This window comes from Deinococcus planocerae (genome assembly GCF_002869765.1).
Classification (GTDB): Bacteria; Deinococcota; Deinococci; order Deinococcales; family Deinococcaceae; genus Deinococcus; species Deinococcus planocerae.
Window position 1 is genome coordinate 1 of record NZ_PNOR01000026.1, and the last position, 56,063, is coordinate 56,063.

Below are 56,063 nucleotides of genomic sequence, written 5' to 3' on the forward strand. Positions count from 1 at the left end.
GCTTCACGCGGCTTCGTCCTCCTGCCCAAACGCTGGGTCGTCGAGCGCTCCCTGGCATGGTTATCGCGCTTCCGTCGCCTCGGGCGAGATTTGGAACGCTTGTCCTCCACCCTGATCGGCTTTCACTCCGTCGCCGCCTGCGTTCTGATGCTGGCGAAAATCAGGCCCCTTCTTGGATAGGCTTCTGCCCAGCCTCTAGCCTCAGGTGCGGCTCGATCTCAGCCGCGGGCAGCGGGCGACCGAGCAAGAAGCCCTGGGTGCGTTCGCAGCCCAGCGCCGCCGCGGCCGCGAGTTGCGCCGGTGTCTCCACGCCCTCCGCCACCACCTCGAGCCCCAGCCCCCGGCCCAGGGCCACCACCGCCTGGGTCACCCGGTCCGCCTGCGCGGCGCGGCCCAGGTCCTGAATCAGGGCGCGGTCCACCTTGAGCACGTCGAGGGGCAGATGCGCGAGGTGTCCCAGCGAGGAGTGGCCCTGACCGAAGTCGTCGAGGGCCACGCGCACCCCCAGCCGCCGCACCTCGCGCAGCACCGCGACGGCGCGCTCCACCTCGCGCAGCGCGAGCCGCTCGGTCACCTCCAGTTCCAGCCAGGTGCCCGCCAGCGCGTGGCGACGCAAGGTGTCCCCCACCTCCGCCGCGAACGCCTCGCGGGCGAGCTGGGCAGGGGACACGTTCACCGCGACGCGCACGGGGGCGAGCCCGGCGCGCTGCCACGCCGCGTTCTGGCGGCACGCCTCGTCGAGCACCCAGGCCCCGATCTCGACGATCAGGCCGCTGTCCTCGGCCACGGGGATGAAGCGGCCCGGGTCGACCGGTCCGAGTTCGGGGTGGGTCCAGCGCAGCAGCGCCTCCAGGGCGAGCACCCGGCGGCCCAGGGTGTCGAACTGCGGCTGGTAGTGCAGCGTGAACTCGCCGCGCCCGGCGGCGCCGCGCAGCAGGGGACCGATCCCCGCCGCCGGGTCCATCTCCGGCGTGTAGGCGCGCCAGGCGTTCTTGCCACGCGCCTTGGCGTGGTACATGGCGGTGTCCGCGTGCCCCAGCAGCGTGTCTGCGTCGGTGGCGTCGGCAGGGTACACACTCAGTCCCACCGATCCCGTCACCCCGGCCTGCCGGCCCGCCAGCAGGTAAGGCCGGGAGAGGCCCTTGATGATGGCCTGGGCCACCCGCTCGGCCTCCTGGCCGCCCAGCCCGGGCAGCAGCGCGGTGAACTCGTCGCCGCTGAGCCGCGCGACCAGACCCGGCGGAGGCACGGCCCCGCGCAGCCGGACGGCGACCTCGCGCAGCAGGGCGTCGCCCGCCGCGTGCCCGAGGGTGTCATTCACCGCCTTGAAGCCGTCGAGGTCCACGAACAGCACCGCGAGCCCCTCTCCGGTCAGGCTGGCCTGGCGAACCGCCGCCTCCAGGTGGGCCGTGAAGGCGGCGCGGCCCAGCAGTCCGGTCAGGGCGTCGTGCCGCGCCTGGTGGGCGAGGGCCGTGAGCAGCTCGTCCTTGCGGCGGTCCGACTCCTCCAGGGCCAGGGTCCGCTCGCGCAGCGCCACACCGATCTGCACGTTCTCGTGAATCACCAGTCCCTGCCGGGTCAGCATCAGCAGGGTCGCCGTGAAGCACGCGGCGGCACTCCACTCGCGCATCCGGAGGTCGCCCGGGAAGGAGGCGAAAAACAGCAGGTACAGCGTGATCAGGGCGCCGTACGGCAGCGCCGCGCTCAGGAGGGCCCCGTTGTCGAGGAGGAGGTCCGCGCGCCGGGTGGCGTCCTGCCACTGGCGCAGGGCGGCGAGCACGAAGCACAGCTCGGCGAGTGCCCACCCGCTGACCGACAGCAGCTTGTGCGTCTGGAGGGCGGGCAGTTGCCCCAATGGCGTCTCGAACACGAGGACTGAGAGGCCGAACAAGAACCCGGCGAACAGCAGCCAGCGGGCGGGGCGCACGGTGCGGGGCGTGGCGGGCGCGAGCAAGACCAGCGCGCCGAGCACCACGAACACCAGGCCGCCCGCAAGCTGGGCGAGCTTGTCGGGACCGAGGGGGGGCAGCGGCAGGCCCCAACGCGCGGCGGCCTCCTGCGGCCAGCGCACCAGCCCCGCCCACCCCGCCATGCCCGCTGCCAGCGCGAGGGTGAGCACGTCGATGACGAGCTTGAGCCGGTCCCGGGCGAGGGCAGGAGCGCTGGGCAACAGCAGCAGCCCGGCCACCATCGGGGGAGAAATCAGGGCGAACAGCAGGTCCGCGACCGGGCCGTCCTCGCGCACGGGGCCTCCCAGATGCACGTGCAAGCTCTCGGCGATCAGGGCGGCGACCAGCGTGAGGTGGGCCGCGAGCATACCGGTCCAGGCCCACCGGGTGCGGCCCTCGGCGCCCCGCCGGGCCAGCAGGGCCGCCAGGGTGCCCAACAGGCCGAGCGGCAGCAGCAGGTCCTGGTCCAAGCGGTACGCGGTCTCCGGGCCGGGCAGCCAGAGGGTGAAGAGCACGCTGCACAGCAAGACATACACCAGCAGCAGGGCGGCCACCCCGGCGAGCAGACGGGAGGGGAACCGGGATGCGGCAGGGGGGGGAAGGGGGGACCTCATGGGCGGCGCGCCCTGGAGCGCTGGACCGAGCGTAACGGCTGTTGCGTCACAACACTCCTACTGGGGACCGGGTGAACGCCCACCTCCTGGAGGAGCCGGCCAGCGGAACCAGACACCAGCCCTCGTCGGGGCTGGAGGGGCAAGTTCAATGAGGAGCAGCCCTTCGCTGCGTGCGTCCGCGGGAACGTCGGGTCAGGGGCGTTGCCATGCGCCGTTGGGGAGCGACGCCGTGACCGACCCAGCAGGTGCCCCGCCGCCCCCTGCCGCACCACCTGTCTCGCCCGGGCCGCCACCCGCCCCGAACGCCTCCACCAGTTCGGGCGGCTCACGCACTTTGACCTCATCCCGAGCGACAACAGCGCCGCCGCGGCCAGGTGTAGCCCACTCAACCGCAGCAGCGAGTCCCCTCAGTGGGAGACCTCGGATTTCGACGAGCGGGCCGGGCGCCCCTGCGACGTGGGGAGCCCGGGTACAGCACCAAGCTCGACCGGGACGGAGACCGCGTGGCCTGCGAGTAGGTGCCGGTCAGCGACCGGGGGAGCGTGCGGCGTTGTGCCGGTGCAACTCGCGCAGGCGCTCACTCAGGGAGGGTTCCGGTCCCTCGACCGTCGCCTCACGCAACACCGCCCCGATGGGGAGCGGGTTCACCGGCGCGGGGGGAGCGCCGAACTCTTCCAGCCAGGCCGTGAGCTGCGCGGCGGAAGTCGCGTACACGATGCGGCCCAGCCCGACCCAGCCGTGCGCGGCGGCACACATGGGGCAGTGCTCCCCGGAGGTGTAGACGGTGGCGCCCGCGCGTTCCTGGGGGGTGAGGTGGGACGCGGCCCAGCGGGCGATGGCGAACTCCGGGTGTCCGGTGGCGTCGCCGGAGGCGGTGCGGTTGTGGTCCTCGAACAGGACCTCGCCCGAGGGCGACACCAGCAGCGAGCCGAAGGGGTCGTTGCCGGACCTGAGCGCTTCCTCGGCCAGCTCGACGCAGCGGGTCAGGTGGGTTCGATCACGGTCGTTCACGTCTCTCCTCCTGGAAGGTTTTGCCCAGCGGGCCCCGCTCCAGCGTGGGCAGCCGGGGGACCGGGCCGGGGATGGAGTGGCGTGCGAGTCCGGCCAGGGCCACGATCCCACGCCTGCCCTGGAACAGGAACCGGGTGCTCGAGGGCCGACCGGATGAGGGCCTGACCGAAAGGGTCGCGCGGGCCCTGGGTGAGCGGGCTGCGACCGAAGGTCTCCTGCCGTTCGTCTTTACCCCCGGGATCAATGAGAGCGGACTTGCGGATGTGAATGATCTGCCCGGCGGCAACGCCCCAGGGAACGGGGGGCACGTCAGCACACGGCTTTTCCACCGGCGACAGGGTAAACCCTTCGGCGCCGACTCACCAGGGCTGGCCGACCCTGCCCGCTTCATTGGGCTTCACGGCCCGGCAGGCCTGCCCCACCTGCTCCAGGGGCACGCTTAAACGCAGCGGGGCGACGAAGTGGACACCACCCAGCCCCGCCGCTTGCGTGAGGACGTTGCTGCCGGCCAGCTTCAGGACGGACGTATACCGCACCCGGTCATGGGAAGGACCAGGCGGGCGCGGCCCTGGGCGCCGGTGTGCGTGACGATGCTGAAGGTGCCGCCCTGCGTGGTCACCGCCAGGAAGGCCTGGTTGGGGTGGCCCCTGAGGGTGACGAGGTGCTCAAAGCGTCCACCGTACCCCACGGCTTTCGGAACGACGAAATCGCCCGACTCGGGATCGTAGGTCGTGACGAAGCTCGTGTTCCCCACATTGAGCCCCCGCTGAAACCCACATACCTGGTGGGCGAACAGCCCGTAGAGCGTGCTCGGTGCGGCGGGATGGGCGTTCGTCCCAAGCTGGACCCGGTACGTGCCGACGCTGAGCACGGGGTGGGGCCAGCCGTTCAAACTCCAGACGTGGGCGGGTTTTTTCGAGGCATTCCACATCGTGCTCAGGCCACCCAGGAGGGAACTGCTGGTGAACACCTGTCGCCCCTGGGGATCGGGGATGACGCTGAGAAGAAGGCTCGACGTGGTTCCGGGGAAGAAGACCGCAGCGCTCAGGGGATCGTGGGGGGCAGACGAGGGGGAAAAGCGGGTGGCCTTGACCGTGACCCCCGGGAGGGTCCTGGCGAGGTCCTGGAGGGAGAAGAGCATGTCGCCCCCCGCCGCCGTCGGTGGGCGTTGGGCTGGGACGCTGCCGGGAAGGGCGGGGACGGCCCCGGTGGAGGCGGCCAGCAGCAGTGCGGGCAGGAGTGTGAAGCGTCGCATCGCCGCCACCTGAGGTCGGGGCCCCAGGCCCCGGGCCGCAACCGCGGGTGGTGTTGGGGGAATCAGTCGGGGGGCGGTGCCGGGTGCGCTCCCCGTTCGGGGTCGGCAGGCTGACCCCTCGGGCTTGACCTCACGACGGTGGGTGTGTCCGGGCCTACGGGCTCCTTCACGGCGCAATCAGCCTGCGGGCGCCAAGGCGAAATACTTCGTATCTTGGCCCGGCCTCCTGGGTCACTCCTCGCCGTTCACTGCCGTGTGGCGCTCCTCCACGTCTTCACGCGGGCAAGCCCAGATCAAAGAACCCTCCGCTGGGGACGTCCACGCCTCGCCCCCAACAGCTCTCACAACCGCCCATCCGTGAAGTCCTGCACGGCGAGCTCGGCACCTGAGTGCGCCAGGACCTCCGGGGGGTGAAAGGTGGCGACCCCGATGACCCTCACCCCCGCCCCGCGGGCCGAGCGCACGCCATCCGGTAAGTCCTCGAAGGCCAACGCCTCCCCGGGCCGCCAGCCCCAGGCGGCGCAGGGCCTCCCGGTACGGGGCGGGATCCGGCTTGCCCACGCCGACCCCCTCGGCGAGGACGATGCAGGCGAAGGCTTCCCACAGTTCAGTGGCTCTCAGCACGAGTTCGGCGTTCGCCCGGGTCGCGTCGGTCACCGCGGCGAGGCGCAGGCCCCGGTCGGCGGCCCACGCCAGCAGGGACCGCGTGCCGGGCAGCGGCGTCAAGTCCCGCGCCAGACGGCGGTAGACCTCATCCCGTTCGTTCAGCAACCGGGCCGCGTCGGCGGGGGCAAGCCCCGGCAGGAGGTCGAGCAGCACGTCCTGCCGGGTCCGCCCGCTCACGCGGCTGCGGTAACACGCCCCCTCCACCTCGACCCCGCGCGGCGCCAGGACCGCGCGCCAGGACCGCCAGTGCAGCGGCTCGGTGTCGGCAAGCGTCCCGTCAATGTCGAAGAGCAGGGCACGCGGGCGTGGGAAGCCGGACGGGGCCACCTGAAAGCCCCTTACCCGACGGCCACGGCGGGCCGCCCCACCTCCACCGCCCGCCCCGTCTCGAAGGACCGGATGGCGGCGTGGGCGAGGAGCAGGGCGCGGCGCCCTGCCTCGGCGTGGACGGGCGGCCCCTCCCCCGCGCGGAAGGCCGCGAGCAGCGCGTCCAGGTGGGCGTCGAAAGTGCGGTGGAACTCGCGCCCCCGGTCGTTGAAATACCCCGCCTCCCACACCTCCCCGAGTTCGCTTCCGTTGGGGTGGAAGTCGAAGCGCCGTACCGTGTCGTGAATGACAAGGCGCCCGAGCGTGCCGCCCACCTCCAGCCGGTGCGTGTCGGGGTGCGCGTAGGAGGCGTCGTAGGTGCCCAGCAGGGTGCCCACCGCCCCCGATTCGAAGGTGAGCGCCAGCGCGAGGGTGCGGTAGCCGCCGCCCGTCTTGTCGGTCATATGCGCCGACACGTTGGAGACCGGCCCGCACAGGTATTCGAGCATGTCGAAGCCGTGGCACTGGGTCTCGATCAGGTTGGCGTGGGGGTGGTCGCTTTCCCCCTCACCCCCGAAGCGCCAGGAGGCGAAAACGATCTCACCGAGGCGCCCCCCCTCGATGGCGGCCCTGGCGAGTTGAACGGGTTTCGCGTAGCGGTGGTTGAAGTTGATGGCGAAAAAGAGGTTCCGCCGCCGCGCCTCCTCCAGCAAGATGTCCGCCTCGCCGAGGTCGAAGACCAGCGGCTTTTCCGCGAGGAGGGGCACGCCCGCGCGGATGACCTCCAGGGTCGGCCCGAAGTGCCCCTGGTTGGGCAGGCTGAGGCTCACGAGGTCGGGCCGCTCGGCCTGGAGCATCTCCGGGATGCTCGTATAGGCGCGGACGCCGTACTCCTGGGCGCGGGCACGTGTCCGCTCCGGCGTGCGGCCCGCGACGGCGACCAGCTCCACATCCTCCCGCGCGGCGAAGACCCGGGCGTGCTCGCGTCCCCAGCGTCCGGCCCCGACGAGCGCCACCCGCACCCTCGCGCCGGTCACTGCTCGATCACCACCTTGCCGCTGCGCCCCGAGAAGAACAGCTCGAAGGCCGAGCCGATCTCCTCGGGGGGAAAGCGGTGGGTGATGATCTGGGACAGGTACGCGCGGTGCCGCCGCAGCAGGTCGAGGTTGCCGGGCAGCTCGTCGTAGCGGAAGTACTCGCTTCCCAGCACCGACCGCTCGGGCGCGATCAGGTCGGACGACACCGTGAGATTCAGCCCCTCGCCGTGTCCGACACACACCAGGACGCCGCGCTGGGAGAGGTTCGCCAAGGCCTCCTGCCGGGCCGCCCCCTTCCCGCTCGCGTCGATGGCGGCGTCCACGGCGCCCAGGCCGTGCCGTCCCAGCCCCTCGGCGAGGCTCCCTTCCGCGACATTGACCGGCAGCGCCCCCAGCCGCGCGGCGAGGTCGAGGCGGTGCGGGGACACGTCGGTGACGAGGACCCGCACCCCCTCCCCCAGCAGCAGCCGCGCCATCGCGACCATGCCGAGGCCGACCGGACCCGCCCCGGCGACGAGCAGGCTCTCGATGTCCTCACGCAGGTGCCGGGCACGCTCGACGGCGTGAGAGCAGGTCCCCATCACGTCGAGGAGCAGCGTCGCCTCGGTCAGGGGCAGGTCCGGGTCCACGGGGAAGAAGACGTTCTCGTTCACGAGCTCAAAAGGGGCGTACCCGCCGTCGTGGGTGAAGCCGTAGTCGGCCCGCTTGGCGAGGCACTGGTTGGTGTGCCCCAGGCGGCAGGAGCGGCACTCGCCGCAGTAGTCCATCAGGAAGACCACGCCGGGGGTGCCGACCGGGGTGCGGGTGTTCGGCCCGGCGGCGGCGACCACCCCGGCGGCCTCGTGCCCGGGGGTGACGGCGGAGCCCCCCAGGTACTGGGGACGCTCGGAGCCGCACAGGGCGTTGGCGGCGACGCGCAGGAGCAGTTGCCCCGCGCCGGGTTCGGGAACGGGCTTCTCGCCGAACTCGATGTGCCCCTCTCCGACGAAGACGGGCACCCGCATGGTGGCGGGAATGGTGGGGAAGTCGATCAAGGCCCTTTCCTTTCTCGCCGCCGGGAAGCGGCGCGGGTGGAGACGGAGACCTGTCAGCGCGCGACGTGCTCGCCCTCCAGGGAACGCGCGACCTCGCGGATGTGCCGCGCCGCCAGGGCGTACTCCTCCTCGTTTGGAAGGTGTTCGAGGATCAGGGGCAGCTCGGGGTCGAGGCGGTCGAGGGCGCGCAGGAACGCGGGGTAATCGAGCCCCCCGAGGCCGGGCCGCACCTCGTCAATGTGCGCGAGCATCCTGGGGTGCAGGGTCACGTCCTTGGCGTGGCAGCTCTTGATGTGTGGGCCGAGGCGCAAGGCAAAATCCTCGATGAGCTGCCCGTTGCGGGAGTACCGCTCAGGGCTGTTGATCAGGTTCACCGGGTCGAAATGCACCCCGAAGCCGGTTCGGTCCACGGCGCGGATCAGGCGCAGGTAGCTGTCCGCCGAGTCGGGAGGCGTCCAGGGCATCGTCTCCAGCGTGTAGAACGTGCGCTTCGGCCCTACCGCATCGATGATCTCCTGAACCGTTGCCACGATCAGATCGAACACGTCCTCGTCGTAGTGGCTGGGGTGTGGGCCGTCCCACTGCTCCCCGCGCGACCCGGCGATGTTGACGCAGCAGTGGGCGCCGAGTTCGTCCGCGAGCGCCAGCCGCTCCTGACAGCGCCGGATCGAGGCGCGGCGCTTCGCGTCGTCGGTGCTGATGGGGTTTGACCACGCGGGCACCTCGGCGAGGAGGAGTCCGGCGCGGACGGCGGCCTTGGCGCACCCGGTGGCCTGTTCGAGCGGGCCGTCGTCCGCCGGGCAAAACACCGCCTCGTAGCCGTGGCGGCGCGCGGCCTCGACCCAGGCGTCAGGGTCGGTCAGGGGGGCGAAGACGGGTCCTCCCAGCCTCATGTGTCTCCCTTCTGAAGGCTGCTCACCGTGAGGTCAAACGCGGCGCGCAGGGCCTGTACGGGGTCCCCCTTTGGGACGAACTCGTGGGCGACGTATCCGGTGTACCCCGTGCCCTGGATCGCTCGCAGCACGCCCGGGTAGTGGATCTCCTGCGTGTCGTCGAGGTCGCGGCGCCCGGGGTTCCCCGCCGTGTGGTAGTGGGCGAAGTGCTCGGCGTGCTCGCGGATGTTGCGGATCAGGTCGCCCTCCATGATCTGCGCGTGGTACACGTCGTACAGCAGCTTGACGCTCGGGGAGGCGACCTGCCGCACCACCCCCACGCCCCAGGCCGTGCGGTCGCACTGGTAGTCGGGGTGATCGACGCGGGAGTTGAGAAGTTCGAGCACGAGTGTCACGCCCGCCGACTCGGCCAGCGGCGCGGCCCGGCGCAGCCCCTCGGCGGTGACCTCGGCGCCCTCGGGGTCGGCCAGCCCCGCGCGGTTGCCGCTGAAGCAGATCAGGTTGGTCACGCCCCAGCGTGCCGCCAGCCGGACATTCTCCTCCAACTCGCGCAGGATGCGGGCGTGGTGCTCGCGGCGGTTCAGGCCCTCCTCGATGGAGCGGTGTCCGTTCATCGCGGAGATCGTCAAGCCCGCTTTTCTCGCGTTCGGCCAGAGGTCAAGAGGCAGAAGTTCGACCGCCTCGTAGCCGATGCGTGCCGCGTCCCCCAGCAGGGCGTCGGCGTCCGTGCCCGGCCCCGCGAAGGTCCACCACGTAAACGACTGCCGGAAGGTCGCGGGGGTCCGCGAGTCCACGTTGGAGGCAGGCGCGGGGCCGGTCACGCGGAGACCCCATAGGTGAGGACGACTTGCAACGTCTCCTGGGGCCGCTCGTCGAGCAGCCGGTACGCCTCGCTCGCCTCCTCGATGGGAAAGCGGTGGCTGACGAGGGACGCCAGGTCCAGGCCGCCCAGCCACGCGACGCACTGGGCCTGGCGGCGCTCCACCGTCCACAGCGGCGAGAGGTCGGGGTTGACGGCGTTGCCCTGCGAGGAGCGCACCCGCACCCGGTTGTGGTGGAACTCCCCGCCGAGGTCCACGTTCACGGGCTGCCCGTACCACGACATCGCCACGACCAGCCCCTCGTAGCCGACGGTGCGAATCGCCTCGCCCAGGGCCGGACTCGCCCCCGACACCTCGAAGGCCACGTCCGCCCCACGGTTCCCGGTCAGCTCCCGTACGGCAGGCGCCACCGAGTCGCCGGGTTCGAGGCCATGCGTGGCGCCGCCCCGCAGCGCCGTTTCCCGGCGGGACGTGATGCCGTCCACCACCGTGAGGGTGCGCGGCCCGGTGCGGGCGAGCAGGCGGACGAGCAGTTGGCCGATCACGCCCGCCCCGAAGACCACCAAGTCGCTCCCCGGCACGGGGCGGGCGTCGAGAAGACCGTTGAACGCGGTGTTGAGGTTGGCGACGAACACACCCGAGGTGGGGTCGGTGTCCGCCGGCAGCGGGAGGGTCAGCACGCGCGGCACCACCGAGAGCGTCTGGTGCGGGCTGTAGGCGAACACCAGTTGTCCGGGCGCACGGTCGAGCACCTCATCGCCGACCTCCACCACCCGCCCCACGCTGGCGTAGCCGTAGGCGAGCGGGTAGGCCCACTGCGGCTCGCCCCCGGGCACGAACAGCCGGGTCACCGGGTCCTGGCGGCGGTGCCACTGCGGGGCCAGGCCGCGGTAGACGTTCATCTCGGTGCCCGAGGAGATGCCCGAGGCGATGTTCTCGACCAGGACGTCGTTCGGCCCCAGGGGCGGCAGCGGCGTCTCGCGCACCTCGACCTCGCGCGGCTGGACGATCAGGGCGGACGTGCGGGTTCTGGTGCCGGTGACAGTCATGCACGACCTCCAGGGGGAGAAGGGGGCGGCTCCCGGGGCTCAGCCCTTCACGCCGCCGGAGACGAGGCCGTCCACCAGGAAGCGGCGGATCAGCAGGAACAGCAGGGCCACCGGCAGCGCGATCACCACGCCGCCCGCCATGATCAGGCCCCAGTCCTGCCGGAACTGGCTGAACAGGCCCTGCACCGCGAGGGGCAGCGTGCGGTGGTCGGCGGTCGTGGTGAGGGACAGGGCCAGCAGGTACTCGCCCCAAGACAGCACGAAGGCGAAGGTGCCCACGGCGGCGACGGCGGGGTAGAGCAGCGGCAGCAGCACGAGGCTCACGCTCTGGAGACGGGTGCAGCCGTCCACCAGCGCGGCCTCCTCCAGTGCGACGGGCACGTCCTCGACGTAGTTGCGCAGCAGCCACACCGTGATGGGCAGGCTGACGACCACGTGCACCAGGATCAGGCCCAGGGCGCTGTTCGTCAGCCCCAGCGAGCGCATCATCACGACGAGGGGAATCACGATGACGATGCCCGGGATCATCTGGGTGAGCAGCACGAGCGTGCCGACGAGTTCCCGCCCCCGGAAACGCAGCCGCGTCAGGGCGTAGGCGGTGGGCACCGCGAGCATCAGGGCGCCCAGCGCGCTGCACAACCCGACGAGCAGGCTGTTTTGCAGCGCGGTCACGAAGGGCGCGTTGCGGGCGAGCGAGCCGTAGTTCTCCAGGGTGAGCCGGGTGGGCAGCAGCGGCCCGCCGAGCACGTCCGGCGAGGGGCGGAAGGACGACATCACCACCCACAGCACCGGCAGCAGGAACAGCGCGGCGGCGAGCAGGGTCACGAGGTCCCACCCGAACTGCGCCGCCCGCCCCTTGCGCCTCACGTGGCCCTCCGCAGCCGCAGGCTCAGCAGCGCGAGCACGAGGAGCACGAGCAGCATCACCGTGCCCATCGCGGCAGCGTAGGTGGGCTGCACGTCGATGAAAAAGGTCTGGTAGATCGCCACGCCGATCAACGTGGTCGCCTCGCCCGGCCCGCCCGCCGTCATCAGCCACGGGAGGTCGAAGTTGTAAAAGGCCAGGATGCCCAGGATCAGGCCAGTCACGACCAGGGTGTTGCGCAGCAGCGGCAGCGTCACGAAGCGCAGGGCCTGCCCGGGGGTGGCGCCGTCCACTCGCGCCGCCTCGTACAGCTCCGCCGGAATGCTCTTGAGGGCGGCGAGCAGCGCGATCACCATGAAGGGCGTGCCCTTCCACCCCGAGATCAGCGTGACGGTGACAAAGGCGCTCAGCGGCGACGCCAGCGGGGAGAGGGGCGGGAGGTTCAGCGCGGCGAGGACCCGCCCCGTGACCCCCCCGGAGCCGTCGAGCAGCAGCAGCCACGCGTACACGATGACCACGAAGGGCGTGACCCACGGCAGCAGGATCAGGGCCGAAACCTTCTCCGCGACGAAGGTGGGGCGGTTGAGCAACAGGGCCAGCCCCAGCCCCACGATGACCTGAAAGGCGACCGTCCCGAGGGTCCACCACAGGGTGCGGACAAAGGCCCGCCAGAAGTCCGAGTCTTGCAGCAGGCGCGCATAGTTCTCCAGGGTGCCGACCCTGAGCCCCTGGCCGCTGAGGAGGTCCCAGCGGCCAAAGGACAGCCACACGCCGTACAAGAGGGGCAGCAGCGCCAGCGCGCCGATCAGGACTAGGGTGGGCAGCACGAGGAGGTAGGGCAGCGCCCGCTCTCCCCGGGGGCGCCCGCGCGTGCTCGGCGGGCGCGCCAGGGTCACCCTCACTTCCCGAGGATGCTGTTCAAGTTGTTGCATAGGTCCACCGTGGCCGCGTCCACGCTCCGCTGGCCGAGCGCGACCTGCTGGATGGCCGTTTGCAGGGTGCGGACCTCGATCTGCCCCATCTGCGGGATGGGCTCATCCGGGTACTGGAAGGGACGGGCGACCGCGAGCTGTTGCACCACGAGGGAGAAGGGCGGGGTGTTGAAGGGAGCCTGACGGGCGAGGGAGATCCGGCCCGGAAGCTGTCCGGTGCCGACCATCAGTTCCTTGAGGGCGCCGTTCGGGCCAGGGTCGGTGGCATAACGCAGGAAGGCCGCGGCGGCGTCTTTGTTTCGGGCGCTCTTCCACATCACCAGCGGCACACCGCCCAGGAAGCCGATCCGCCCCCGCGGCCCCTGCGGCACCTGCGCGAAGCCGATCTGGTTCAGGAAGGCGGGCTTGCTCTCTTGCAGCGCGACCCAGGTCCACGGGCCGTCGATCAGCATGGCGTACCTGCCGCTCCTGAAGCCCTCGCGGAACACGGTGGCGGAGGCGGTCGCGGCATTGGGCGAGGTCCCGCCGTTTTTGAGCACGTCCGTGTATTTGCGCAGCGCCGTCTTGAAAGCGGGCGTGTTCAACCCGCAGCGTCCGCCCGCGTCCAGCAGGCGGCCCCCGTAGCTCAGGTACACCGGGGCGAAGTTGTGCGCGGTCATATAGTCGATGCTCATGGGCTGCGCGAGGCCGTACACGCCGTTCCGCTGTAACCGGCTCGCGTACGAGTACAGTTCGTCCCAGGTCCGCGGGGGCCGGTTGGGGTCGAGGCCCGCCTGCCGGAAGAGGTCCTTGCGGTAGTAGAGGGTGCGCGTCTCGGACTGGAAGGGCACCGCGTAGAACTGGCCTCCCAGGCGGTAGTACTGCACCTCGCCCGGCCAGAAGTCGCGCGTGATATCCCGGCCCTCGGCCCGCGACCACTGCCCCATATAGCGGTCGAGCGGTTCGAGCGCGCCGATGGCCTGGAACTGCGCGACCACGTTGTTGCCGAGGTACGAGACGTCGGGCAGGCCCCCAGCGGTGACCGCCGTGATCAGGCGCTGCTGCTGCTCGTTCCAGGGGACGATCTCCATCTTCACTTCGATGTTCGGGTTCTTGCGGTTGAAGTCCGCGATCACTTTGTTCCAGGTATCCACCACGTAGCTCGCGGGGTCGAACTGCCAGAACGTCACCTGCGCCCGCTGGGCCTGCGCCGCGCCCCCTATCCCGAGAAGACCGCACGCCATCCACATCGCCAGCCGCCTTTGCATAACGCATCCTTTCCAGCCTCAGGTGAGGAAAAGAGCCTCATCACGCCGCGCCGCTCCCGTCGCCGCCTACCTCCTTCGTGGAACCGCGCGAGGGCTCGACAGGGCCCCAGGACCACGTGTTAACGTTTACACACGACCTAACAAGAAAAGGACTGAGAGTGGTCTTATCTTGCACGTTTTGGGGCGACCGAGTATGACGCCGCTTACTTTCCCGGGGCGGGCGCGGTGGACTGCCGGAGAAGCAGCCGGGTGGTGAGGTGCTCGACACGCGGCGGTGCCGGGGTCGCGCCCGTGGCCCGCTCCTCCGCCGCGGCGAGCGCGAGTTCAGCAGCCACGAGCCCCATGTCGAGGAGGGGCAGGGCCACGGTGGTCAGGGGCGGGGAGAGAAAGGGCGCCAGGGTGTTGTCGTAGCCGACCACGGAGATGTCCGCCGGCACCCGCAGCCCCGCCTCGTGGATGGCTTGCAGCGCCCCGGTGGCAAAGAGGTCGGAGGCGGCGAAGATGGCGGTGGGGCGGGGGTCGGTGCGCAGGAGTGCCTGGGTGCGGCGGTAGCCGACGCTGCCCAGCCCAGCGCCGAACCCGTTCTCGTCGTTCGCGTCGAACACGAAGTAGCGGGCGAGGACCACCAGCCGCTCGTCCACGGGCAGGCCGTGACGCTCCATCGCGTCTCGAAAGCCTGCCAGGCGCTCGTGCTCGACGCTGCGCTTCGCGTGGACGAGCTGTTGCCCGCCCAGAAAGGCGATGTGGCGGTGCCCGAGTTCGATCAGATGCAAGGTGGCCTCGAACGACCCCCGCCGGTTGTCCACGGCGACCCCGTGGCTGGGCGTCTCGGTAATGCGTTCCACCTGCACGACGGGCGTTCCGGAGGCCGCGGCGAGCGCGACGTTCTCGGCCCGGATGGGGGCCGTGAAGATGATGGCGTCGGGACGGCGGCGCAGCAGCGCCTCAACCCCGGTGCGTTCCCGCTCCTCGTCGTCGTTCATGTCGAAGATCAGGACGTCGTACCCGCGTCGACGCGCCTCACGCTCCACGCCGTAAGCCACCGACGCGCAGTACGGGTTGGGAATCAGGCTGTTCACCAGATGCCCGATGAGGCGGTGGCGCTGGGACTTGAGACCCTGGGCCATCGCGTTCACCTGATACCCCGTCTGCGCGAGCACTTCCTCCACCCGTTTGCGCGTCGCCTCCGAGACGTACCCGCTGCCGTGCAGGACACGGGTCACCGTCGCCGTGGACACTCCGGCGAGTCGCGCCACGTCTTTGATGGTGAAGGATGGGTTCATGCTGGGAGTGTACGGGGCACGGTCCGGACCATCTGCCGGAGGCGCGATGTGGGTTCACCTCTTCAGCTTGTGGAGGGGTCAAGGGCTTCTGCCAGCCGCACCAGCACCTCCTCGGCCCGCTCGTACCCGGGCCGCAGGTAGACCGTACCAAACGTCGTCCAGTCCTGCACAGCCGCCACCTCCTGATCGTTCTCGTACAGCTTCAGGTGTGGGTACGCGCCGTACTCGACATAACATCCGAACTCAGCGGCCACGTCTTCGAGCTGCCGGGTGTTCTCCTCCGTCCAATGGAGGACGGAGGGCAATGCAAAGCAGGGCTTGCCACACCTTCCCCCCAGGCCCACCAGAGGAAATCCGGCGACCTGCTACGGGTCCTGCCGCACCCGGGTGCGCAGGAGGAAGGCGTGGCGATCTCGGGCCACATCACGGCTGGGAAGTTTCTGGGCGGCGATCCAGGGACCAACAGAAAGTTTGGACATGGGTGCTCCTTGGAAAGTCAGGCGTGGGCGACGGCGACTTGAGGGGTCACCGCCACAGGGTCAGGACGGACGGGTGGACGGAAGGAGCGCAGCCGCAGCGCGTTCGTCAGCACGAAGACGCTGGAAAAGCCCATGGCGGCGGCGGCGAGGACGGGGTTGAGCAGCAGGCCGAGAGCCGGGAACAACACGCCCGCCGCCACGGGAATCAGGAGGACGTTGTACGCGAAGGCCCAGAAGAGATTGAGCTTGATGTTCCGCAGGGTCGCGCGGCTGAGCGCGTAGGCGTTGGGCACGCCCCGCAGGTCGCCGCTCATCAGGATCACGTCGGCGGTCTCGACGGCCACGTCCGTGCCGGTCCCAATCGCGAGGCCCACGTCCGCCTGAGCAAGTGCCGGAGCGTCATTGATGCCGTCCCCGACGAACGCTACCTTCTGGCCCTTCGCCTGCAACGCCTTCACCGCGTCCCTCTTGCCGCTGGGCAGCACCTCGGCCAGCACCTCGTCGATGCCGAGCCGACGGGCGATGGCCTGCGCGGTCCGGGCGTTGTCCCCCGTGATCATGGCGACCTTCAGGCCCTGCCGGTGAAGGGCCTTGACCGCCTCGGGGCTGCCGTCCTTGATGGGGTCGGCGACCGCGATGACCGCCGCGAGCTGGCCATCGATGGCGGCGTACAGCGGGCTCTTGCCCTCGTCCCCGAGCCGCTCAGCCTGGGCCGCAAAGTTGTTCACGTTCAGCCCGAGCTGGTGCATGTAGCGGTCGGCACCCACCTGCACCAGGCGGCCCTCCACCCGTGCCTCCAGCCCATGGCCGGGCACCGCCTCGAAACTTTCGAGGGGCAGGGTGGCGACGCCCTCCTTCTTCGCCGCGTCCACGACGGCGCGGGCGATGGGGTGTTCACTCTGCTCTTCCGCCGCCGCGACCAGTTGCAGCACTTCGGCACGCTGGAAGCCGGGGGCGGTCACGAGGTCGGTGAGTTCGGGCCTGCCCTTGGTCAGGGTCCCCGTCTTGTCCACGGCGACCACGTTCACGCTCTGTAAGCCTTCCAGGGCCGCGCCACTGCGGAACAGCACGCCCAGTTCGGCGGCCTTGCCGGTCCCGACCATGATGCTGGTGGGCGTGGCGAGGCCCATCGCGCAGGGGCAGGCGATGATCAGCACCGCGACGGTGGTGACCAGGGCGAACGAGAGGGCGGCGGCGCCACCGACCAGCATCCAGATCAGGAAGGTCAGGGCAGCGATGACGAGGACGGTGGGAACGAAGACCGCGACCACCCGGTCCGCGAGGCCCTGGATGGGCGGCTTGGAGCCCTGGGCACTCTCGACCAGCTTGATGATCTGCGCCAGGGCGGTGTCAGCGCCGATTTTGGTCGCCTTGAACTGGAACGCGCCGTTCTGGTTGAGGGTGCCGCCGACCACAGCCGCGCCCGCCTGCTTGGCGACGGGGATCGGCTCGCCGGTGATCATGCTCTCGTCCACGAAGGAGTTGCCCCCGACAACCTCACCGTCCACCGGCACCTTCTCGCCGGGGCGCACCGAGATCAGGTCGCCGATCAGCACCTCGTCGGTGGGGACTTCGAGTTCCTGCCCGGCCCGGACCACCCGCGCCGTTTTCGCCTGGAGGCTGAGCAGCTTCTTCATCGCCTCGCTGCTTCTCCCCTTGGCGATGGCCTCGAAATACTTGCCCAGCAGGATCAGGGTGATCACGACGGCGGCGGCCTCGTAGTACACGTGGGCGGTGCCCCGGGGGAACACCTGGGGTGCCAGCGTGACGACCAGGCTGTAGAAGAAGGCGGCCGACGTGCCGATCATCACCAAGGAGTTCATGTCGGGCGAGCGGTTCTTCAGCGCCTTCCAGCCCAGGCGGTAGAAGCGCAGCCCGGGACCGAACTGCACGGGAAGGGCCAGCGCGAGCATGATCCAGTTCATGGTGCGTTCGCTCATGTACTCCATCAGCCACATGTGGAAGGGCATGGAGAGCATCGGCACCATCGCGAAGATCACCAGGGGAATGGCGAAGACCGCGCTGAAGGTGACGGCGCGCCGCAGGCTGCGGACCTCGTGCTCGCGCGCCTCGCGTTCCAGGTCGCTGCGGTCCTTGCCCGCCTGGGCTTCGAGCACCTCGTAGCCGGACCCCTTCACGGCGGCCTTGAGCTGCCCGGCGCTGACGCTCGACGGCAGGTAACGCACGCTGGCCCGTTCGGTGGCGAGGTTGACGGAGGCGTCCAGCACCCCGTCCACCTTCTTCAGGGCGCGTTCGACCCGGCTCACGCAGCTCGCGCAGGTCATCCCCTGGATGCCGAGTTCCATCTCTCCCACGACGGGCTCGTAGCCCACGTCCTTGACCTTGGCGACCAGCACCTCGGGGCCGGTCTGCTCCGGGTCGTAGGTCACGGTGGCCCGCTCAGTCGCGAGGTTGACGCTGGCACTCTCGACGCCATCGACCTTCCCCAGGCCACGCTCGACCCGGCCCACGCAACTGGCACAGGTCATGCCCTGTACGCCCAGCTCGATGGTTTTCCTCATGCCTGTCTCCTATCCCCCCTGGGAGGGTATGAGAAGAGCATACGTCAGAAGGAGGGGGGAGGCAAGAGGAAACCCTTATGGGAAGGCCTATTGGTCTTCCTGCGCGCCTGTGCCCTCTTGAAACCCTCCCCCAGTGGATGTAGACTCTGGGCATGACGACGGAACTGACGGTGACGGGGATGAGCTGCGGCCACTGCGAGCAGGCGGTGGCGAGCGCGCTGAAAAACGTTCCCGGGGTGCAGGACGTTCAGGTGGACCTCCAGCGCGCCACCGCCACCGTGCAGGGCGAAGCCGAGCCCCAGGCACTGATCGCCGCCGTGACCGAAGAAGGCTACGGCGCCCAGGTGCGCGGCTAACGTGACCCACGTCAAGACCGACCACGCCAGCCACACCGGGGCTCACCTGTGTATGCCCGAGGAGGCCCGCAAACGCGCCGCCCGGCGGCTCAAGATCGCGCGGGGTCACCTCGACAGCATCGTGACGATGCTGGAGCAGGAGGACGCGTATTGCGTGGACGTGCTGCGGCAGATCAAGGCGGTGCAGGGGGCGCTGTCGGGTGCGGGCGAGGTCGTGCTGCGCGGACACCTCGAGGCGCACGTCGCCACGGCGTCCACGCGGGGCGACAGTGTGGAGATGGTCGAGGAGCTGATGGAGGCCCTCAAGTACACCTGAGCGGCGGCAAGCGAGCTGGGGGCGGCCTGTGGTGGGTCGTCCTCGCCCTTTCGGGGACCGGTGGCTGGGTGAAGGAGCTGCTCGGTTAGGAACACGGGGGCGGGGTGAAGGTGCCGACCCGTCCGTACCTCGATGTGGTGGTCGTCGTGTGGCCTTGCTTGGTCGTGGTGACGGTTTCCTGCCCGAGCTGCACGCGCTGCTCCTTCACGACCTTGAGGTCGGGCCAGCTCAACACGGTGTAGACCGCGGAGAGGCGGTCCCGACCCGTGACGCAGATGTTCCGGGCAGAGACCTCCAGGCGCTCCAGGCCGTTCATGTTCAGCGCCTGGGTCCTGGGGGCGTCGGCGGCCCGCTGAGGGTTCCACAGGCGCAGGGTGTTGTCGCCCATGCCCACCAGCCACCGCCCGTCCGGCGTAAAGACCTGCTGGCGCACGCCGCTGTTCCTGAGGACCACGGGTGGCCCCTGGGGACGCACGAGGTGCACCTGGCAGCCGGAAAACTTGAGCGACTCCCAGCACCACTGCAAGGCCCGAACCTGCCCCACTTGCGGCGCGGCCATGCTCGCCAGACCGTAGGCGTAGTCGTCGGTCCCGGCGGGTCCCTGGACACGCACGACGGCGCCACCGGGAAAGAAGACGTCCACCACGGGAACGGGTGGCGTTCGGCTCGGCGACGTGGGTTGAGCGAGGACGGGCACGGGCATGGCCGCCAGGAGGACGGCCCAGAGCGGTCGCCAGGACATGGCCCCAGGGTACGGAGCTAGGCCGACGGGAGCGTCCCACCAAGGGAGGAGGCCACCCCACCGCCCCGGCGGCCAGAAGCACCAGATCCAGGCCAAGTTCAGTCGGATTCGGAAGGGTAGGCTGACGGCGTGATGCTCAGAATCTGGTCTGTCTCCTCGTGAGCCCATCGCCGTTCCTCGTCTGTCATCGGCCCGACCCGGGGTGAACACGTTGGTCACGTCGTGGTCCGGTGCGTCGGCGTGCCGCGTGCTGGTCGAGAGCTGCGGATCGAGGTCGGGGTTTTCCGGCGCCGCGCGTGGGGAACCGCGCCTACCTCACCCGGATCAGGGTGCAGGGCACGTTTCTCTCCAGGTCGCGCGGCTGGGGCCGTAGGAAGATCGACAAGGACTGGTCGTCCGCCTCGCCGCCGATGTAGAGCCCCTGAAGCGACTCGCCCGGCGAGAGGCGCACGGGGTTCTGCACCGAGCAGCCCCGGGGCACCGGCCCGACCCGCGCGTTGCGGAATCGCACCACCGTCAGCACGTCAGGCGCGCCCTCGTCACGTCGGAAGAAGAAGTGATCCCGGACGCTGGACGCCTGCACCACGTGCTCCTCGCCCACGTAGTCGTAGCCGTCTTGCCCGCGGTCTTGCAGGGTGCCGACCAGGAGTTGGGGTTCTCCCTCCTGGCCCGCTACGGTCATCTGCCATTCCTGGCCGGGGCTGACCACCCGGGGCGCGGATGGCGAGGAGACGGCGGGCGCGCAGGCGGCGAGCAGGACGGCGGGGAACAGAGGCAGCAGGAAGCGTGGCATCACGCCAGTTCAGCAGCTCGCCCGGGCGCGCGCAAGCGAACTTGCCGGGCCCCCCGCCGGGGGAGGCACGTTTCGGGGAGCGGCCCCCTTGGAGTCACCCGCCGCGGAAGTCCGGGCCCACCTCGCGGGGAGGGGGAAGGCCACCGGAGGCGAGTGCCGAAACGGGAGAGGACCGACTCTCTGGTGCGCCCGAGGTGTCGGCCCTCTCCCCGGGGGACGCGCCCACACCGCCCTGCACGCCCTGGAGACCCGCCACGAAAAACAAAGACGACCCCTCCCTTGCCGCCTGGCAGCGAGACCTGGGCCGGGTCCCGGGGGGCATTGTGGGAGGAACCCGCCCGTGGGAAGCTCTGGGGCGAAGGGCCGACGAGGGGAACTCACCCGAAGGGTGGACGGGGCGGGTCTGACTCGGAGGCGGGGGGGGGGGGGGAAGATGTTCGATCTTCGGAAGTTCGGGGGGCTGATCTACGGGGCGGACTACAACCCGGAGCAGTGGCCGCGCGAGGTGTGGCGCGAGGACGTTCGCCTGATGCGCGAGGCGGGCGTGAACCTCGTGTCGCTGGGCATCTTCTCCTGGGCGCAGCTCGAACCCCGCGCCGGGGAGTACGACTTCGCGTGGTTGGACGAGGTGATGGACCTGCTCCACGCCCACGGCGTGAACGTGAACCTGGCGACCGCGACCGCCTCCCCGCCGCCCTGGCTGTCCACGCGCTACCCCGACTCCAGGCCGGTCACGGCGGACGGCGTGCGCCTGGAGGTCGGCGCGAGGCAACTGTACTGCCCCAGCCACCGGCCCTTTCGCGACCACGCCGCGCGGCTGGTGCGCGAGATCGCCCGGCGCTACGGAACGCACCCGGCCCTGCGGCTGTGGCACGTGAACAACGAGTACGGCTGCCACATCGACCAGTGCTTTTGCGGGTTGTGCGCCGAAGCGTTCCGGGAGTGGCTGCGCGCGCGGTACGGCACGCTGGAGGCCCTCAACAGTGCCTGGGGCACGGCTTTCTGGAGCCAGCGCTACGGCGAGTGGGCGGAGGTCCAGCCGCCCCGGCGGGCCCCCACCTTCGCCAACCCGACCCAGCAGCTCGACTGGCGGCGCTTTTCCAGCGACAACCTGCTGGACCTGTACCGCTCGGAGGTCGCCGTGCTGCGCGAGGTCACGCCGGACGTGCCCGTCACCACCAATTTCCTGGGCTTCCTGCCGGGCGTGGACGCCTTCAGGTGGGCGCGCGAGGAGGACGTGGTGTCGCTCGACGCCTACCCGGACCCGGGCGGCCCGCACCCGCACCTCGACGCGGGGATGAGCTTCGACCTGATGCGGTCCCTGCGGGGGGGCCAGCGCTGGATTCTGATGGAGCAGGCCACGGGCGCGGTGAACTGGCGCGAGCGCAACGTCCTCAAGCGCCCCGGATTGACGCGGCTGCTCAACCACGAGGCGCTCGCCCGCGGCGCGGACGGCATCATGTTCTTCCAGTGGCGGGCGTCGAAGGCGGGGGCCGAGAAGTTCCACAGCGGCCTCGTGCAGCACGTGGGGCCGGAGCGGTCGCGGGTGTGGCGCGAGGTTCGGGACTTCGGCGCGGAGCTGCGGGGGCTGGCGGAACTCGGCGGAGCGCGCGTTCCCGCCCGCGTGGCCGTGATGTTCGATTGGAACAACTGGTGGGCGCTGGAACTCGACAGCAAGCCCGCCGCCCTGAAGCTCCTGCCGCTCGTGCGCAAGTGGTACGCCGCGCTGCGGCAGCTCGGGCAGAACGTCGACTTCGTGCACCCGGACGCAGACCTCGGCGGCTACGACGTGCTCGTGCTGCCCAACCAGTACCTCCTCGCGGCGGGGGCGGCGCAGAGCCTGCGGGCCTACGTGCGGGGCGGGGGCACGGTGGTCGTGGGCTTTTTCAGCGGCATCGTGGACGAGCACGAGCACGTGGGGCTCGGCGGCTACCCCGCCCTGCTGCGGGACGTGCTCGGCCTGTGGGTGGAGGAATGGGCGGTGCTCGGGCACGGCGAGACGAACGGCGTGTGCTTCGCCGGCACGGGCGAGCGCCACGACGTGGAGAACTGGTGCGAGGTGATCCACCCCCAGGGGGCCGAGGTCCTGGCGACTTTCGAGCGGGACTTCTACCGGGGCGGCCCCGCCGTGACCCGCCACGCCTTCGGGGCGGGACGGGCGTACTACGTCGGGACCGACCTCCCCGGGGAAGGCGTGCGGGACGTGCTGCGCCGGGCCCTGACCGCGGCGGGCGTGCCCACCACCCTCGTGCCGAGCACCCTCAGCGTGAGCGTGTCCGCCGTGGAGGGAGGCCACCTGCTCCACCTCCTGAACGTGCACCCCACCCAGGCCACGGTCCTGGGCGTCCCGGCGGGGGCGGTGGACGCTCTTTCCGGGGAGGATGTGGGCGGCGCCGTCACGCTGGAGCCCTACGGGGTGCGGCTGCTGCGCTACGCGGGCGAGGTGGACCTGCCCGCCGTGGAGGTCGTAGAGGTCTCGGCCACCCCACCGGGGCCCGGTGACCCCCTTCGGTGACTCGCGGAGGCCCCGGAGCGCCGCTCCTGGCCGCTCCTCGACCGCGCCGACCTCGCACCCTCCGGGGGTGTGACCCGGACGACGAGCTGTCCAACGGGTCGCCGAGCGGGGCCCGACCGACGTGCGCGCCCGCACCCCCCGCCCGGTGGAAGACTCCCAGGGGCGGGAACGGGCCCGGCAGGAGCGGAGGCCGCGTCAGCCGGGCCCGCGGGAGCCCACGATGCGGGCGTAGCCCCGGGGGTCGGTGGCGCCCTCGGTCGAGAGGACGAGCACGCGGCTGCCCTCATCCACCCTGAGGGCCTCCCGGTGGGCTATGGTGTCCGGTCCGGTCAGGACGGCGAGCAGCCCCGCCAGGCCCGCCGCCCCGCTCTCGCCGGACACGATGCCGTCCCGTGCCAGCAGGCGCATGGCGTCCTCCGCCCGTGCGTCCGGCACGGCGACGAACGCGCTGATCCCCCCGGAGATAAGCGGCCAGGCGACCGGCGAGGGCCGACCGCAGTTCAGCCCCGCCATGATCGAGTCGTGTGGTCCCGGCACGTCCACGGGGTGCCCCGCCTCCACCGAGCGCAGGACGCAGGCCGCCGCCAGCGGCTCGACGCCCACGACCCGGGTGCCCCGGCCCGGCGCCCGGTAGTGCCGCACCACGGCAGCCGCCAGCGCCCCCACCCCCATCTGCGCCGCCACGAGGTCGGGGGGCCCCTCCCCACGCGCGGCGAGCTGCCCGTCGATCTCCCCGAAGACGGTCCCGTACCCCTCGACGACCCAGGCGGGCACCCGCTCGTACCCCGCCCAGGCCGTGTCGCTGATCACGAGGTGCCGCTCGTCCGCCCGCCGGGCCGCCGCCTCCACCGCCTCGTCGTACGTGCCGTCCACGACGGTGACGCGCGCGCCCTCGGACGCGATGGCCTCCCTCCGGGCGTCCACCATGTCCGCAGGCACGAGGATGTGCGCGCCGAGCCCCAGCCACCGGCCCACCCGCGCCACCGCCCGACCGTGGTTGCCGTCGGTGGCGGCCACCAGGGTCAGGGGGAGGTGTGGCCGAAGCTGGGAGGCGAGGTCCTCCAGAGTCTGCCAGGTCTCGGACAGTTCAAACCGCTCCCGCAGGGCCCGGGAGGTCGCCCAGGAGGCGCCCAGAATCTTGTAGGCGGGCAGGCCCAGGCGGTGTGATTCGTCCTTGACCCACACCGAGCGCACGCCGAGGGCCGCGGCGGTCCGGGGTGCCGGGACGAGCGGCGTGGGGGCGTAACCGGGCAGCTTGCGGTGGAAGGCGAGCACCTCGGACGTGTCCGCCGCCGGGAAGTGGGCGGGGCGCGCGTGGTGGAGGATGAGGGACCTGTCGGGGGCCGGGGAAGCTCGTGGGGTCATGGGGCACCTCCCTTTCAGGCGCAGAACTCGGTGGCGACGGCGAGGAGCACGTCCGCGCACCTGCGCACGCTGCCCAGGTCGGCCCACTCCTCGGTGGCGTGGGCCCCGCCTCCCCCGGGTCCGAACACGACGGTCGGGATGCCCGCCGCGCCGATAAAGGCCGCGTCCATCCAGGGGGTGTCGCCGTACACCCGCCGGGCCTCGCCCGTCTCCCGCTCCGCCTGACGCCGCACCAGGGTCACGATCCCGGCCTCCTGCAGCACCTCGAAGGGGTCGCGCACGAGCGTCACCCGGTGCTCGGCGCGGAACTGCGGATCGCGCCGCCCCGCCTCGTCCAGCAGGCCCCGCACCTCCGCTCTCACCTGCTCCGCCGTCTCGCCGGGCACGGTGCGCCGCTCGATTCCGATGACGCAGGACTCGGGGTAGCTGCTCATCTCCTGCCCGCCGCGAATCAGCGAGGCGTGGACCGAGCCCGTCCCCAGCAGCGGGTGCGCGGGGCCCGAGCGCAGCCGCGCGTCGAGGTCCCCCAGGCCCGTCAGCACCCGGCCCGCCCTGGCGATGGCGTCCACGCCGAGGTCGGGTCGGCTGCCGTGGGCGGCGCGGCCCCGCACGGTCACCTCCAGCCACACGAAGCCCTTGTGGGCGACGCACACGTCGAGGCCCGTCGGCTCGGTGACGACGGCGGCGTCGGCGCGCCACGCCCCCAGCACCGCCTGCATCCCCAGGCTGGCGACCTCCTCGTCGGCCACGCAGGTCACGATCACGTCCCCCCGCAGCCCGCGCCCCCGCGCCCCGGCAGCGGCCCACAGGCAGGCGGCGACCCCGCCCTTCATGTCGTAGGCGCCGCGCCCGAACAGCCTGCCGTCCCCCACGCGAGCACTGAAGGGCTCGGCCATGCCCGCCACGCCCACGGTGTCGATGTGGCCGCTTAGCATCAACGCCCTGCCGCCCCCGCTCCCGCGCGCCACCACCACGACGCTCGGGCGGCCCGGCACCGGCTCGACCCGGTGGGCCTCCAGGCCGTGCCGCCCCGCCCACCCGGCGATGAAGCCCGCGATCTCCCCCTCGCCCGCCCCCCCCGCCACCAGGTCCGGGTTGGTGGAGTCGATCCGAACGAGGTCGGCCAGCAGTGCAGTCAGATCGTCCATGCTCACCTCTACCGATATACTACACACCACCTTGGGGTCATACACTGGGTGAGAGATGCCCGTGCCGAATACCCCCCGACTGCCGCGGACCCTGGCCCGTGAGGAGGTGTATGCCCGCCTGCGGGACTGGATCGTGGGGGGGGTGCTGCCTCCCGGGGAGGTGCTGCGCGATCACGACATCGCCGCCCAGTTGGGGGTGAGCCGCACGCCGGTGCGCGAGGCCCTGCGGCGGCTGGAGGACGAGGGCCTCGTGGAGACGGCCCTCAACCGCTGGACGCGCGTCGCGCCGCTCGACCTGGGGCGGGCCGCCGAACTCTACGGGCTGGTCGAGGTTCTGGAGGTGCTCGCGCTCGAGCAGGCCGCGCCGCGCCTCACGGGAAATTTTTTGGAGCGCCTGGAGCAGGCCAACGCCGACCTCGCGCGGGCGCTGGGGGAACGTGACGCCGCCCGCGCCCTCTCGGCGGACGACGCCTTTCATGCGGTGTGGGTCGAGGCGGCGGGCAACCGGACGCTCGCCGAGGTCCTGGGGCCGCTCAAGGTCAAGCTGCGGCGGGTGGAGCTCGCCTACTTCGGGCACGAGGTGCGGGGAGAGCGCTCCCTGGGCGAGCACACGGCGATGGTGGACGCCCTGCGCGCCGGGCGGTGGGACCGGGCCGCCGCGCTCCTGAGGCAGAACTGGCGGGGGAGTCTGGAGCGGCTGGTCGCGCAGCAGGGCGCCGGGGCGGACCCCTGACCTCGGGCCGGGGGTGGGTCAGGCCGGAGGGGAGGCCTATCCAGGGTCCACGTCTTGGGCCCGGGAGAGACCATGCGACAACCAGAGCGCCAGTTTTTCAGCGTGGGACCGCTGAAATGCGGAGCTGGACGGTCAATCCGTCCCGGTCCACCCGGGGTCCCGCCTCCCACCTTTCAGGGAGAACATTGTGAGGACGAGGGGTTTCTCGCGTACGCTAACCTCCGGATGCTGCCGGAGCGGGGGGGTCCAGGCGACTTCGGGGTCACCCTGAGGGCTGCTCCTGTGGCCCCGCCGGTCAGGGTCAGTCGCCCGCCCCGAGGAGTTGATCCCCGTTGCTCGTTCCCCTGAACCTCGTCTTCGTCTGGCTGACCGGCCTCCTGTCCCTCGCGCTGCTCGGGGGGGGTGCCTGGCTCGTGTGGGAGTGGTACGACAACTGGGCGCGCGATCTGCCCGCCGACCCCCGCTTTCTGGCGGTCGGTCTTCTCCTGCTCGCGTTCACCCTGTGCGGTCGGCTGCTCGTGGTGCCCCTCCTGGGCCGCAGGCCACCGCCCGGAGAGGAGGAGCCTCGCGCCCTGCCCGGCGGCACCGTCCGGCACCTCTCGCGTCCGGACGGGACCGTGCTGCACGTCGAGTCCCACGGCCCACCCGACGCTCCCGCCCTGCTGTTCACCCACGGGTGGGGCCTGAACCGCGACGAGTGGTTCTACGCGCGCCGTCACCTCGCGGACCGCTTCTGCCTGGTGATGTGGGACCTCCCCGGTCTGGGGCAGTCCCGGGGACCCGCCGACCACCAGTACGATCTGACCCGCCTCGCGGGGGACCTGAAGGCCGTGCTGGAGAGAGAGGGGAAGCCGGTCATCCTGTGCGGGCACAGCATCGGCGGGATGATCACGCTGACCCTGTGTGGCCTGGACCCCGGACTGGTCTCGCGCCACGTCGCCGGGCTGGTCCTGATCCACACCACCGCGACCAACCCCATGAGGACCTCCTGGGGTGCGCCCTGGGTGCAGACCCTCCAGACTCCCCTCGTTCGTCCGCTGTGTGCCCTGACCATCCTCCTGTCTCCCCTGGTGCGGGTGATGAACGGGTTGAGCTACCTCAACGGCACCGCGCACCTTCAGACCCACCTGATGCAGTTCGGCGGTCAGGAGACCCGCGGGCAACTGGAATTCGTCGTGCGTCTGGCCCTGCGAGCCAACCCGGCGGTCGTCGCGCGCGGAATGCTGGCGATGTTGCGCTACGACGTAGCTGCAACTTTGCCGACCATCGCCGTTCCGACCCTGGTGGTGGCGGCCAGCGGTGACAAGGCGACGTTGCCGGAGGCGTCGTCGTTCATCGCCCAGAACGTGCCGCACGCCAGGGAAGTCGTGCTGTCCCCCGCGGGCCACCTGGGGCTCATGGAGCAGCACCGGGAGTGGGCGGAGGCGGTGGCCGACTTCGCTGAGCGCACTCTGGCGACCTCACACCGTTCCTGACCCCGCCGGGTGTGAGCGGCAGGGTTCGGGAACCCCCTGCTCTCCTTCGGTGGTCGGTCGGACGCTGTGGTTGATGCAGGAGTTCACCCCTACCACCAGACCGCTCCGGGTGGACGTGGCGCCGGGAGTTCCCCGGACCCCGGCGAGCAACGCCTCCACCTGAACAGGGGAGACGGCGACGCGCTCTATCCCACCCGTGCTCAGCGGCCCGGGGGCGCCAGAGAGCGCCGCGAGACGCCCAGGCGAACATTCTGTTCGTGCCATCAGGGGGCGGCTGAACGCCACCTTGGGCAAGGCAGTCTCCATGATTTCGCGCGGATCGTGTCTCTCCCTTGGAGAGGAAGGGGTTCCTTCCAGCCACCCGCATCCGCACCGAGGCAGGTCAGCTCCCTCCACAGGGAGCCAGTTCGTCCCCGCCTGGGGTCGGGTGGCTCCACCAAGCGTTCAGGTCGTGCCCGCTTCCGTCTCGCTGCTCTTGAGGAGCAGGTGGGCCGTGGCCTTCGCCCGGTCCGCCGCCCCCGGGTCCCGCTCCATCCGGGCGACGGCGGTCGCGCCCTCGATCAGCATCAGCGTCTGGTCGGCGAGAACCTCCGGGTGGGACGCGCCCGCCTGGGTCGCCAGCTCCGCCAGATACGCGCGCACCCGCGCCTTGTGACCGGCGAGCACCTCGCGCGCCGGGTGCTCGGGGTCGGGCAGGGCCGTCACGACGTTGGTGAGCAGGCAGCCGCGAAAGTGGGGCAGGCCGAACCACTCCTCCAGCGCGCCGAACACCGCCAGCAGGCGCCCCGCCGGATCGGGGCTCAGCTCCTCGACCCGGCCCCGCAGCCAGGCGGTCCAGCGCAGGTCGCCCTGACGCATGTATTCCAGGGTCAGGGCGTCCTTGCTGGAAAAGTGCTTGTACAGCGTGGCCTTGGCGACCCCGCTCTCGGCGATGATCTCGTCGATGCCGACGTTGTTCACGCCGCGGCGGTAAAATAGCGTCCTGGCCGTGTCGAGGATGCGTTCGCGGGCGCCCAGCCTCGCTCCGGGGGGCTCGGCGGTCGGTCCTGGAACGGCGGTGGTCGACGGCTCTGCGGTCATGTGTTCCAGTTTACATACAGACAGGTCTGTCCACTGTTAGCTTGGACACCAGCAGATAGACAGACCTGTCTGTATGGAGGATGGCATGAAGATCGGCATTCTCGGCAGCGGCGTGGTGGGGCAAGTGATCGGCCAGAAGGTGGCGGAACTCGGGCACGACGTGATGATCGGCACGCGCGACCCCGCCAACCTCGGCGAACCCAGGGGCTGGGCGCCCAGCCTCGGCGCGTGGCTGGCGGACACGAATGGGCGCGGGAGGGTCGGCACCTTCGCGCAGGCCGCCGCGTACGGCGAACTGCTCGTGAACGCGACGAACGGCCTCGCCTCCCTGGATGCCTTGCGACAGGCGGGCGCCCAGCCCCTGGGGAACAAGGTCATGCTCGACCTCGCCAACGAACTCGACGTGTCGCGCGGGATGCCGCCGCGCAGCCTCGCCACGGACGACCGCTCGCTCGCCGAGGAGATTCAGGCCGCCTTTCCCGACGTGAGGGTCGTCAAGTCCCTCAACACTATGAACGCGAACGTCATGGTGGACCCACGGGCGCTGGCCGGGGGCGACCACACCGTCTTCCTGAGCGGCAACGACGCGGAGGCCAAGGCGCAGGTGGCGGAGTTGCTGCGTGCGTTCGGCTGGACGGACATCTTCGACCTCGGCGACCTGGGAAGCGCGCGCGGCGTCGAGATGCTGCTGCCGCTGTGGTTGAGGGTGTGGGGAGGGCTCGGCAACGTGCCCTTCAACTTCAAGATCGTCCGCTGACGCTGGAACGGGAGGACCCCATGACCAGAACGATGAGCCTGCTGCTGCTGACCGCACTGAGCGTCGCCCCGGCCCAGACCGCCCCACTCACCGAAGCGCAGGCCCGCGCCGCGCTCGACGGCATCTACAAGGGCGACTACCGCGCCGCCTTCGTGGACCGACGGCCCGAGCTGTTCTTGCGCCATATCCCCGACGACTTCCAGAGCACCTCCGTCGAGGGCAACCGCTTTGATGCTGCGGCGCTGCGGCAATTTTTCCCGCAGCAGTTTCAGAACATGGTCCGCACGGTCGAGCACAACGTGACCATCGAGGACGTGGACGTGCTCGCGGACGGCACGGTGTCCGCCATCGTCACGCTCCACACCCTGATCGAGTTCCGAGGTGCGGGCGGCAGGAACTACCTCGTGAACACCATCGGCACGTACCGCGACGACTGGCAAAACCGCGGCGGCACGTGGTTCGAGGTGCGCGGCGATCAGCTTCGGAATCAGGTCACGACGGCGCTCAGGCCATAACGGTTCGTCGCCCGGGTGCACCGCCTGAACCTCGGCTACGTCCTGCGCACACCCAAGGAGCACGACATGCAAGGCAAAACAGTGTTGATCACGGGCGCGACCGGCGGCATCGGCCAGGCTACCGCGCGGGCCCTCGCGCGCCAGGGGGCCCGGGTGGTGATCGTCGGGCGCGACGCTCGGAAGGCGCAGGCCGTCACCGGGGAATTGCGCGACCAGACGGGCAACGCGGACGTGGACTTTTTGATCGCGGACCTCTCCAGCCTCGCGTCGGTGCGCCTGCTCGCGCGGGACTTCAGGGCGAACCATCCTCACCTGCACGTCCTGATCAACAACGCGGGCGGCGTCAACCAGACGCGGCAGGTCACGCCGGACGGTTATGAGCTGACCTTCGCGGTCAACCACCTCGCGCCCTTCGTGCTGACGCAGGAACTGCTGGGCACGTTGCGGGCCACGCCGGGCGCGCGGATCGTGAATGTCAGCTCCAGCGCGCAGGCACAGGGGCACATCGACTTCGGCGACCTGATGGGCGAGCGGCGCTATTCGCCCATGCGGGCGTACTACCAGTCCAAGCTCGCCAACGTGCTGTTCACCTACGAACTCGCGCGGCGGCTGGCGGGTTCCGGGGTCACGGCCAACGCCCTGCACCCCGGCGTGGTGAACTCGGGCTTCGGCGGGGACGCGCGCGGCGTGATGGGCCTGGCCATGCGGGCGATCAAGCGCTTCGGCAGCGTGACGCCGGGGGAGGGGGCGCGCACCTCCGTCTACCTCGCCTCGTCTCCCGAGGTGGAGGGCGTGACGGGCAAATATTTCGAGAAGGAGAAGGCCGTGGCCTCGGGCAAGGAGTCGTACGACGAGGAGGTCGCGCGCAGGTTGTGGGACGTGAGCGAGCGGCTCGCGCGCAAGGGGGTGGACGCGTGATGCGCTACAAGCTGCTGGGGCGCAGCGCCCTGCGCGTCTCCGAACTCGCGCTGGGCACCATGACCTTCGGCACGGCGTGGGGCTGGGGCGCGGACGTGGCCGAAAGCCGCCGCATCTTCGACGCCTACGCGGAGGCGGGCGGCAACTTCATCGACACCGCCAACCGCTACACGGAGGGGGAGAGCGAGCGCTTCGTGGGCGAGTTTCTCCGGGAAGACCGCGAGCGTTTCGTGCTCGCCACCAAGTACACCCTGTTCACGCGCCGGGGTGATCCCAACGCCAGCGGCAACCACCGCAAGAACCTCGTGCAGGCCCTCGACGCTTCGCTCAAACGGCTGGGCACCGACTACATCGACCTGTACTGGCTGCACGCCTGGGACTTCACCACCCCCGTGGAGGAGGTCATGCGGGCGCTCGACGATCAGGTGCGGGCCGGGAAGATCCTGCACGTCGGCGTCTCCGACACGCCCGCGTGGGTCGTCGCGCGCGCCAACACGCTTGCCGAGGAGCGCGGCTGGACCCCCTTCACGGCCCTGCAAGTCGAGTACAGCCTCATCGAGCGCACCGTCGAGCGCGACCTGTTGCCTATGAGCCGCGCGCTCGGCCTCGCGGTGACGCCGTGGGCCCCGCTGGCGGGCGGCGCGCTGACGGGCAAGTACACCAGGGGCGAGGGGCAGGGGCGCCTCAAGCCCGGCCAGGCCCGCCTCTCGGAGCGCAACCTCGCCGTCGCGCGGGAGGTGGACGCGGTGGCCGACGAACTGGGCCGCCCGTCGGCGCACGTCGCGCTCGCCTGGGTGCGCGCTCAACCCGGGACCCTCGTGCCCATCGTGGGCGCCACCACGGGCGCGCAGCTTGAGGAAAACCTCGCCGCCCTCGACCTCACGCTCTCGCCCGCGCACCTCGCGCGCCTGAACGAGGTCAGCCGGATCGACCTCGGCTTCCCGCATCACTTCCTGGACAGCCCCGGCGTGCTGGACGTGGTGTTCGGGGGCCTGCACGACCGGATCGACCGCTGAGAGGAGGACGCCCCCATCGGTGGGAGTGATGCGGGGAGGCTGCTCCCAGCCGCACAGGGAAGGCGCTTCACAAGAGCGGATCAGCAGGAGAGCCGGGGCGTCTGCTGGCGATCTGGAAGGGTGGGAGCGGGCGGACCGGAGCCCCGGGCTGCGGCTTCGCCGTGCCTTGACATCTCACTGAGATGCCAGTACGGTAGACGAGCAACATAACCCGGTTCCACGCTTTGTGACGTGCCTATTCCGTCGCCCGACTGGCCCCCCGGGGCCACGCGGCGCAGGGGGTTTTATGCGGCAGGGCGTTCGTCGTTCGGTTCGGTCGGCCTCCCGTCTCGCGTGCGTGCCGCTCACGGTGGCGCTCGCCGCGTTCGGGTTCTCGGGGGTGGAGCGGGCGGGGGCGCAGCAGACCCCGAATCCCACGGCCCAGCCCGCCCGGCAGCAGACCACCGCGGTGCCGGGGGCACGCGGCAAGCGGGTCTGCTTCGCGTACCAGGACCTGGAGACCGAGTTCTGGGTGGCGGGGCATACCTCGATCCTGCGCTCGGCGCAGACCCAGGGCGTGCAGGTGATCGAGCGCAACGCCAACGAGGACGCCAACCGCCAGCTCGAACAGGTCCGCGACTGCATCTCGCAGCGGGTGGACGGCATCATCATCATCCCGCAGGACGGGGCGAGCGCCGTGACCATCGCGCAGGCGGCCAACCGCGCGGGCATCCCCATCGGCATCTTCAACCGCCCGCCCGCCAACAACAACGCCCGGGCGATCACCGTCGTGGCCGACAACTACGCGATCTCGGTCGCGGCGATGGAGCACATGGCGAGTCAGGCGCAGCGGCTGGGGCGGCAGGTCAAGCCCCTCATCCTGGTGGGCGACCTCGGCGACCCCAACGCCGTCGAGCGCAAGCGCGGCTTCGACGCGGTGATCGCCAAGTACCCGAACGTCTTTTCCCGGCCCATCGAGGTCGCTACCCGCTGGGACGCCGCGACCGCCCTCGCCGGGCTGCAAAACGCGATGCAGGCGAACCCGGACGTGGGGCTGATCTTCACCTCGTCGGACTTCATGTACCCGCAGATTCGCGCGGTGCTGCAACCGCTCGGGAAGTGGCAGCCCATCGGCAACCCCAACCACATCATCTTGGGCGGGGTGGACGGCGACTCGACCGCCTGCGGCCTGATGCGCCAGCGGTACGTGGACGCGACCGGCGTGCAGGACCTCTTCTTTGAGGCCGACGCCGTGCTCACCGCCGTGCTGCGCGCCGCCGTCGCCCGGACCCCGCAACCCAACCAGCGCATCAACGACCCCGGCTTCGCCCTCACCCAGGCGAACATCGGCACGATGGCGAACCGCATGTGGGGCTGCGTGGTCCCGCCGCCCCGCCGCTGAGCGTCGCCGCGCGCCCCGGCACGGTGGGGCGCGTTTTCCTCGGAGAGTTGAGGTGGGGAGGGCGTGGCATTTCCCCCTCTTCCCACAAACGCTTGATGTGAATTACGGATGGGCAGACGAGGCTTACAAAACCGTTTTCTTCGTCTGGCGTAAGGGCGAGCTTCGCCCGCCACCCCCCTCCCCAGCCCTCTCCTGCGGAGCTGTGCCAGTCCCCCGCAAGGGGAGAGGGAGCAAAAGGACAAGCCCAGCCGGCTTTCTTCTTCTTGCATATCAGGCGTCACAAGGGGAGAAGCAGAAAACAAGCTCGTGGTCATGGGAGGAACGCTCCTCTCACCGTGCCAACGGCCCGCGTCTATCCCGCGAAAGGTGGTCCCGCGCATGAACCGACAGCGGTCGGAGGTTCCATGAACGACTCCAGCGCCTCCTTGCCGAGTGCCGAATCCGGACGGACGGCGTGGTGGACGCGGCTGCTGCTGAGCGAATACTTCGTCCTGTACCTCACCCTCGCGTACTTCGTGGCGCTGCTGCCCTTCATTCCGGTGATGGGCACCCCCGGCAACCTGGAAAACGTCCTGTCGAACGTGTGGCCGCTCCTCGCCGTGGCGGTCGGGCAGACCTTCGTATTGATCGTGGCGGGGATCGACCTGTCGCAGACCGCGGTGATGAGCCTCACCTCGGTCGTGAGCGCGGCCTTCATGACGACGGCACTCCAGGCCGTGCAGTTCAGCAGCAGCCCGCTGTGGGGCTGGTTCCTGCGCGAGTCGGGGGGGCCGCTGGGGGGCACCGGGCTCGGGGTGGTCGTCGGCATCCTCGCCATGCTGCTCGCCGGGGCCTTGATCGGGCTGATCAACGGGCTCTCGATCACCCGGCTGCGGATGCCGCCCTTCATGGTCACGCTGGTGACGGTGACGTTCTTCGCGGCCTTCGCCCTGTGGCTCACGAAGTCGGAGAACATCATCAACCTGCCGGGCGCCTACACCGCCATCGGGACGGAGGGTTTCGGCGCCTTGTCGTACGCCCTGCTGATCTCGGGGGGGCTCGCGGTCCTCGCGCACCTGCTGCTGTCGCGCACGGTGCTGGGGCGGTGGCTGTACGCGACGGGCGCGAACGCGGTCACGGCGCGGGTTTCCGGCGTGCCCGTGGACCGGGTGGTCGTCTTCGCGTACGTCTTCAGCGGGGTGTGCGCCGCCGTGGGCTCGCTGCTGTACTCCACCCGCCTCCAGATGGGCCGCCCGACCCTGGGCGCCGACCTCCTGCTCGACGTGATCGGCGCGACCGTGATCGGCGGGACGAGCCTCTTTGGCGGCAAGGGCAAGGTGCTGTGGACCTTTTTCGGGGTGCTGTTCTTCGTGCTGCTGAGCAACTCGCTCAACCTCCTCAACCTCAACTCGTACGCGGTGAGCATCGTCAAGGGGGCCGTCATCCTCCTCGCGGCGGGGCTCGACGTGGCGAGGACGCGCCTGGCGCGGCGGGCGGGGGCGTGATGGCGTTCCTGGAGATGCGGGACATCTCCAAGAGCTTCTTCGGCGTGCCCGTGTTGCGGGGGGTGAACCTCTCGCTCAACTCCGGCGGGGCGCTGGGGCTCATCGGTGAGAACGGGGCGGGCAAGAGCACCCTGATGAACATCCTGGGCGGGGTGGTGCCGCAGGACGCGGGCACGATGACGCTGGGCGGGGAGCCCTACGCGCCGCGCGGGCCGAACGAGGCCGCCGCCCGTGGGGTGGCCTTCATTCACCAGGAACTCAACCTCTTCCCGAACCTGACGGTCGCGGAGAACCTGTTCGTGGGCGGCTTTCCGCGGGACCGCCTGGGCTTCATCCGGGGACGCGAGATGCGGGCGAAGGCCCGGGAACTGCTGGCCGCCGTCAACCTCGACGTGTCGCCCGACCTCACGGTGGAGCGGTTGTCACCGGGCGAGCGGCAGCTCGTGGAGATCGCCTCGGCCCTGGGCACGGACGCCCGGCTGCTGATTTTCGACGAGCCCACGACCTCCCTCACGAACCGGGAGACCGACCGGCTGTTCGCCCTCATCGGGCGCCTACGCGGCGAGGGGCGCGGGGTGATCTACATCTCGCACATCCTGGGGGACGTGCGCGAGCTCTGCGACTCCCTGCTCGTGCTGCGGGATGGGGCGGTCGTGGCGGGCGGGCCGATGGGTGACTTCACCGTCCCCCGGATGATCTCGGCGATGGTGGGCCGCTCGCTCGACCAGCTTTACCCGCCGCGGGAGGCGGCCCCCGGGTCGGAGGTCGTGTTGCGGGCGCGGAGCGTCTCTCAGCGCGGGGTCGTGGAGGACGTGTCGCTCGACGTGCGGGCCGGGGAGGTCGTGGGCCTCTTCGGGCTGATGGGCGCCGGGCGCAGCGAACTCGCGCGCATCCTCTTCGGGCTCGACGGGTTCGAGCGCGGCGAGATCGAGATCGCGGGCGAGGTGCAGAGGAAACACACCCCGGAGGCGCGGGTGCGCGCGGGGATGGCCTTCGTGACCGAGAATCGGCGCGAGGAAGGCCTGTTGATGGACCACCCGGTCCTCGACAACCTCGGGCTGGCGAGCCTGCGGCGGTTTGCGACGGGGGGCTCGCTGCGACCGGCGCACCTCGGGCGGGAGGCGCGGGGGGTGGCGAACGCGCTGCGGCTGCGGGCGGGGCGGCTGGAGGCGCAGCCTGTCCGCAGCCTGTCGGGCGGCAACCAGCAGAAGACGGTCGTGGGGAAGTGGCTGCTGAACGAGCCGCGCGTCTTCATCCTCGACGAGCCGACCCGCGGGGTGGACGTGGGCGCCAAATACGAGATTTACACCCTCGTCAACGACCTCGCCGCGAAAGGAGCGGGCATCCTGATGATCTCGTCGGAGCTGGAGGAGTTGCTGGGCATGTGTGACCGCGTGCTCGTCATGGCGAACGGCGAGGTGCGGGCCGAGTTCGCCCGTTCCGAGTTCGACCGCACCCGCATCCTGGCGAGCGCCTTCCGCGAGGGGGTGGGCGCGTGACGACGACCCGATCTGCCCCCACGGTGAACCGGGCGAACGTGCGGCTGTGGCTGCTCCGGAACGCGCCCCTCTTGCTGTTCGTCCTCACCTTCCTGATCTTCGGGCTGCTCTCGGACCGCTTCCTGCAATACGCCAACCTCGAAAACATCGTCAAGCAGGCGTCCTACATCGGCATCGTCGCGGTCGGGATGACCTTCGTGATCCTGACGGGTGGGATCGACCTCAGCGTGGGCTCGCTGATGTACCTCTCGGCGGCCTTCGCGGGGACCTTCCTGCTGGGCGGGAGTCTGCCGATCCCGCTCGCCGTCGTGCTGCTGCTCGTCTTCGGGATGGCGGCGGGGCTGGTGAACGCGCTGGCGATCACGCGGCTGCGGATCGTGCCCTTCATCGTGACGCTGGCGACCCTCGCCATCTTCAAGGGGGTGGGGCTGACCGTCACCCAGTCGCGCGCCGTGAACTTCCCGCCGGAGATCCTCGCGGTCGGCACCACGCGCCTGCTCGGCGTGCCGACGCCCATCGTGATCTTCGGGCTCGTCGTCCTGATCGCCTGGGTCGTGCTGAACCGGACGCCGTTCGGGCGCCACGTCTACGCGGTCGGCGCGGACCCCGAGGCAGCGAAGAAGGCGGGGATCAACGTGGACCGGGTGCTGCTCACGGTGTACATCATCTCGGGGATGTGCGCGGCGCTGGGCGGGCTCGTCCTCGTCGGGCAGTTCGGGATCGTGAACGCGGGCTTCGGGGAGGGGGACGAGTTCGACGCCATCGCGGCGGTCGTGCTGGGCGGCGCGAGCCTCTTCGGCGGGCGCGGCACGGTTTTTCCGGGGACGGTCCTGGGGGCGGTCCTCGTGCAGATGGTGACGGCGGGGCTGATCTTCACGCAGGTGGACATCTACCTCCAGCCCCTCGTGTTCGCGGCGATCATCTACCTCGCGGTCCTCACCGACAGCCAACGCACGCTGCTCCTGACGCGCCTCACCCGGCGGAACATCCGGCAGGTGCGGTCGTGACCCTTCCCCTGCGCGCCGGGCGGCTCGACCTCACCTTCGAGCCCGCGACGGGCGGGGTGCGCTGGGTCCGCTTCGGGGGCGTGGAGGTGCTGCGCGGCATCTACGGGGCGGTGCGGGACAGCCGCTGGAACACCGTCCCGGCCAGGGTGGAGGTGCGCGAGGTGCGGGCCGGGGACGAGGTATTTCGCGTGACGTTCGACGCTCGCTATGAGCGCGGCGACGTGCGTTACACCTGGCGTGGGACCATCGAGGGGCGGGATGGCGTCCTCACGTACGCTTTCGACGGGGAGGCGGGGAGCGACTTCCTGAAGAACCGGATCGGGTTATGCGTGCTCCACCCGCTCTCTGACACGGTCGGCCAGCCCTGCGAGGTCGTGCACACGGACGGGCGGGTGGAGGAACAGGCTTTCCCCGAACTCGTGAGCCCGCACCAGCCGTTCTTCGACGTGCGCGAACTCCGGCACACGAGTGCCCACGGCCTGCGCGTCGCCGTCTCCTTCGAGGGCGAGACCTTCGAGACGGAGGACCAGCGCAATTGGAGCGACGCTTCCTTCAAAACGTACTCGACGCCCCTTGCCGATCCCTTTCCGGTGCTCATGCGCGCAGGACAGAGGACACGGCATGTCGTCACCCTGCGCGTGTCAGGGGAGGTGAGGCCGGTTCCAGCAGAGGCGCCGCCGACTGCGCCCGTCCGCCCCCGCCTCGGGGTGGCCCTCGACCCTTCCGACCTCACACCCGCGCGGCTCGAACGCCTGCGCTCGTTGGGACTCGACCACCTGCGGCTCGACGTGCGCTTCGAGGATGGCTGGCGGGAGCGGCTGAGGGAGGCGGCGGGCGTGGGTGTTCCTCTAGAGGCAGCACTGTTCGTGCGGAGCCTGGATGACCTGCGGACGTTTGCGGAAGCGGCCCAGGACCTCCAGCTCGTCCGCGTGTTGCCCTTCGAGGTGGGGTCTCCAACGACAAGCGCGTCCCTGGTGCGCGAGGCCCGCTCGGTCTTCGGCCCCTCCGTCGCCATCGCGTCCGGCTCAAATGTGTACTTCGCCGAACTCAACCGGGCGCGGCCCACGGACGAGGCAGACACGCTCGTCTTCCCGCTCAACCCCGGCGTGCACGCCTCCGACGCGGCCTCCTCCTTCGAGACCTTCGAGGCGCACGCGGCGATGCTGCACACCGCGCGAGCGTTCGCGCCAGGCCGGGGGATCGTCGTGTCGCCGGTCACGCTCGACCCCTTCGATCCCAGCCAGGTTGCCGAGGTTCACCCGTCGTCCGAGGCGGCGGGCGCATGGGTGCGCGGCGCCTTCGCCAGCCTCGCGGCGGCGGGGGCGGAGGCCGTCACCTTCTTCGAGCCGGGGAGGGAGACGGACGCGGCGTTCGCGGCCCTGCGGGAGTTGTCGCGCGGGCGGGAGGCGGTGGGGCATGGCTGACTCCCCGCGCGCCGCCCTGATCGGCTGCGGCTTCTTCGCGCGCAACCATGCCCACGCGTGGCGTGACCTCGGCGTGGACCTCGCCGCCGTGTGCGACACAGACGCGGGGAAGGCGCGGGCGTTCGCGGAGACGTTCGGCGGCACCCCGTACTCAGATGTCGAGACGTTGCTGCGCTCCGAGAGGCTCGACTTCGTGGACGTCGCCACCGGGGCCGCCTCGCACCGGGCGCTGGTGGAAACCGCCGCGCGGCATGGCCTGCCCGTCATCTGTCAGAAGCCGCTTGCCCTGAACCTCGAAGACGCCCGGGCGATGGTGGGCGCGTGCCGGGAAGCGGGCGTGGCCTTCATGGTGCATGAAAACTTCCGCTGGCAGACCCCGATGCGCGCGGCGAAGGCGGCGAGCGAGCGTCTTGGACGCCTGCACTTCGGGCGGATCGTGTACCGCACGCCCTATGACGTGTACCGCGACCAGCCGTACCTCCTCACCGACGAACGCTTCGTCCTTACCGACGTCGGGGTGCACGCCCTCGACCTCGCGCGCTTTTTCCTCGGCGAGGTGGCGTGGGTGGCGGCGCACACGGGCCGGGTCCACCCCCGGGTGCGCGGCGAGGACACCGCGACCGTCCTGCTGGGCCTCGCGTCGGGCGGCTCGGGCGTGGTGGAACTCAGTTACGGGGCGAAGACGGAACGTGACCTCTTCCCGCAGACCCTCGTGTACCTGGAGGGCGAGCGCGGCACCGTGACCCTGGGCGCCGACTACGAGGTGACGGTCGTTCTCGACGAGCGGGAGGGCTTTCACAGCGGCCTCGAACAGGTAAGCGTGGAACGCCTGCGCGCCGCCCCGCCCCCGAGACCGTGGACGGCACCGCCCCTCGACGTGGTGCAAGACAGCGTGTTGAACATCCAGCGGCACTGGCTCGACTGCCTGCGGGAGGGGCGCGCGCCGGAGACGAGCGGTGAGGACAACCTCGGCACTCTGGAGGCCGTGTTCGCCGCGTATGACGCCGCCGAGCGTGGGACAGTCGTGCACCTCGCTCCCCGCCCCGAGGAGGCCCGGGCATGAAGGTCGGCGTCTCCTCCTACACCTGGCCGTATCACGTCGCGCACGGGCGATTGACCCCCTTCGACGTGCTGCGGCGGGCGCGCGATCTGGGCGTCGGCGCCGTGCAGTACGCGGACAACCTCTCGCTGCTGGGACTGACAACCCATGAACTCGACCGCCTGACCGGAGAGGCGCGGGAGGCCGGGCTCGCTTTGGAGGTCGGCGCACGCGGCCTCGACCCTGCCCTTCTGCGCGCGCACCTCGACCTGGCCCGGCGGGTCGGCTCGCCCTTCGTCCGGGTGGTGATCGACACGCCCGGGGACGAACCGACGCCCGACGAAGTCATCCAGCGCCTCCTCCCCCTGCGCGCCGAGTTCGAGACGGCGGGCGTGCGGCTGGGCTTCGAGAACCACGACCGCTTCCGGGCACGGGTCCTTGCTGGGATGGTCGAGCGGCTGGGCGAGTGGACCGGAATCGTCCTCGACACGTCGAACTCGCTGGGGGCGGGCGAGGGGACGCTGGAGGTCGCGCACCTTCTCGCGCCGCACGTCCTCAACCTCCACGCGAAGGAGTACGTGGCGCGGCGGGTGGACAACGGCCTGGGGGTCCACGTCCACGGCGCCCCGGCGGGCGAGGGCGTGATGCGGCTGCCCGAGGTGCTGGGGGAACTGCGGGCACACGGGCGGGACGTGAACGTGATCCTGGAGGCGTGGACGCTGCCCCAGGCGACGCTTGAAGAAACCCTCGCGCTGGAAGAGGACTGGGCCGGGCGCGGCGTGGCCTACTTGCGCGGGGTGCTGGAACGGCAGGAGGTGAACGTATGAACGTTGTTCCCGGCTTTGCGGTGGGCCTCGACTTCGGCACGGGCAGCGTGCGTGCCCTCGTCGTGCGGCTCTCGGACGGGGCGGAGGTGGGTACGGGGGTCGCGCCGTACGCGCACGGGGAGGGCGGCGTGATCCTGAGCGCCCACGACCCGCACTTCGCCCGCCAGCACCCGGCGGACTACCTGGAGGGGGCCGCCACGGCGACGGCGGGGGCGCTCGCCGCCGCGCGGGACGCCGACCCGGGCTTCTCGCCCGACCTCGTGCGCGGCCTGGGGGTGGACACGACGGGCAGCACGCCCCTCCCGGTGGACGCGGCGGGCGCGGCGCTTGCGCTGGGCCCCGCCTTCGCCGACCACCCGGCGGCCCTCGCGTGGTTGTGGAAGGACCACACGTCCGCCCGGGAGGCGGAGCGCGTGACCCACCTCGCCCGCGACCTCGCGCCCCAGGCCCTCGCGGGGGTGGGCGGCGTGTACAGCTCCGAGTGGTACTGGGCCAAGCTCCTGCGCTGCGCCGAGACGGCCCCCGGGGTGATGGCGGCGGCCCACGACTGGGTGGAGATCGCCGACTGGCTTCCGGCCACCTTTGCGGGCCGGGAGGCCGAGGGACCGCGCGGCATCTGCGCCAGCGGCCACAAGCTGATGTACCACCCCGAGCGGGGCTGGCCGCCCCGGGCCTTGCTCGCCGCGCTGCACCCCGAGCTGGAGCGGATCGGCGAGCGGCTGCGCACGCGCGAGGTGCTGGACGGGGCGCGGGCCGTGGGCACGCTCACCCCGGAGTGGGCTTCCCGGCTCGGCCTGCCGCCCGGCGCCGCGGTGGCGACCGGCGCCTTCGACGCGCACCTGGGCGCGGTGGGGGCGGGGGTGCGGGAGGGCACGCTCGTGAAGGTGATGGGCACCTCGACCTGCGACCTGATGGTGGCGCGGCCCGCGGCGGACTTTCCCCACATCCCGGGGCTGTGCGGGGTCGTGCCGGGCTCGGTCTTGCCGGGGCTGCTCGGGCTGGAGGCGGGGCAGTCGGCGGTGGGGGACCTCTTCGCGTGGTGGTCGCGGGTGTGCGGGGCGGACCTCCCGGCCCTGGAGCGGGAGGCCGCGGCCCTCGCCCCGGGCGAGAGCGGTCTCCTGGCCCTGGACTGGAACAACGGCAACCGCACGGTGCTCGTGGACACGCGCCTGAGCGGCCTGCTGCTGGGCCAGACCCTCCAGACGCGGCCCCACGAGGTGTACCGCGCCCTGGTGGAGGCGACCGCCTTCGGGGCGCGGGTCATCGTGGAGCGCCTGGAGGAGTACGGGGTGGCGGTGGAGCGCGTCGTCGCGGCGGGCGGCATCGCGGAGCGCAGCCCCCTGGTCATGCAGACCTACGCGGACGTGCTGGGGCGGCCCGTGTTCGTGTCCAGATCGTCGCAAACCTCGGCCCTGGGCGCGGCGGTCGCGGCGGCGGTGGCGGCGGGGGCGTACCCCACCTTCGAGGCCGCCCAGGACGCGATGTGCGGCGTGCGGGGGGCTCCGTACCGCCCCTCCCCGGGGGCCGCGCGGGTTTACGACGACCTGTACGGCCTCTACCGCGAGCTGCACGACGCCTTCGGGCGCCCGGACGCGCCGACCCCCAACCTCGCGCACGTCATGAAGCGCCTGCTGGGCGTGCAGGGCCGGGCGAGGGCGGTGAGCGCGTGACCTTTGACGCGCTGCGCGAGCAGGCCTGCGAGGCGAACCTCGCCCTCGTGGGCCACGGGCTCGTCCTGCTGACCTGGGGCAACGCCTCCGCGTTCGACCCGGAGAGCGGCGTGATGGCGATCAAGCCCAGCGGGGTGCCGTACGCGGACCTCACCCCGCGCGAGATGGTGCTCGTGGAGGTCGGAAGCGGGCGGGTGCTGGACGGTGCGGGGCGCCCCTCGTCCGACACCGACACGCACCGGGGGCTGTACGCGGCCTTCGGGGGCGTGCGGGGGGTCGTGCACACCCACTCGACCTACGCGACCGCGTGGGCACAGTCGGGGCTCGACCTGCCGTGCCTGGGCACCACCCACGCCGACGACTTTCGCGGCCCCGTGCCCTGCACCCGGCCCCTGTCGGCGGCGGAGATCGGCGCGCCGGAGGGCTACGAGCACGCGACGGGCGCGGCCATCGTGCGCGAGTTCCGCGAGCGCGGCCTGGACCCGCTCGGCGTGCCGGGGGTGCTCGTGCACGGGCACGCGCCCTTCACCTGGGGAGAGAGCGCGGGGGGGGCCGTCCACGCGGCGGTCGTCCTCGAACGGGTGGCGCAGCTCGCCCTGCTCGCGCGGCTGCTCGCGCCGAACGCGCCGCCCCTCGCGGGGGCGCTGCTCGACCGCCACCACTCCCGCAAACACGGGCCGAACGCCTCGTACGGCCAACCCGGCTCCGCTCCCCAGTCGGGCGGACAGGACCGGAAAGGAAAGGTGCCATGACACAGGAACACGCGGGGCAGGAGCACGCCGGGCAGGAGGTCCGGCAGACGGTCGCCATCCTCGGCGCCGCGGGCCACATGGGCACGCGCATCTCGCGCACGCTCGCCCGCCACCCCGAGTACGCCCTGCTCTTCGTGGAGGCGGACGGGGCGGGTGAGGAGCGGCTGCGGGCGCGCGGGGACACGCCCACCGCCCCCGCGGACGCGCTGGCGCGGGCCGACGTCGTGGTGCTCGCCGTGCCCGACCGGCTGATCCGGGCGGTCGCGCACGAGGCGGTGCCCCGGGTGCGCCCCGGCACCCTGATCGTCACCCTCGACCCCGCCGCCCCCTACGCGGGCCACCTCCCGGAGCGGGCGGACGTCTCGTACTTCGTGACCCACCCCGCCCATCCCCCGGTGTTCAACGACGAGGTGGGCGAGGCCCGGCGCGACTTCTTCGGGAGCGGCCTCGCCAAGCAGGCCATCGTGAGCGCGCTGATGCAGGGCCCAGAGGAGGACTACGCCCGCGGGGAGGCGGTCTCGGGGGCGATGTTCGGCCCGATCCTCAGGTCGCACCGGGTCACGGTCGAGCAGATGGCGATCCTGGAACCCGCGATGAGCGAGACGGTGGTCGCCACCCTCGCCACCGCGATGCGCGAGGCGATGGACGAGGCGATTCGCATGGGGGTGCCGCCCGAGGCGGCGCGCGACTTCATCCTCGGGCACATCAACATCCCGCTCGCCATCGTGTTCGGGGAGATCGAGTGGGACTTCTCGGCGGGGGCGAAGGCGGCCATCGAGCAGGCCCGGCACGACATCTTCCGGCCCGACTGGAAAGAGCGCGTCTTCGACCTCGCCGCCATCCGGCGCAGCATTGCTAGGATCACGGGCGAGGTGGGGGGCGTCACGACCTGACCCCCCCGGGCCCGGCAGGAGGAGACCGAGGGGTGAGGGAAGAACGGGTGCTGCTCAAGGACCAGGCGTACGAGCGCCTCAAGGAACTGGTGCTCAGCGAGGCGCTGCCGCCCGGCGGCTTCCTCTCCGAGCGCCAGCTCGCCGCCCGGCTCGGCATGAGCAAGACCCCCGTCAAGGCAGGCCTGGAGCGCCTCGCCCACGAGGGCTTCCTCACGATCTCGCCCCAGCAGGGCGTCGTCGTGCGGGAGATTCCGGCCCGCGAGATCGTGGACCTCTTCGATATCCGCATCGCCCTGGAGACCTTTACCGTGCAGCGCCTGGCAGGAAGGCTCACCCCCGAGCAGGCCGCCCGGCTCGGGGCCAACGTGGACGCCCAGCGGGGGGCCATTCCCCAGGGCGACGTGCGCCTGAGCACCGCGCTCGACGAGGAGTTTCACCTGCTGCTCTCCGAGTTCCTGGGCAACCAGGAGGTGCTGCGGGTGATGCTGAGCCTGCGAGACCGCCTCACCCGCGTGATCTCCTGGGTGTTCCGGCGCGCGCCGAACCGCTTCGAGGCGAGCTTTCAAGACCACGAGCGCATCCTGAGCGCGGTGCTCGCCGGGGACGCCGACCTGGCGAGCGAGCGCGTGCGCGAGCATCTGGAGTTCGGCAAGGTGTTCCTCGTCACCCTGCGCTGAGCTCTAGCCGGGCCGGGCCGTGACCCGCCGCTGGGGGGAGTCTGCGGCGGTCGCGCACGGCGGACCACGGGGCGCTCACCGTGGCGCCCGGCAGGGAGGTGCGCACGTTGATCCGGTCGCCCGGGAGGGTGAGCAGGTTGCCGCCGAACTCGGACGTGAGCCACCGATTCTCCAGGGTCAGGCCGTCCGCCGAGAGGAGGCTCTGATTGGACCTGAAGATGCCCAGGAAACCGGCGTAATCCGCACGCGGCACGACGAGGGAGGCGTTCACCGCGTCACGCTCCACGCTCCCTTGCGCGGCGTCCACAGTGGGCCGGTCAGGGTCTTGCCGGCGCGCGGCGCGCGTGACGGTGAAGTCGAACGCCCGGTCGTACAGGGCGCGGAGGGAGCCGACCTGCACGGCGGGCGTGCCCGCCCGGGGGTCGTTCAGGCGGGCGGCGGGCCCAGGATGCCGCTCAGGAACGCGAGGCGCGCGCCGGCCTGGGCGCTCTCACCGCCCTCGTGCCCGGCGAAGGGCCACACCTGCATCCGGGCCTCTCCCCCGTAGTGGTTGTAGGCCGCGTACACCGTGCTCGGCGGGCAGGTCTGGTCGTGCAGCCCCACCGAGAAGAGCGCGGGGGCCGTGGCCCGGGGGGCGAAGTTCACCCCGTCGAAGTAGCTCAGCGTCTGGAAGACCTGCTCCACCCGCTCGCGGTGCGCCCGGCAGTAGCGCGCGACCTCCACGTAGGGCACGGCGTCCGTGATCTGCACCGCCCGGCGGTGGTGGCACAGGAAGGGCACGTCGGCGAGCAGGGCCCGAACGTCCGGCACCAGGGCCGCGACCGCCAGCGCCAGCCCGCCCCCCTGGCTGATCCCCGCCACCGCGACCCGGCCCGGCTCCACCGCCGGGTGGGCGCGCGCCGCCTCCACCGCCCGCACCGCGTCGGTGATCAGGCGGCGGTAGTAGGCGTGGGCGGGATCGAGGACGCCCTGGGTCAGGAACCCCGGGTGGTGGGGGTCGCCGCGGCCTCCCGGGTCGGGCGTGTCGCCGTGGCGCCAGGTGCCGCCCTGGCCGCGGGTGTCCATCACGAGGTGCGCGTACCCGGCGCAGGCGTACAGCAGCCAGTCCCAGGGGTAGCCCCGGCCTCCCCCGTAGCCGACGAACTCCACCACGCAGGGCAGCGGACCAAGGCGGCGGGCGGGCAGCACCAGCCAGCCCTTGATCGGCTGTCCCCCGAACCCCGCGAAGGTCACGTCCCGCACCTCCAGGGTGACGAGGGGGGTCTGGACGGGAGTGAAGACCGGGTTCAGGGGAAAGCTGCGCGCCTCCTCCAGGGTCGCCTGCCAGAAGCGGTCGAAGTCCCCGGGCTCCTCGCGCGGCGGGCGGTAGCGTTCCAGCTCATCCAGGGGCAGGTCGAACGCGGCCATGCCCGCACCCTACCCGAGAATCGGCCCGCCGCCGAAGTCGGCGCCGACCGTGTGGAGCGCTCCGGGGCGGCCAGCCTCACAGCGGGACCCCCGTCACCTGAGGGGCCACCCTTTCGGTGATGGGAGCGAGAGAAGCGGCTGACCGGGAAAGACGGCGGCCTGCGTGGAGGTGAAGGGGTGCTTCCCTCCCCAGGGCACAACGGAACACCGCGGTCAGTTCTGGCGGCCCGGGGTGAGGAGCCGGACCATCCCCGCGTACCCCCGCCTCTTCGCGTGCTCCAGGGGCGTCACGCCGTCCCGGTCGGCGATCCCCGTGTCGGCGCCCGCCGCGAGCAGCAGCCGGACGATCTCGGTGTGACGCGGGCCTCCGTCACCGAGGATCACCGCCTCCAGCAGCGCCGTCCAGCCCAGGTTGTTCACGTGGTCGACGTCGACCCCCGTCTTGAGAAGTTCGCGCACGTACTCGACGTGGCCGCGGTCCGCCGCCGGAATGAGGGCCGTGCCGCCGAAGCGGTTCGTGCGTGTGAGGTCCGGCCCCGCCCGCAGCACCTCCCGCAGCATCGCCACGCTGCCCGTCTCGCCGGTGACGAGCAGGGCGTTGTTCCGTACCTGGTCCTGGGGGTCGGGGTCGGCCCCGGCGTCTACGAGGAGGCGGGCCACCGCCACGTGGTCCCCCAGCGCGGCGGCGGTCAGGGCGGTGCGGCCATCGGGGCGGCGGGCATCCGGAGACGCGCCGCGGGCCAGCAGGGTGCGGACTGCCGCCACGTCCCCGCGCCCGGCGGCCTCGATCAGCTCGGCGTTCAGGGTCACTCGGCTCACCTGGGAGGAAGGCGCGGGCGCCCCACCCGCCCCCCCCGCGGGGAGGGCGAGCAGGGCGGCCAGCAGCAGGAACTTCACCGGCTCAGCACCGTCGTCACGGCGTCCGTGGCGCACTTCTCGTCGATGGTGCCGCTGGGGGCGCCGCCCACGCCCACCGCGCCGACCACCGCGTTGTTCACGCGGATGGGCGCCCCGCCCGCCAGCACGAGGAAGCGGTCGATGCGGGCGAGTTCGGCGGAGGCGGGGTTGTTGCGGATGTTCTCGGCGATGGCCGAGGTCGCGTTGCGCGCCGACGCGCTGGTGTACGCCTTGCGGTAGGAGGCGTCCACCGTGTGCGGCCCGGCGTTCTCGGCGCGGGCGACGGCGAGCGTCACGCCCGCCCGGTCCACCACCGTCGCCGTGACGTTGTAGCCCCCCTGGGCGCAGTTCTGCACGGCGAGCTGGGCGATGCGGACAGCGGCGGACGTGCTCAGGCTGGCCTGCGTCACGGTCGGCGTGGTGGCGAGCTGGGCAGGCTGGGCCGTCTGGGCGAGGGCGGCGGGCAGGCTCAGGGCGAGCAGGATCGGCAGGATTCGCTTCATGCGCCCACTCTGGCGCGGGGGCGGGGGGCGGCACCATTCGCGTTCCTCCCGGGCGGCCTCCGTAGTTCTACGGACCCTCGCCCACGCTGGTGAGGTACACCCGGACGAGCTGCGCCAGGGAGTCCACCCCGAGCTTCTCGAACACGCTGGCGCGGTGGGTCTCGACCGTGCGGGCCGAGATGCCCAGCGCCCGGGCCGCCTGCTTGTTGCTCGCGCCCTCCACGATCAGGCGCAGCACCTCGCGCTCACGCGCCGTGAGCCCCGCGACGGCCCCCCGCGCCTCCCGGGTGGCGGCGAGCCGTTCCCGGCGGGCGAGATGGGTGCGGACCCCCAGCCCAATCGCCTCCAGCAGCGCCAGTTCGTCCACCGGCTTGGTGAGGAACTCCACCGCCCCCGCCTTGAAGGCCCGGCGGCACACGTCGATGTCCCCGTGCCCGGTGATCACGACCACCGGCAGGTCCACGCCCTCCCGGGTGAGCTGCTCCTGAAGCTGGAGCCCGCTCACGTGGGGCATCCGCACGTCGAGGATCAGGCAGCCGACCGCCTCCCGGTCGAACTCGGCCAGGAAGGCGCGCGGGTCGGGGTAGTCGCGCACGCCGAGCCCCACCGTGCCGATCAAGGTGGCGAGGGCGTCCCGCACCGCGTCGTCGTCGTCCACCAGGAACACGGTGGGCTCGGTGGCGGGGGGCCGGGTGGGGGAGGGGTCAGGCACGAACGCCCCCCGCCACGGCGAGCGGCAGGGTTACGGTGAAGACCGCGCCGCCCCCCGGCCCGTTCTCCCCCCGCAGGTCGCCGCCCATCCCCTGCACGAGCGTCTGGGACAGCGACAGGCCCAGCCCCAGCCCGTCCGGCTTGGTGGTGGTGAAGGGGGTGAAGAGACGCTCGCGCACCGCCTCCGTCAGGCCGGGCCCGGTGTCCCGCACCTCGACCCACACGTCCTCCCCCCGGCGGCGGGCCTCCACCCGGACCTCGGCTCCCGGCCCCCCCCGCGCGGCCTCGACCGCGTTGCGCACGAGGTTGAGGAGCACCTGTTCCAGATGCACCGGGTCGCCCCGCACGATCAGGGGAGCCGTGCCCGGACGCACGTCCAGCGTCACCCCCGCGAGGTCGGTGCCCAGGGCGGTGAGGGCGGCGACGTTTTCGAGAACCTGGTTCACGTCCACCCGGCGGGGCTGGGCCGGGGCCCGTTTCACCAGGGCGCGCAGGTGGGAGATGATGCCCGCCGCCCGCTTGGCCTGGGTGACGGTGGCCTCGACCGACCGATGCACCCGCGCCTCGTCGCGCTCCGGGTCGGCGAGCATCCGCAGGGCGGCCTGCCCGTGGCTCACGATGGCGGTCAGGGGCTGGTTGAGTTCGTGCGCGAGGCCCGCGCTCATCTCGCCCAGGGTGGAGAGGCGGGTGACGTGGGCGAGGGTCTGCTCGTGCTCGCGCCGCCGCCGCTCGCTCGCCTCCAGCGCCGCGACGACCCGGGCCCGGGCGGGCCCCACGTCGCGCAGCACGAGGACCCACCCGGCCCCCTCGCCGTCCTCGCCGCGCACCGGGGCCAGCGCTCCCTCGACCAATCGTGCGCCCTCCCCGGTCACGAGGGTGATCCCCTCGGGCAGCTCGGCGGGCGCAGGCTGATTCCAGAAGGCGTCCGGCTCGAAGGGCCGCTGCCCCTGGGTGGCCCGGAAGTGCGCCACCTCGCGCAGGTCGCGCCCCTCCGCGAGCGCGTCGCCCAGCAGGGCGCGGGCGGCGGGATTGGCGAGGCGGACCCGGTGCCCGGCGTCGGTGACCACCAGCGCCTCGCTGACGGCGTGGAAGGCGCTCCGGGCGCGCGCCCGCTCCGCCTGGAGGGCCCGCTCGGCCTCCCGGGCGGCGGCGCGGTCGCGCTCGCGCCCCTCGACGAGGCGCACCCATCCTCCGGCGGCCAGCGCGGCGAGGAGGGCGAACGCCGCCACGCCTCCCAGCGGCAGCTCGGCCCAGCGCAGCGGGTGTTCGCCCTCGAAGACGAGGGGTTGCCCCCCGTCGCCGAGCACCTTGCGTACCCGCAACACCGGCAGCAGGCCGTCCGCCGGGCGGGCCGGGTCGCCCACAGCCTGCTCGACCAGAGTCGCCCCGTCCCCCGGGCGGCGCAGCCGGAACGCCGAGGTCAGGTCCGTGAAATCCTCCGCCCGGAACAGGCGCCGGGCATCCACCCACACGCGCATGTCCGCGCGCGTGAGGGCGTAGAGCGCGGGGGCCGCCGGGTGCCAGCGCAACCCCGCCGGGTCGGGGGCGAGCGGGCCCGCGGGAAGCGCCGCGCCGCTCGGGCCGAGGTCCACGCACTCCGGGCGGCAGCGCTGCACCCCCACGATCTGCGGGTACTGCGCCCGCATCGCCCCGGCGTACTCGTGCAGGGCCGCGCCCCGCACCCCCGCGCGGGTGAGGGCGGTCAGGCTGGCGAGCACGGCTTCTTGCTGCTCGCTGCGCTGCGAGAGCACCCGGTGCAGGATGCGCGCGCCCGTCTCGAAGCGCGCCTGCGCCCCCCGCGCCGACGTGACGAGCCACGCGGCGCCCACGAGGAGCGTCACGAGGCCCCACACGAGGAATGCGGCGCGGCGGGGCGGGATCATGCCCCCATGATGGGTGCCCGCCGCGGGGAGGTGTCAAGCCGCCCGCCTGGCGGGTCGCCCGGGCGGGGCCCTCCTCAGCCCCCTCCCGGGGCGAGCCCGAACGCGTCCAGGGCGGCGCGGGCCACCTCGTCCCCGGCGTCCTCCTGCACGAAGTGCCCGGCGTGGGCGACCTCCAGCGGGGGCGGACAGCCGCGGATGGCCGAGCGCAACAGCCGCATGGGCCCCGCCCCCAGGATCGGGTCGCGCAGCCCCACCGCCATGAAGCTCTCGACGTGGAGCTGCACCCCCCACCAGTCCCGGGCCCGCCTTGAAACCTCGGCCCCCGGCGCGTCCGGGTGGGTGGGCACCAGCCGGGGAAAGGCCCGGACCCCCGCCTTGAAGCGGGCGTCCGGAAAGGGCGCCTCGTAGGCGAGCGCCTCCTCGTGAGAGACGCGCCCCGACGCGCGGCGCATCAGGGCGGCCACGTCCATGTTCGGGTGGGCGTTCGAGTACGCCCGCCAGGCATAGAAGGCGGCGTTCGGCCTCACGTCGCCCGTCGCCAGCGCCGTGTTCATGACGATCAACCGGGAGAAGCGCCCCGGCTCCTCCAGCGGCAGGGTCAGGCCCAGCAGCCCGCCCCAGTCCTGCACGACGAGGGTGATGTGACGGAGGTCGAGCCGCTGGATCAGGCGCAGGAGACTCTCCCGGTGAAAGTCGAAGGTATACACCCGGTCGTCGGCGGGCTTGTCCGACCGCCCGAAGCCGAGGAGGTCGGGGGCCACGACGCGGTGACCGGCGGAGGTGAGAACCGGGATCATCCGGCGGTAGAGGTAGCTCCACGTCGGCTGGCCGTGCAGGCACAGAAAAACGGTCTCGGCGTCCCGGGGGCCCTCGTCGAGGTGGTGCAGGCGCAGGCCCTCGTACCCGGGCAGGTCGTCCAGATAGTGCGGCGCGAAGGGGTAGCCGGGGAGGGCGCGAAAGGCATCGTCGGGCGTGCGCAAAACGTCAGTCATGGGCCTCCTGGCCCCCCAGGGGGGCGGGCGCGGGCCGCGGGGCGGGTGGGGCGGCGCGGGCGGCGAGGTGCGCGCGGGCCTCGGCGTGGTTGTCGCGGGTGATGGGGTAGCGCCACGCGAACACCAGGGCGAGGAGGTAGAGCAGGCAGGGGACCGGGCCCATCATCAGGGCGATGCCTCGCACCGTCTCCGGGCTCTGGGCGGCGCTCCCGGGTACGTAGCCCAGCAGGCTCGTCACGAGCGCGTTGGAGAACACCCCGAAGGACCCGGCGGCCTTGAGCGCGAAGAGCAGCAGGGCGTAGAGCAGGCCCTCGCGCCGCAGGCCGCTGCGCAGCTCGTCGAACTCCAGCACGTCGGGCAGCATCGCCCAGGGAAAGAGCGAGACCGACGCCAGCCCCAGCCCGTTGACGACGATGGTGCCGATCAGTAAGGGCGAGACCACCCCCCGCGGCACCGCGTACACGTACAGCAGGAGGCTCACGACCATCAGCCCCAGCCCCAGCATCACCCCCGCCCGCTTGCCGATCCGCGCCGAGAGCCACGCCCACCCCCCGAACCCCAGGATGGCGACCACGAACAGGCCGCCCAGCAGCGGGGCCTGAAGCGCCCCCGGCAGCCGCAGCACCGACTCCAGGAAGAAGGGCAGGATCGAATTGGTGATCGTCAGGGCCACCGTGACGAGCAGGAACAGGCCCAGCAGCGGTTTCAGGCCGAAGGTGCCCAGCAGCTCGCGCACCGCGCGCAGGGTCAGGGGCGGGGCCGCCTCCCCCCGGCGGGCGCGGACGGGCTCGCGCACCCCGAAGCCCGTGACGAGGAGGGCCGAACTCGCCGCCGCGGCGCAGAGCACGCCGACGACCAGCCAGCCGCCCGGCGGACTCGCCGCGAGGTCGCGCGCCCCCGTGAGCCCCAGGACGAGCAGCGGCGGCAACGCCACGCCGACGAGGGTGGCGAGCATCGAGAACGCGAGGCGGTAGGAGTTCAGGCTCGTGCGCTCGTCCGAGTCCCCCGTGAGTTCGGGCCCCAGCGCGAGGTAAGGGATGGTCGCCAGCGAGTACAGCACCGACAGCGCCATGAAACCCAGGGCGGCCAGCACGAAGCGGGCGGGCGTGCCCTCCACGTACGGCACGAGCCACAGCGCCGCGAACACGGTCCCGGCGGGCACGGCGAACACCCGGGTGAACCACAGCCGCCCCCGCCGCTCCCGCACCCGGTCGGAGAGCGCCCCGATGGCGGGGTCAAGCAAGGCGTCAAAGAGCCGCCCGGCGAGGAAGGCCAGCCCCGCGGGCAGCGGCGCCAGCCCGGCGATGTTCACGAGGTAATACAGCAGCCAGGTGTTGCCCACCACCCCGACGAGGTTGCCCCCGAAGTCGGCGGGGCCGTACAGCAGCTTGTCGCGGGGGCGCAGACGGGCAGTCACTCGGGACACCTCCGGGCGGGGGGGGCGAAACGCACGAACTCGACGGGTTGGGCGGTCCGGGGCCTCAGCGTAGGGGTAGAGTGCTTCAAATGGACCGCGCCGTTTTGAGCAATGGTGTCCTGCACGTGCGAGACCCCCAGGCCGCCCCCCGCGTGATGAGCGGCTGGGAGATGCGCTACCTCGCCCCTTTCCTGGGCCGCGAGGCGACGATGAGCCAGGCGGCGCGCGAACTCGGGGTGAGCGTGCAGCGCCTGCACTACCAGGTGAGGAAGCTCGAGGGCGAGGGCCTGCTGCGCGTCGCGCGGGTGGAGCGGCGCGGGAGGCGCGAGCTCAAGGTCTACCGGGCGGTCGCCGACCGCATCTTCATCCCCTTCGAACTGATGTCCCTGGAGAGCGTGGAGGCGGCGCTGGCGGCGGCGGACCAGCCGTGGCTCACGCTCTTCCTGCGCTCGCTGGCCCAGGTGTGGCGCGAGAACCCCGGCACCTGGGGCATGCGCCTGGAGCGCACGGCGTCCGGCCACGTCCGCGCCCACGTGGTGCCGGACCCCCACAGCGAGGGGGGGCTGGAAGAAGAACGTCTCCCCGCCCTCTTCCTGGGCGGCTGGGTGACGGACCTGCACCTCGACTTCGAGGACGCCCGGGCCCTGCGCCGCGACCTCGGCGAGGTGCTGGAGCGCTACCTCCAGCGCGGCGGCGCCGGGCGCTACCTCCTGCAACTGCGCCTCGCCCCGCTGCCGGGGGACGTGCCCGGCCTGCCGAACGTCACCATGCGCTGAGAAGCGCCTCACCGCTCACGGCTGAATTTCGCCGGGATGCGGGGAGGCCGGGAGGAACGTCGGCAGCCTCACTCCACGCCGCAGGACTCTTTCCCGTCGCGTGCCGGTCCCGTGGTCGCGGTCCACCCGAGTTTGGGACCGGCGCGACCCCGGGTGGGGTTCAGGCCCTGCGCCCACCCCCCAGCCTCACCCGGAAGCCGCGCAGCTCGTAGCCCTTGACGACCTCGTTGTGCGAGAGCCGGGGTTCGGTGACGACCTCCAGGTCGCGCCACATCAGCAGCCTTCGCAGGAACACGTCCGACTCCTTGATCGCCAGGAACGCGCCGGGGCAGCGGTGGTGGCCGTCGCCGAAGGAGAGCCCCTGGGGCTGTACGCCGCGCGGCAGGGGGCGGCCCGGGCACAGCCCCCCCGCGTCGGCCCCGACCACCGCCGGGTCCACGTTGGCCTCCCGGAGGTTCAGGGCGAGCAGGCTGCCCGCCGGGACGGTGCGGCCCGCGACCGACAGCTCGGTTTCGGCGCGGCGGTAGAGCGTGCCCACGACCGGCTCCAGCCGCAGGATCTCGTGCAAGACGGCGTGCCGTTCGCGCTCGGTCCCGTGGACGTACTCCGCGCGCAGGCCGGGGGTTCCGAGCAGGTGCCACGCGGCGACGGTGACGAACTCGCGGGTGGTCACCATGCCCGCCGTGCCGTAGGTCAGGCACTCGGTCAGGATTTCCACGTCGCCGTAGCCGCGGTCGAGCAGGTGGCTGATCAGGTCGTCGCGGCGCTCCCGGCGCCTCGCCTCGATGGCGGGTTTCACGTCGAGGAGGAAGAAGAGGGCCAGCTCCGCCTGCTGCCTCAGGCCCGCCAGGCGGCCCGGGTTCGGCCCCGCGTTGCCGGGCTCGCTGTCTCCCCCGCCCTCCACGAAGGCCATAATGCGGCGCTCCAGGCCCGGGAGGCGGCTGTTCGTGAGGCCCACGACCTGCGAGGCGACCCCCACCGCGAGCCTCAGGCTCAGGTCGTCGAGCTTCACCTCGCCGCGGCGCGCGAGCTCGGCGATCAGGTCGTCGGCGAGCGCGGCGATCATCGGGCCGTACCCGGCCACCTGGGTGGGCGTGAAGTAGCGGGCGGTCGAGCGGCGCATCTCGTGGTGCGTCTCGCCCTCCTCGAACAGCACCGGGGGACGGCCCAGTCCGCCCATGTCCCGCGCGGCCTCGGCCATGAAACCTGCCTGCCGCACCGCCTCCGAGCGCAGCACGCCCTGCGCCGCCCCGAAGCCGTGGACGCGGTAGACCCCCCGCCCGTCCACCACGAGGTCCGGCTCCGGGGCCGGGGAGTGGTCCTCCCGCCGGGTCAGCGAGGCGGTCTGCCCGCTGAAGGGGCAGCGGGGCGTGTCGGAAGGGGCCGGGGTCGTGGGGGTCATGGGCACTCCTGTGGGGGCGAGGGGTGGGGGAGACAGTGGGCGGCATGCGCGAGGGCACGCAGATCGTCGGTGAGGACCTGAGCCCGCGGGCCGAGGGTGGCGAGCGGAGGACCGGTGACCCCCCGGACGGTCTCCAGGGCGGCGTTCCAGAGGTCTGCCCCCCGGGGGGTGACCGTCACCGTGACCCGGCGGGCGTCCGCCTGCGCCGGACCCCGGGTCACCGCCCCCCGCGCCTCCAGCGCCCGCAAGACGCGGCTGACCTCGTAGCGGGGCACGCCGAGTTCGCGGGCGAGCGCCGCGGGCTGAGCCGTCCCGCCCTGCACGTAGGCCAGCGCGACGAAGGCCCGCAGGTCGAGGTCGTGCCGGGCGCGCAACTCGGCCTCGCCCAGGCGGGTCAAGGCCTGCCACGCCTCCCACAGCGCGGTCAGGAACGCCACTTCCGGCGCGGCTGGAGGGGGAGGAGCGTCCACCCCCACACCTTGCCGCACCCGCGCATGAGTAATTGCAACTTGCAATCAATTCGGTGAAGCCTCGTGCCTGGAGTTGGGGGAGGGAGGCGGTTGAAAGCAGGTCGGGCGTCGTCCCCGTGGGCCTGCTCCCCACCCGGTCCATGCCCCGCCCGAGTCTGCCGCTAGACGGCGAGGAAATCCGCCCCGTCGAGGTCATTCTCACCGCCGGGGGCCTGCTCGCCCACGCCTGAGCCCGAGCGGCTGCGCGGTCCTGCGCAGCCTCTCACCGGCGTTGGACCGTGCCCCGGACGACGCCGCGACCCGGCGGTGCCCTGACCGACCCCGTGCCGAGCGCGCTGGCCCTCTCCTGGGCCGTGGGATGATACCCCCATGCAGCGCCCGCTCGCGCGTCTCCTGCTCGCCGCGCTCGCCGGGCTCCTGGTGACGGGTGGGCTCGCGCTGACCGTGCGCCCCGTCCTCGGGCTCATTCCCGAGCACCAGGGGTTCTTGCGGGCCTACGCCGGGGTGCTCGTCGCCTACCTCGCCGTGAGCGCGGGCTTCGCCACCATCGGGGCCCTCAGCGCGGCGGCCCTGCCCCTGGCGGCGGTCGGCGTCTCGCCGCGCACCGGGCCGTACCGGGTGGGCGTCTCGCTCGCCGTGTCCGGGGGGGGGCTGGTCATCCCCGTCCTGCTGCTGTCGGTCGTCGCCGCCGTCTCGCAGGAGGGGGCGCTGGGGGGGGCCCTGAGAAACGGCAGCCTGATCCTGGCCCTGTGCGCCGCGGGGTACGGGCTGCTCTCGGGCCTCGTCCTGGGGCTGCTCACCGTGCGGCTGCGGCACCTGTGGCGTCCGGCGCTCGCGGGGCTGGCGGGCGCGCTCGCCGCGGGGGCGGTCTGCGGCCTGGCGCTCGAACTCGTCAACCCCAGGGCCGTGTTGCGGAGCGCGCCGGGCCTGGTGCTCCTCGTGTCGCTGGTCGTCCTCACGATTCACCTGGGGTGGGGTCTCGCCGTGCGCGGGGCGCTGGGCCGTCTGGCGGCGCTGGGCCGAAGAAAGGCCGCCGCCGGGCACCCGCTCCACGCCGCCGGGCGGGCCCAGGTGGCCCTCGTCGCCACGCTGGGCCTGAGCCTGCTCGGCAGCGTGGTCGCCTTCACCCGCACCCTGGGGGACTTCGTGACCGCCCGCCCGGCTGACCCCACGCCGTTGCGGGTGGCCCGCCCGCTGAACGTGCCCGGCTGCCCCGTCCCCACGGACGCGCTGGAACGGGCCGTCTGGGAGGTCTCCACCC

Annotated in this window: 54 protein-coding genes and 1 pseudogene (1 of these 55 running past the window's edge); 24 read left to right on the top strand and 31 right to left on the bottom strand. The window is 71.8% G+C overall.

The genetic code is table 11. The annotated features are described in order from the left end of the window. Nucleotides 1-180: pseudogene (locus A7B18_RS14730) on the top strand (IS5/IS1182 family transposase); the annotation flags it as partial. Here the strand turns inward: A7B18_RS14730 and A7B18_RS14735 are convergent. Beyond that, complete coding sequence (locus tag A7B18_RS14735) at nt 161-2,503, bottom strand: putative bifunctional diguanylate cyclase/phosphodiesterase (protein ID WP_102127460.1); 2,343 nt, start codon at nt 2,501-2,503, stop codon at nt 161-163. The pseudogene A7B18_RS14730 and the gene A7B18_RS14735 overlap by 20 nt on opposite strands. 470 nt (nt 2,504-2,973) lie before the next feature. Here A7B18_RS14735 and A7B18_RS14740 point away from each other — a divergent pair, with 470 nt between their 5' ends. Then, nucleotides 2,974-3,081 (top strand): excalibur calcium-binding domain-containing protein, encoded by a 108-nt coding sequence (locus A7B18_RS14740; protein WP_102127461.1) that lies wholly within the window; start codon nt 2,974-2,976, stop codon nt 3,079-3,081. Between the two features lie 7 nt (nt 3,082-3,088). Here A7B18_RS14740 and A7B18_RS14745 read toward each other — a convergent pair whose 3' ends face one another. The 15 genes from A7B18_RS14745 to A7B18_RS14810 all read right to left on the bottom strand — a co-directional run bounded on the left by A7B18_RS14745 (nt 3,089) and on the right by A7B18_RS14810 (nt 17,962). After that, nucleotides 3,089-3,574 carry a nucleoside deaminase gene (locus tag A7B18_RS14745; RefSeq protein WP_102127462.1) on the bottom strand — a complete coding sequence of 162 codons (486 nt, stop codon included), beginning with the start codon at nt 3,572-3,574 and terminating at the stop codon, nt 3,089-3,091. 359 nt (nt 3,575-3,933) lie between these two features. Next, a complete protein-coding gene (locus A7B18_RS22040) occupies nt 3,934-4,110 on the bottom strand; it encodes a hypothetical protein (RefSeq protein ID WP_180970180.1) in 177 nt (58 codons plus the stop codon). Beyond that, nucleotides 4,089-4,829 (bottom strand): hypothetical protein, encoded by a 741-nt coding sequence (locus A7B18_RS14750; RefSeq protein ID WP_102127463.1) that lies wholly within the window; start codon nt 4,827-4,829, stop codon nt 4,089-4,091. Before A7B18_RS14750 ends, A7B18_RS22040 begins: the two co-directional genes overlap by 22 nt. Before the next feature lie 231 nt (nt 4,830-5,060). Beyond that, on the bottom strand, nt 5,061-5,822 hold the full coding sequence (locus A7B18_RS14755; protein ID WP_219722138.1) for an HAD family hydrolase: 762 nt from the start codon (nt 5,820-5,822) through the stop codon (nt 5,061-5,063). A gap of 11 nt (nt 5,823-5,833) precedes the next feature. Beyond that, nucleotides 5,834-6,838, bottom strand: coding sequence for a Gfo/Idh/MocA family protein (locus tag A7B18_RS14760; protein ID WP_102127464.1), 1,005 nt, complete (start codon nt 6,836-6,838; stop codon nt 5,834-5,836). Continuing rightward, complete coding sequence (locus tag A7B18_RS14765) at nt 6,835-7,872, bottom strand: zinc-binding dehydrogenase (protein ID WP_219722139.1); 1,038 nt, start codon at nt 7,870-7,872, stop codon at nt 6,835-6,837. The genes A7B18_RS14760 and A7B18_RS14765 overlap by 4 nt, the downstream gene beginning before the upstream one ends. A 53-nt stretch (nt 7,873-7,925) precedes the next feature. After that, a complete protein-coding gene (locus A7B18_RS14770; RefSeq protein ID WP_102127465.1) occupies nt 7,926-8,765 on the bottom strand; it encodes a sugar phosphate isomerase/epimerase family protein in 840 nt (279 codons plus the stop codon). Further along, complete coding sequence (locus A7B18_RS14775; RefSeq protein ID WP_219722140.1) at nt 8,762-9,586, bottom strand: hydroxypyruvate isomerase family protein; 825 nt, start codon at nt 9,584-9,586, stop codon at nt 8,762-8,764. The genes A7B18_RS14770 and A7B18_RS14775 overlap by 4 nt, the downstream gene beginning before the upstream one ends. Then, on the bottom strand, nt 9,583-10,635 hold the full coding sequence (locus tag A7B18_RS14780; protein WP_102127466.1) for a zinc-binding dehydrogenase: 1,053 nt from the start codon (nt 10,633-10,635) through the stop codon (nt 9,583-9,585). The genes A7B18_RS14775 and A7B18_RS14780 overlap by 4 nt, the downstream gene beginning before the upstream one ends. A gap of 39 nt (nt 10,636-10,674) precedes the next feature. After that, nucleotides 10,675-11,502 (bottom strand): carbohydrate ABC transporter permease, encoded by an 828-nt coding sequence (locus A7B18_RS14785; protein ID WP_102127467.1) that lies wholly within the window; start codon nt 11,500-11,502, stop codon nt 10,675-10,677. Further along, complete coding sequence (locus A7B18_RS14790; RefSeq protein WP_180970181.1) at nt 11,499-12,401, bottom strand: carbohydrate ABC transporter permease; 903 nt, start codon at nt 12,399-12,401, stop codon at nt 11,499-11,501. The genes A7B18_RS14785 and A7B18_RS14790 overlap by 4 nt, the downstream gene beginning before the upstream one ends. Beyond that, on the bottom strand, nt 12,398-13,678 hold the full coding sequence (locus A7B18_RS14795; RefSeq protein ID WP_102127469.1) for an ABC transporter substrate-binding protein: 1,281 nt from the start codon (nt 13,676-13,678) through the stop codon (nt 12,398-12,400). Before A7B18_RS14795 ends, A7B18_RS14790 begins: the two co-directional genes overlap by 4 nt. A gap of 203 nt (nt 13,679-13,881) precedes the next feature. Beyond that, nucleotides 13,882-14,961, bottom strand: a complete 1,080-nt coding sequence (locus tag A7B18_RS14800) for a LacI family DNA-binding transcriptional regulator (protein WP_102127470.1) — start codon at nt 14,959-14,961, stop codon at nt 13,882-13,884. A gap of 62 nt (nt 14,962-15,023) precedes the next feature. Then, complete coding sequence (locus A7B18_RS22985; RefSeq protein ID WP_342747176.1) at nt 15,024-15,266, bottom strand: hypothetical protein; 243 nt, start codon at nt 15,264-15,266, stop codon at nt 15,024-15,026. Between the two features lie 191 nt (nt 15,267-15,457). Beyond that, entirely contained in the window at nt 15,458-17,962 is a 2,505-nt protein-coding gene (locus A7B18_RS14810; RefSeq protein ID WP_102127471.1) for a heavy metal translocating P-type ATPase, read from the bottom strand. A gap of 152 nt (nt 17,963-18,114) precedes the next feature. Here A7B18_RS14810 and A7B18_RS14815 point away from each other — a divergent pair, with 152 nt between their 5' ends. Both A7B18_RS14815 and A7B18_RS14820 read left to right on the top strand, forming a co-directional pair. After that, nucleotides 18,115-18,318 carry a CopZ family metallochaperone gene (locus A7B18_RS14815; protein WP_102127472.1) on the top strand — a complete coding sequence of 68 codons (204 nt, stop codon included), beginning with the start codon at nt 18,115-18,117 and terminating at the stop codon, nt 18,316-18,318. A 52-nt stretch (nt 18,319-18,370) separates the two neighbouring features. Continuing rightward, nucleotides 18,371-18,634, top strand: coding sequence for a metal-sensitive transcriptional regulator (locus tag A7B18_RS14820; RefSeq protein WP_102127512.1), 264 nt, complete (start codon nt 18,371-18,373; stop codon nt 18,632-18,634). 85 nt (nt 18,635-18,719) lie between these two features. On the opposite strand, the gene A7B18_RS14825 is transcribed toward A7B18_RS14820, so the two are convergent. Further along, nucleotides 18,720-19,376 carry a hypothetical protein gene (locus A7B18_RS14825; protein ID WP_146009553.1) on the bottom strand — a complete coding sequence of 219 codons (657 nt, stop codon included), beginning with the start codon at nt 19,374-19,376 and terminating at the stop codon, nt 18,720-18,722. A gap of 310 nt (nt 19,377-19,686) precedes the next feature. Next, complete coding sequence (locus A7B18_RS14830; protein WP_102127474.1) at nt 19,687-20,169, bottom strand: hypothetical protein; 483 nt, start codon at nt 20,167-20,169, stop codon at nt 19,687-19,689. Nucleotides 20,170-20,602: 433 nt separating this feature from the next. Here A7B18_RS14830 and A7B18_RS14835 point away from each other — a divergent pair, with 433 nt between their 5' ends. Further along, nucleotides 20,603-22,684, top strand: a complete 2,082-nt coding sequence (locus tag A7B18_RS14835) for a beta-galactosidase (protein ID WP_102127475.1) — start codon at nt 20,603-20,605, stop codon at nt 22,682-22,684. 195 nt (nt 22,685-22,879) lie between these two features. Here the strand turns inward: A7B18_RS14835 and A7B18_RS14840 are convergent, their stop codons facing one another. After that, on the bottom strand, nt 22,880-24,049 hold the full coding sequence (locus A7B18_RS14840) for a diaminopropionate ammonia-lyase (protein WP_102127476.1): 1,170 nt from the start codon (nt 24,047-24,049) through the stop codon (nt 22,880-22,882). A gap of 14 nt (nt 24,050-24,063) precedes the next feature. Beyond that, a complete protein-coding gene (locus tag A7B18_RS14845; RefSeq protein WP_102127477.1) occupies nt 24,064-25,197 on the bottom strand; it encodes a M20/M25/M40 family metallo-hydrolase in 1,134 nt (377 codons plus the stop codon). A gap of 55 nt (nt 25,198-25,252) precedes the next feature. Between A7B18_RS14845 and A7B18_RS14850 the strand changes: the two genes are divergently transcribed. Both A7B18_RS14850 and A7B18_RS14855 read left to right on the top strand, forming a co-directional pair. After that, nucleotides 25,253-25,930, top strand: coding sequence for a GntR family transcriptional regulator (locus A7B18_RS14850; protein ID WP_102127478.1), 678 nt, complete (start codon nt 25,253-25,255; stop codon nt 25,928-25,930). 332 nt (nt 25,931-26,262) lie between these two features. Continuing rightward, the gene (locus A7B18_RS14855) at nt 26,263-27,405 is read left to right on the top strand and encodes an alpha/beta fold hydrolase (RefSeq protein WP_102127479.1); all 1,143 of its coding nucleotides are present in this window, start codon (nt 26,263-26,265) and stop codon (nt 27,403-27,405) included. A gap of 444 nt (nt 27,406-27,849) precedes the next feature. Here the strand turns inward: A7B18_RS14855 and A7B18_RS14860 are convergent, their stop codons facing one another. Beyond that, on the bottom strand, nt 27,850-28,485 hold the full coding sequence (locus A7B18_RS14860) for a TetR/AcrR family transcriptional regulator (protein WP_102127480.1): 636 nt from the start codon (nt 28,483-28,485) through the stop codon (nt 27,850-27,852). Between the two features lie 85 nt (nt 28,486-28,570). Here A7B18_RS14860 and A7B18_RS14865 point away from each other — a divergent pair, with 85 nt between their 5' ends. The 15 genes from A7B18_RS14865 (at nt 28,571) to A7B18_RS14935 (ending at nt 44,344) form a co-directional block, all read left to right on the top strand. Next, on the top strand, nt 28,571-29,242 hold the full coding sequence (locus A7B18_RS14865) for an NADPH-dependent F420 reductase (RefSeq protein ID WP_102127481.1): 672 nt from the start codon (nt 28,571-28,573) through the stop codon (nt 29,240-29,242). Nucleotides 29,243-29,262: 20 nt separating this feature from the next. Continuing rightward, on the top strand, nt 29,263-29,757 hold the full coding sequence (locus tag A7B18_RS14870; RefSeq protein WP_102127482.1) for a hypothetical protein: 495 nt from the start codon (nt 29,263-29,265) through the stop codon (nt 29,755-29,757). A gap of 66 nt (nt 29,758-29,823) precedes the next feature. Further along, the gene (locus tag A7B18_RS14875; RefSeq protein ID WP_102127513.1) at nt 29,824-30,675 is read left to right on the top strand and encodes an SDR family oxidoreductase; all 852 of its coding nucleotides are present in this window, start codon (nt 29,824-29,826) and stop codon (nt 30,673-30,675) included. Further along, nucleotides 30,675-31,691, top strand: coding sequence for an aldo/keto reductase (locus A7B18_RS14880; protein ID WP_102127483.1), 1,017 nt, complete (start codon nt 30,675-30,677; stop codon nt 31,689-31,691). The genes A7B18_RS14875 and A7B18_RS14880 overlap by 1 nt, the downstream gene beginning before the upstream one ends. Nucleotides 31,692-31,977: 286 nt before the next feature. Continuing rightward, entirely contained in the window at nt 31,978-33,072 is a 1,095-nt protein-coding gene (locus tag A7B18_RS14885) for a sugar ABC transporter substrate-binding protein (protein ID WP_102127484.1), read from the top strand. Nucleotides 33,073-33,476: 404 nt separating this feature from the next. Next, entirely contained in the window at nt 33,477-34,556 is a 1,080-nt protein-coding gene (locus A7B18_RS14890) for an ABC transporter permease (protein ID WP_102127485.1), read from the top strand. Continuing rightward, complete coding sequence (locus tag A7B18_RS14895) at nt 34,556-36,055, top strand: sugar ABC transporter ATP-binding protein (RefSeq protein ID WP_102127486.1); 1,500 nt, start codon at nt 34,556-34,558, stop codon at nt 36,053-36,055. The genes A7B18_RS14890 and A7B18_RS14895 overlap by 1 nt, the downstream gene beginning before the upstream one ends. Beyond that, nucleotides 36,052-37,062: an ABC transporter permease gene (locus A7B18_RS14900; protein WP_102127487.1), complete on the top strand. Its 1,011-nt coding sequence runs from the start codon at nt 36,052-36,054 to the stop codon at nt 37,060-37,062. Before A7B18_RS14895 ends, A7B18_RS14900 begins: the two co-directional genes overlap by 4 nt. Then, a complete protein-coding gene (locus tag A7B18_RS14905; protein WP_102127488.1) occupies nt 37,059-38,486 on the top strand; it encodes a D-apionate lactonase family protein in 1,428 nt (475 codons plus the stop codon). The genes A7B18_RS14900 and A7B18_RS14905 overlap by 4 nt, the downstream gene beginning before the upstream one ends. Beyond that, a complete protein-coding gene (locus A7B18_RS14910) occupies nt 38,479-39,549 on the top strand; it encodes a Gfo/Idh/MocA family protein (RefSeq protein WP_102127489.1) in 1,071 nt (356 codons plus the stop codon). The genes A7B18_RS14905 and A7B18_RS14910 overlap by 8 nt, the downstream gene beginning before the upstream one ends. After that, nucleotides 39,546-40,352 carry a sugar phosphate isomerase/epimerase family protein gene (locus A7B18_RS14915; protein ID WP_102127490.1) on the top strand — a complete coding sequence of 269 codons (807 nt, stop codon included), beginning with the start codon at nt 39,546-39,548 and terminating at the stop codon, nt 40,350-40,352. The genes A7B18_RS14910 and A7B18_RS14915 overlap by 4 nt, the downstream gene beginning before the upstream one ends. After that, nucleotides 40,349-42,022 (top strand): ribulokinase, encoded by a 1,674-nt coding sequence (locus tag A7B18_RS14920; protein WP_102127491.1) that lies wholly within the window; start codon nt 40,349-40,351, stop codon nt 42,020-42,022. Before A7B18_RS14915 ends, A7B18_RS14920 begins: the two co-directional genes overlap by 4 nt. Next, on the top strand, nt 42,019-42,774 hold the full coding sequence (gene araD / locus A7B18_RS14925; RefSeq protein WP_102127492.1) for an L-ribulose-5-phosphate 4-epimerase AraD: 756 nt from the start codon (nt 42,019-42,021) through the stop codon (nt 42,772-42,774). The genes A7B18_RS14920 and araD overlap by 4 nt, the downstream gene beginning before the upstream one ends. Further along, complete coding sequence (locus A7B18_RS14930) at nt 42,771-43,667, top strand: phosphogluconate dehydrogenase C-terminal domain-containing protein (RefSeq protein ID WP_102127493.1); 897 nt, start codon at nt 42,771-42,773, stop codon at nt 43,665-43,667. The genes araD and A7B18_RS14930 overlap by 4 nt, the downstream gene beginning before the upstream one ends. 32 nt (nt 43,668-43,699) lie before the next feature. Next, the gene (locus tag A7B18_RS14935) at nt 43,700-44,344 is read left to right on the top strand and encodes a GntR family transcriptional regulator (RefSeq protein ID WP_102127494.1); all 645 of its coding nucleotides are present in this window, start codon (nt 43,700-43,702) and stop codon (nt 44,342-44,344) included. Here A7B18_RS14935 and A7B18_RS14940 read toward each other — a convergent pair. The 8 genes from A7B18_RS14940 to A7B18_RS14975 form a co-directional block, all read right to left on the bottom strand. Continuing rightward, entirely contained in the window at nt 44,331-44,744 is a 414-nt protein-coding gene (locus A7B18_RS14940; RefSeq protein WP_102127495.1) for a hypothetical protein, read from the bottom strand. The genes A7B18_RS14935 and A7B18_RS14940 overlap by 14 nt on opposite strands. Nucleotides 44,745-44,770: 26 nt before the next feature. Further along, nucleotides 44,771-45,751 carry an acetylxylan esterase gene (locus tag A7B18_RS14945; protein WP_102127496.1) on the bottom strand — a complete coding sequence of 327 codons (981 nt, stop codon included), beginning with the start codon at nt 45,749-45,751 and terminating at the stop codon, nt 44,771-44,773. A 213-nt stretch (nt 45,752-45,964) separates the two neighbouring features. Beyond that, complete coding sequence (locus tag A7B18_RS14950; protein ID WP_245872903.1) at nt 45,965-46,684, bottom strand: ankyrin repeat domain-containing protein; 720 nt, start codon at nt 46,682-46,684, stop codon at nt 45,965-45,967. After that, nucleotides 46,645-47,151, bottom strand: coding sequence for a GlcG/HbpS family heme-binding protein (locus tag A7B18_RS14955; protein ID WP_102127497.1), 507 nt, complete (start codon nt 47,149-47,151; stop codon nt 46,645-46,647). The genes A7B18_RS14950 and A7B18_RS14955 overlap by 40 nt, the downstream gene beginning before the upstream one ends. A gap of 67 nt (nt 47,152-47,218) precedes the next feature. Continuing rightward, nucleotides 47,219-47,863, bottom strand: a complete 645-nt coding sequence (locus tag A7B18_RS14960) for a response regulator transcription factor (protein WP_102127498.1) — start codon at nt 47,861-47,863, stop codon at nt 47,219-47,221. Then, entirely contained in the window at nt 47,856-49,745 is a 1,890-nt protein-coding gene (locus A7B18_RS14965; RefSeq protein WP_102127499.1) for a sensor histidine kinase, read from the bottom strand. The genes A7B18_RS14960 and A7B18_RS14965 overlap by 8 nt, the downstream gene beginning before the upstream one ends. Before the next feature lie 74 nt (nt 49,746-49,819). Next, nucleotides 49,820-50,737, bottom strand: coding sequence for a haloalkane dehalogenase (locus A7B18_RS14970; RefSeq protein WP_102127500.1), 918 nt, complete (start codon nt 50,735-50,737; stop codon nt 49,820-49,822). Continuing rightward, nucleotides 50,730-52,154 carry an MFS transporter gene (locus A7B18_RS14975; protein WP_180970182.1) on the bottom strand — a complete coding sequence of 475 codons (1,425 nt, stop codon included), beginning with the start codon at nt 52,152-52,154 and terminating at the stop codon, nt 50,730-50,732. Before A7B18_RS14975 ends, A7B18_RS14970 begins: the two co-directional genes overlap by 8 nt. A gap of 89 nt (nt 52,155-52,243) precedes the next feature. Between A7B18_RS14975 and A7B18_RS14980 the strand changes: the two genes are divergently transcribed. Further along, nucleotides 52,244-52,930 carry an ArsR/SmtB family transcription factor gene (locus A7B18_RS14980; protein WP_102127502.1) on the top strand — a complete coding sequence of 229 codons (687 nt, stop codon included), beginning with the start codon at nt 52,244-52,246 and terminating at the stop codon, nt 52,928-52,930. Between the two features lie 160 nt (nt 52,931-53,090). Here the strand turns inward: A7B18_RS14980 and A7B18_RS14985 are convergent, their stop codons facing one another. Further along, nucleotides 53,091-54,332, bottom strand: a complete 1,242-nt coding sequence (locus A7B18_RS14985; RefSeq protein ID WP_102127503.1) for a cytochrome P450 — start codon at nt 54,330-54,332, stop codon at nt 53,091-53,093. After that, nucleotides 54,329-54,820: a MarR family winged helix-turn-helix transcriptional regulator gene (locus A7B18_RS14990; protein WP_180970183.1), complete on the bottom strand. Its 492-nt coding sequence runs from the start codon at nt 54,818-54,820 to the stop codon at nt 54,329-54,331. Before A7B18_RS14990 ends, A7B18_RS14985 begins: the two co-directional genes overlap by 4 nt. Before the next feature lie 351 nt (nt 54,821-55,171). Between A7B18_RS14990 and A7B18_RS14995 the strand changes: the two genes are divergently transcribed. Further along, on the top strand, nt 55,172-56,063 hold the start of the coding sequence (locus A7B18_RS14995; RefSeq protein WP_102127505.1) for a phospholipase D-like domain-containing protein. It continues 1,310 nt past the right edge of the window; 892 of the gene's 2,202 nt are visible here — the first part of the coding sequence; it begins with the start codon at nt 55,172-55,174; its stop codon lies off the right edge, out of view.

What these genes read in the sequence shown, in the direction of transcription:
- A7B18_RS14750 (WP_102127463.1), bottom strand. Translation starts at nt 4,829, where the DNA reads ATGCGACGCTTCACACTCCTGCCCGCACTGCTGCTGGCCGCCTCCACC.
- A7B18_RS14770 (WP_102127465.1), bottom strand. Translation starts at nt 8,765, where the DNA reads ATGAGGCTGGGAGGACCCGTCTTCGCCCCCCTGACCGACCCTGACGCC.
- A7B18_RS14780 (WP_102127466.1), bottom strand. Translation starts at nt 10,635, where the DNA reads ATGACTGTCACCGGCACCAGAACCCGCACGTCCGCCCTGATCGTCCAG.
- A7B18_RS14795 (WP_102127469.1), bottom strand. Translation starts at nt 13,678, where the DNA reads ATGCAAAGGCGGCTGGCGATGTGGATGGCGTGCGGTCTTCTCGGGATA.
- A7B18_RS14800 (WP_102127470.1), bottom strand. Translation starts at nt 14,961, where the DNA reads ATGAACCCATCCTTCACCATCAAAGACGTGGCGCGACTCGCCGGAGTG.
- A7B18_RS14810 (WP_102127471.1), bottom strand. Translation starts at nt 17,962, where the DNA reads ATGAGGAAAACCATCGAGCTGGGCGTACAGGGCATGACCTGTGCCAGT.
- A7B18_RS14815 (WP_102127472.1), top strand. Translation starts at nt 18,115, where the DNA reads ATGACGACGGAACTGACGGTGACGGGGATGAGCTGCGGCCACTGCGAG.
- A7B18_RS14820 (WP_102127512.1), top strand. Translation starts at nt 18,371, where the DNA reads ATGCCCGAGGAGGCCCGCAAACGCGCCGCCCGGCGGCTCAAGATCGCG.
- A7B18_RS14825 (WP_146009553.1), bottom strand. Translation starts at nt 19,376, where the DNA reads ATGTCCTGGCGACCGCTCTGGGCCGTCCTCCTGGCGGCCATGCCCGTG.
- A7B18_RS14830 (WP_102127474.1), bottom strand. Translation starts at nt 20,169, where the DNA reads ATGCCACGCTTCCTGCTGCCTCTGTTCCCCGCCGTCCTGCTCGCCGCC.
- A7B18_RS14835 (WP_102127475.1), top strand. Translation starts at nt 20,603, where the DNA reads ATGTTCGATCTTCGGAAGTTCGGGGGGCTGATCTACGGGGCGGACTAC.
- A7B18_RS14840 (WP_102127476.1), bottom strand. Translation starts at nt 24,049, where the DNA reads ATGACCCCACGAGCTTCCCCGGCCCCCGACAGGTCCCTCATCCTCCAC.
- A7B18_RS14845 (WP_102127477.1), bottom strand. Translation starts at nt 25,197, where the DNA reads ATGGACGATCTGACTGCACTGCTGGCCGACCTCGTTCGGATCGACTCC.
- A7B18_RS14850 (WP_102127478.1), top strand. Translation starts at nt 25,253, where the DNA reads ATGCCCGTGCCGAATACCCCCCGACTGCCGCGGACCCTGGCCCGTGAG.
- A7B18_RS14860 (WP_102127480.1), bottom strand. Translation starts at nt 28,485, where the DNA reads ATGACCGCAGAGCCGTCGACCACCGCCGTTCCAGGACCGACCGCCGAG.
- A7B18_RS14865 (WP_102127481.1), top strand. Translation starts at nt 28,571, where the DNA reads ATGAAGATCGGCATTCTCGGCAGCGGCGTGGTGGGGCAAGTGATCGGC.
- A7B18_RS14870 (WP_102127482.1), top strand. Translation starts at nt 29,263, where the DNA reads ATGACCAGAACGATGAGCCTGCTGCTGCTGACCGCACTGAGCGTCGCC.
- A7B18_RS14875 (WP_102127513.1), top strand. Translation starts at nt 29,824, where the DNA reads ATGCAAGGCAAAACAGTGTTGATCACGGGCGCGACCGGCGGCATCGGC.
- A7B18_RS14880 (WP_102127483.1), top strand. Translation starts at nt 30,675, where the DNA reads ATGCGCTACAAGCTGCTGGGGCGCAGCGCCCTGCGCGTCTCCGAACTC.
- A7B18_RS14885 (WP_102127484.1), top strand. Translation starts at nt 31,978, where the DNA reads ATGCGGCAGGGCGTTCGTCGTTCGGTTCGGTCGGCCTCCCGTCTCGCG.
- A7B18_RS14890 (WP_102127485.1), top strand. Translation starts at nt 33,477, where the DNA reads ATGAACGACTCCAGCGCCTCCTTGCCGAGTGCCGAATCCGGACGGACG.
- A7B18_RS14895 (WP_102127486.1), top strand. Translation starts at nt 34,556, where the DNA reads ATGGCGTTCCTGGAGATGCGGGACATCTCCAAGAGCTTCTTCGGCGTG.
- A7B18_RS14910 (WP_102127489.1), top strand. Translation starts at nt 38,479, where the DNA reads ATGGCTGACTCCCCGCGCGCCGCCCTGATCGGCTGCGGCTTCTTCGCG.
- A7B18_RS14915 (WP_102127490.1), top strand. Translation starts at nt 39,546, where the DNA reads ATGAAGGTCGGCGTCTCCTCCTACACCTGGCCGTATCACGTCGCGCAC.
- A7B18_RS14920 (WP_102127491.1), top strand. Translation starts at nt 40,349, where the DNA reads ATGAACGTTGTTCCCGGCTTTGCGGTGGGCCTCGACTTCGGCACGGGC.
- A7B18_RS14930 (WP_102127493.1), top strand. Translation starts at nt 42,771, where the DNA reads ATGACACAGGAACACGCGGGGCAGGAGCACGCCGGGCAGGAGGTCCGG.
- A7B18_RS14945 (WP_102127496.1), bottom strand. Translation starts at nt 45,751, where the DNA reads ATGGCCGCGTTCGACCTGCCCCTGGATGAGCTGGAACGCTACCGCCCG.
- A7B18_RS14955 (WP_102127497.1), bottom strand. Translation starts at nt 47,151, where the DNA reads ATGAAGCGAATCCTGCCGATCCTGCTCGCCCTGAGCCTGCCCGCCGCC.
- A7B18_RS14965 (WP_102127499.1), bottom strand. Translation starts at nt 49,745, where the DNA reads ATGATCCCGCCCCGCCGCGCCGCATTCCTCGTGTGGGGCCTCGTGACG.
- A7B18_RS14970 (WP_102127500.1), bottom strand. Translation starts at nt 50,737, where the DNA reads ATGACTGACGTTTTGCGCACGCCCGACGATGCCTTTCGCGCCCTCCCC.
- A7B18_RS14980 (WP_102127502.1), top strand. Translation starts at nt 52,244, where the DNA reads ATGGACCGCGCCGTTTTGAGCAATGGTGTCCTGCACGTGCGAGACCCC.
- A7B18_RS14985 (WP_102127503.1), bottom strand. Translation starts at nt 54,332, where the DNA reads ATGACCCCCACGACCCCGGCCCCTTCCGACACGCCCCGCTGCCCCTTC.